This window comes from Citrobacter sp. Cpo032 (assembly GCF_030332975.1).
GTDB lineage: Bacteria > Pseudomonadota > Gammaproteobacteria > Enterobacterales > Enterobacteriaceae > Citrobacter > Citrobacter portucalensis.
Genome location: NZ_JAOWGU010000045.1, coordinates 168,582 through 226,252, shown reverse-complemented (window position 1 = coordinate 226,252; position 57,671 = coordinate 168,582). Strand labels below are relative to the sequence as shown.

Annotated in this window: 53 protein-coding genes (2 of these 53 cut by a window edge); 20 read left to right on the top strand and 33 right to left on the bottom strand. The window is 52.7% G+C overall.

The genetic code is table 11. The annotated features are described in order from the left end of the window. Nucleotides 1-1,091: the 3' portion of an L-cysteine desulfidase family protein gene (locus tag OGY33_RS14620; protein ID WP_008785880.1), read on the top strand. Its footprint begins 220 nt before the window's first position; the window shows 1,091 of its 1,311 coding nt (coding positions 221-1,311); its start codon lies beyond the left edge, outside the window; it ends in the stop codon at nt 1,089-1,091. 54 nt (nt 1,092-1,145) lie between these two features. On the opposite strand, the gene OGY33_RS14615 is transcribed toward OGY33_RS14620, so the two are convergent. Both OGY33_RS14615 and OGY33_RS14610 read right to left on the bottom strand, forming a co-directional pair. Continuing rightward, a complete protein-coding gene (locus OGY33_RS14615; RefSeq protein WP_003828578.1) occupies nt 1,146-1,295 on the bottom strand; it encodes a protein YhaL in 150 nt (49 codons plus the stop codon). 26 nt (nt 1,296-1,321) lie between these two features. Beyond that, nucleotides 1,322-2,023, bottom strand: coding sequence for a pirin family protein (locus OGY33_RS14610; RefSeq protein ID WP_003024860.1), 702 nt, complete (start codon nt 2,021-2,023; stop codon nt 1,322-1,324). Between the two features lie 104 nt (nt 2,024-2,127). Here OGY33_RS14610 and yhaJ point away from each other — a divergent pair, with 104 nt between their 5' ends. After that, on the top strand, nt 2,128-3,024 hold the full coding sequence (gene yhaJ / locus OGY33_RS14605; protein WP_191238093.1) for a DNA-binding transcriptional regulator YhaJ: 897 nt from the start codon (nt 2,128-2,130) through the stop codon (nt 3,022-3,024). Nucleotides 3,025-3,139: 115 nt separating this feature from the next. Here the strand turns inward: yhaJ and OGY33_RS14600 are convergent, their stop codons facing one another. The 11 genes from OGY33_RS14600 to OGY33_RS14550 all read right to left on the bottom strand — a co-directional run bounded on the left by OGY33_RS14600 (nt 3,140) and on the right by OGY33_RS14550 (nt 11,158). Further along, a complete protein-coding gene (locus tag OGY33_RS14600) occupies nt 3,140-3,505 on the bottom strand; it encodes a DUF805 domain-containing protein (protein WP_008785879.1) in 366 nt (121 codons plus the stop codon). A gap of 864 nt (nt 3,506-4,369) precedes the next feature. After that, nucleotides 4,370-5,356, bottom strand: coding sequence for a glutathionyl-hydroquinone reductase YqjG (yqjG, locus tag OGY33_RS14595; RefSeq protein ID WP_048215485.1), 987 nt, complete (start codon nt 5,354-5,356; stop codon nt 4,370-4,372). A 72-nt stretch (nt 5,357-5,428) separates the two neighbouring features. Next, entirely contained in the window at nt 5,429-5,821 is a 393-nt protein-coding gene (locus OGY33_RS14590) for a DoxX family protein (protein ID WP_003024847.1), read from the bottom strand. Nucleotides 5,822-5,994: 173 nt separating this feature from the next. Then, complete coding sequence (locus OGY33_RS14585) at nt 5,995-6,294, bottom strand: YqjK-like family protein (protein ID WP_191238094.1); 300 nt, start codon at nt 6,292-6,294, stop codon at nt 5,995-5,997. Continuing rightward, nucleotides 6,294-6,689 (bottom strand): phage holin family protein, encoded by a 396-nt coding sequence (locus OGY33_RS14580; RefSeq protein WP_191238095.1) that lies wholly within the window; start codon nt 6,687-6,689, stop codon nt 6,294-6,296. The genes OGY33_RS14585 and OGY33_RS14580 overlap by 1 nt, the downstream gene beginning before the upstream one ends. A gap of 2 nt (nt 6,690-6,691) precedes the next feature. Beyond that, nucleotides 6,692-6,997, bottom strand: a complete 306-nt coding sequence (locus OGY33_RS14575) for an ElaB/YgaM/YqjD family protein (protein ID WP_003024832.1) — start codon at nt 6,995-6,997, stop codon at nt 6,692-6,694. Nucleotides 6,998-7,030: 33 nt separating this feature from the next. Next, nucleotides 7,031-7,399: a DUF1090 domain-containing protein gene (locus OGY33_RS14570; protein ID WP_032941739.1), complete on the bottom strand. Its 369-nt coding sequence runs from the start codon at nt 7,397-7,399 to the stop codon at nt 7,031-7,033. Nucleotides 7,400-7,547: 148 nt separating this feature from the next. Continuing rightward, a complete protein-coding gene (gene mzrA, locus OGY33_RS14565; protein ID WP_165690002.1) occupies nt 7,548-7,916 on the bottom strand; it encodes an EnvZ/OmpR regulon moderator MzrA in 369 nt (122 codons plus the stop codon). A gap of 18 nt (nt 7,917-7,934) precedes the next feature. Beyond that, a complete protein-coding gene (gene yqjA / locus OGY33_RS14560) occupies nt 7,935-8,597 on the bottom strand; it encodes a DedA family general envelope maintenance protein YqjA (RefSeq protein ID WP_003828561.1) in 663 nt (220 codons plus the stop codon). 348 nt (nt 8,598-8,945) lie between these two features. Next, on the bottom strand, nt 8,946-9,722 hold the full coding sequence (exuR, locus tag OGY33_RS14555; RefSeq protein WP_003828559.1) for a transcriptional regulator ExuR: 777 nt from the start codon (nt 9,720-9,722) through the stop codon (nt 8,946-8,948). A 134-nt stretch (nt 9,723-9,856) separates the two neighbouring features. Next, nucleotides 9,857-11,158: an MFS transporter gene (locus OGY33_RS14550; RefSeq protein ID WP_048215487.1), complete on the bottom strand. Its 1,302-nt coding sequence runs from the start codon at nt 11,156-11,158 to the stop codon at nt 9,857-9,859. A gap of 471 nt (nt 11,159-11,629) precedes the next feature. Between OGY33_RS14550 and uxaC the strand changes: the two genes are divergently transcribed. From uxaC to OGY33_RS14535, 3 genes are all read left to right on the top strand, one after another. Next, nucleotides 11,630-13,042, top strand: coding sequence for a glucuronate isomerase (gene uxaC / locus OGY33_RS14545; protein WP_032945079.1), 1,413 nt, complete (start codon nt 11,630-11,632; stop codon nt 13,040-13,042). A 15-nt stretch (nt 13,043-13,057) separates the two neighbouring features. Next, nucleotides 13,058-14,545, top strand: a complete 1,488-nt coding sequence (locus tag OGY33_RS14540) for a UxaA family hydrolase (RefSeq protein ID WP_032945078.1) — start codon at nt 13,058-13,060, stop codon at nt 14,543-14,545. Between the two features lie 138 nt (nt 14,546-14,683). Then, the gene (locus OGY33_RS14535) at nt 14,684-15,238 is read left to right on the top strand and encodes a YgjV family protein (RefSeq protein WP_032945077.1); all 555 of its coding nucleotides are present in this window, start codon (nt 14,684-14,686) and stop codon (nt 15,236-15,238) included. 16 nt (nt 15,239-15,254) lie between these two features. Here the strand turns inward: OGY33_RS14535 and sstT are convergent, their stop codons facing one another. From sstT to OGY33_RS14515, 4 genes are all read right to left on the bottom strand, one after another. Further along, on the bottom strand, nt 15,255-16,499 hold the full coding sequence (gene sstT / locus OGY33_RS14530) for a serine/threonine transporter SstT (protein WP_048215489.1): 1,245 nt from the start codon (nt 16,497-16,499) through the stop codon (nt 15,255-15,257). 242 nt (nt 16,500-16,741) lie between these two features. After that, a complete protein-coding gene (locus OGY33_RS14525; protein ID WP_048216385.1) occupies nt 16,742-17,710 on the bottom strand; it encodes a TerC family protein in 969 nt (322 codons plus the stop codon). Nucleotides 17,711-17,981: 271 nt separating this feature from the next. After that, complete coding sequence (locus OGY33_RS14520; RefSeq protein ID WP_149608058.1) at nt 17,982-18,980, bottom strand: Gfo/Idh/MocA family protein; 999 nt, start codon at nt 18,978-18,980, stop codon at nt 17,982-17,984. Nucleotides 18,981-19,052: 72 nt separating this feature from the next. After that, a complete protein-coding gene (locus OGY33_RS14515) occupies nt 19,053-19,553 on the bottom strand; it encodes a M48 metallopeptidase family protein (RefSeq protein WP_008785867.1) in 501 nt (166 codons plus the stop codon). An 82-nt stretch (nt 19,554-19,635) separates the two neighbouring features. On the opposite strand from OGY33_RS14515, the gene rlmG reads away from it, so the two are divergent. Continuing rightward, the gene (gene rlmG / locus OGY33_RS14510; protein ID WP_008785866.1) at nt 19,636-20,772 is read left to right on the top strand and encodes a 23S rRNA (guanine(1835)-N(2))-methyltransferase RlmG; all 1,137 of its coding nucleotides are present in this window, start codon (nt 19,636-19,638) and stop codon (nt 20,770-20,772) included. Between the two features lie 53 nt (nt 20,773-20,825). On the opposite strand, the gene OGY33_RS14505 is transcribed toward rlmG, so the two are convergent. From OGY33_RS14505 to ebgR, 7 genes are all read right to left on the bottom strand, one after another. Then, a complete protein-coding gene (locus OGY33_RS14505; RefSeq protein ID WP_191238096.1) occupies nt 20,826-22,844 on the bottom strand; it encodes an NADPH-dependent 2,4-dienoyl-CoA reductase in 2,019 nt (672 codons plus the stop codon). A 229-nt stretch (nt 22,845-23,073) separates the two neighbouring features. Then, nucleotides 23,074-25,425, bottom strand: coding sequence for an alpha-glucosidase (gene ygjK / locus OGY33_RS14500; protein ID WP_191238097.1), 2,352 nt, complete (start codon nt 25,423-25,425; stop codon nt 23,074-23,076). Nucleotides 25,426-25,441: 16 nt separating this feature from the next. Then, nucleotides 25,442-26,503, bottom strand: coding sequence for a protein YgjJ (gene ygjJ, locus OGY33_RS14495; RefSeq protein ID WP_032945071.1), 1,062 nt, complete (start codon nt 26,501-26,503; stop codon nt 25,442-25,444). Between the two features lie 82 nt (nt 26,504-26,585). Beyond that, complete coding sequence (locus tag OGY33_RS14490; RefSeq protein ID WP_060683158.1) at nt 26,586-28,019, bottom strand: amino acid permease; 1,434 nt, start codon at nt 28,017-28,019, stop codon at nt 26,586-26,588. Between the two features lie 65 nt (nt 28,020-28,084). After that, nucleotides 28,085-28,534 carry a beta-galactosidase subunit beta gene (locus tag OGY33_RS14485; protein ID WP_003828536.1) on the bottom strand — a complete coding sequence of 150 codons (450 nt, stop codon included), beginning with the start codon at nt 28,532-28,534 and terminating at the stop codon, nt 28,085-28,087. After that, nucleotides 28,531-31,623, bottom strand: coding sequence for a beta-galactosidase subunit alpha (gene ebgA, locus OGY33_RS14480; protein WP_191238098.1), 3,093 nt, complete (start codon nt 31,621-31,623; stop codon nt 28,531-28,533). The genes OGY33_RS14485 and ebgA overlap by 4 nt, the downstream gene beginning before the upstream one ends. Before the next feature lie 207 nt (nt 31,624-31,830). Continuing rightward, complete coding sequence (ebgR, locus tag OGY33_RS14475) at nt 31,831-32,814, bottom strand: transcriptional regulator EbgR (RefSeq protein WP_032945068.1); 984 nt, start codon at nt 32,812-32,814, stop codon at nt 31,831-31,833. Nucleotides 32,815-33,022: 208 nt separating this feature from the next. Here ebgR and OGY33_RS14470 point away from each other — a divergent pair, with 208 nt between their 5' ends. Then, on the top strand, nt 33,023-33,355 hold the full coding sequence (locus OGY33_RS14470; protein ID WP_016157522.1) for a tRNA-binding protein: 333 nt from the start codon (nt 33,023-33,025) through the stop codon (nt 33,353-33,355). A 77-nt stretch (nt 33,356-33,432) separates the two neighbouring features. Here the strand turns inward: OGY33_RS14470 and ygjG are convergent, their stop codons facing one another. After that, a complete protein-coding gene (gene ygjG / locus OGY33_RS14465; RefSeq protein WP_167371260.1) occupies nt 33,433-34,812 on the bottom strand; it encodes a putrescine aminotransferase in 1,380 nt (459 codons plus the stop codon). A gap of 430 nt (nt 34,813-35,242) precedes the next feature. Here ygjG and OGY33_RS14460 point away from each other — a divergent pair, with 430 nt between their 5' ends. Beyond that, on the top strand, nt 35,243-36,763 hold the full coding sequence (locus tag OGY33_RS14460; protein ID WP_048215496.1) for a methyl-accepting chemotaxis protein: 1,521 nt from the start codon (nt 35,243-35,245) through the stop codon (nt 36,761-36,763). 53 nt (nt 36,764-36,816) lie between these two features. On the opposite strand, the gene OGY33_RS14455 is transcribed toward OGY33_RS14460, so the two are convergent. Continuing rightward, nucleotides 36,817-37,500, bottom strand: a complete 684-nt coding sequence (locus OGY33_RS14455) for a PadR family transcriptional regulator (protein WP_191238099.1) — start codon at nt 37,498-37,500, stop codon at nt 36,817-36,819. 235 nt (nt 37,501-37,735) lie between these two features. Between OGY33_RS14455 and OGY33_RS14450 the strand changes: the two genes are divergently transcribed. Further along, nucleotides 37,736-38,509: a siderophore-interacting protein gene (locus tag OGY33_RS14450; protein ID WP_048225649.1), complete on the top strand. Its 774-nt coding sequence runs from the start codon at nt 37,736-37,738 to the stop codon at nt 38,507-38,509. Here the strand turns inward: OGY33_RS14450 and OGY33_RS14445 are convergent, their stop codons facing one another. Beyond that, nucleotides 38,510-39,358 carry a helix-turn-helix domain-containing protein gene (locus OGY33_RS14445; RefSeq protein ID WP_020996343.1) on the bottom strand — a complete coding sequence of 283 codons (849 nt, stop codon included), beginning with the start codon at nt 39,356-39,358 and terminating at the stop codon, nt 38,510-38,512. A 67-nt stretch (nt 39,359-39,425) separates the two neighbouring features. Between OGY33_RS14445 and cfa the strand changes: the two genes are divergently transcribed. Beyond that, the gene (cfa, locus tag OGY33_RS14440; protein WP_048215499.1) at nt 39,426-40,580 is read left to right on the top strand and encodes a cyclopropane fatty acyl phospholipid synthase; all 1,155 of its coding nucleotides are present in this window, start codon (nt 39,426-39,428) and stop codon (nt 40,578-40,580) included. A 696-nt stretch (nt 40,581-41,276) separates the two neighbouring features. Here the strand turns inward: cfa and OGY33_RS14435 are convergent. Continuing rightward, nucleotides 41,277-42,935 carry a glycerone kinase gene (locus OGY33_RS14435; protein ID WP_191238100.1) on the bottom strand — a complete coding sequence of 553 codons (1,659 nt, stop codon included), beginning with the start codon at nt 42,933-42,935 and terminating at the stop codon, nt 41,277-41,279. A gap of 561 nt (nt 42,936-43,496) precedes the next feature. Between OGY33_RS14435 and OGY33_RS14430 the strand changes: the two genes are divergently transcribed. Together OGY33_RS14430 and dhaR are read left to right on the top strand one after the other, a co-directional pair. Then, complete coding sequence (locus OGY33_RS14430; RefSeq protein ID WP_003024745.1) at nt 43,497-44,594, top strand: glycerol dehydrogenase; 1,098 nt, start codon at nt 43,497-43,499, stop codon at nt 44,592-44,594. Nucleotides 44,595-44,685: 91 nt separating this feature from the next. After that, a complete protein-coding gene (dhaR, locus tag OGY33_RS14425) occupies nt 44,686-46,611 on the top strand; it encodes a dihydroxyacetone kinase operon transcriptional regulator DhaR (RefSeq protein ID WP_003828512.1) in 1,926 nt (641 codons plus the stop codon). Here dhaR and OGY33_RS14420 read toward each other — a convergent pair. The 4 genes from OGY33_RS14420 to OGY33_RS14405 are packed head-to-tail and all read right to left on the bottom strand — an operon-like array spanning nt 46,589 to nt 49,104. Beyond that, the gene (locus OGY33_RS14420; RefSeq protein ID WP_191238101.1) at nt 46,589-47,119 is read right to left on the bottom strand and encodes a cob(I)yrinic acid a,c-diamide adenosyltransferase; all 531 of its coding nucleotides are present in this window, start codon (nt 47,117-47,119) and stop codon (nt 46,589-46,591) included. The genes dhaR and OGY33_RS14420 overlap by 23 nt on opposite strands. Continuing rightward, complete coding sequence (locus OGY33_RS14415; RefSeq protein ID WP_191238102.1) at nt 47,120-47,473, bottom strand: glycerol dehydratase reactivase beta/small subunit family protein; 354 nt, start codon at nt 47,471-47,473, stop codon at nt 47,120-47,122. 16 nt (nt 47,474-47,489) lie between these two features. Further along, a complete protein-coding gene (gene dhaT, locus OGY33_RS14410) occupies nt 47,490-48,653 on the bottom strand; it encodes a 1,3-propanediol dehydrogenase (RefSeq protein ID WP_003024734.1) in 1,164 nt (387 codons plus the stop codon). Nucleotides 48,654-48,675: 22 nt separating this feature from the next. Continuing rightward, entirely contained in the window at nt 48,676-49,104 is a 429-nt protein-coding gene (locus OGY33_RS14405; RefSeq protein ID WP_071445936.1) for a GlcG/HbpS family heme-binding protein, read from the bottom strand. Nucleotides 49,105-49,496: 392 nt separating this feature from the next. On the opposite strand from OGY33_RS14405, the gene OGY33_RS14400 reads away from it, so the two are divergent. The 8 genes from OGY33_RS14400 (at nt 49,497) to OGY33_RS14365 (ending at nt 57,314) form a co-directional block, all read left to right on the top strand. Continuing rightward, nucleotides 49,497-51,164 (top strand): propanediol/glycerol family dehydratase large subunit, encoded by a 1,668-nt coding sequence (locus tag OGY33_RS14400; protein WP_191238103.1) that lies wholly within the window; start codon nt 49,497-49,499, stop codon nt 51,162-51,164. 11 nt (nt 51,165-51,175) lie between these two features. Beyond that, complete coding sequence (locus OGY33_RS14395) at nt 51,176-51,760, top strand: propanediol/glycerol family dehydratase medium subunit (protein ID WP_008785852.1); 585 nt, start codon at nt 51,176-51,178, stop codon at nt 51,758-51,760. Between the two features lie 2 nt (nt 51,761-51,762). Then, entirely contained in the window at nt 51,763-52,191 is a 429-nt protein-coding gene (locus tag OGY33_RS14390; protein WP_191238104.1) for a diol dehydratase small subunit, read from the top strand. A gap of 10 nt (nt 52,192-52,201) precedes the next feature. Then, nucleotides 52,202-54,016 (top strand): diol dehydratase reactivase subunit alpha, encoded by a 1,815-nt coding sequence (locus tag OGY33_RS14385; protein WP_191238105.1) that lies wholly within the window; start codon nt 52,202-52,204, stop codon nt 54,014-54,016. Nucleotides 54,017-54,125: 109 nt separating this feature from the next. Then, on the top strand, nt 54,126-54,449 hold the full coding sequence (locus tag OGY33_RS14380) for a DUF1889 family protein (RefSeq protein ID WP_001573898.1): 324 nt from the start codon (nt 54,126-54,128) through the stop codon (nt 54,447-54,449). A 493-nt stretch (nt 54,450-54,942) separates the two neighbouring features. Continuing rightward, entirely contained in the window at nt 54,943-56,370 is a 1,428-nt protein-coding gene (locus tag OGY33_RS14375; RefSeq protein ID WP_086550501.1) for a tyrosine-type recombinase/integrase, read from the top strand. After that, the gene (locus OGY33_RS14370; protein WP_003846248.1) at nt 56,367-56,969 is read left to right on the top strand and encodes a hypothetical protein; all 603 of its coding nucleotides are present in this window, start codon (nt 56,367-56,369) and stop codon (nt 56,967-56,969) included. Before OGY33_RS14375 ends, OGY33_RS14370 begins: the two co-directional genes overlap by 4 nt. 135 nt (nt 56,970-57,104) lie before the next feature. Further along, on the top strand, nt 57,105-57,314 hold the full coding sequence (locus OGY33_RS14365) for a helix-turn-helix domain-containing protein (RefSeq protein WP_032939246.1): 210 nt from the start codon (nt 57,105-57,107) through the stop codon (nt 57,312-57,314). Nucleotides 57,315-57,421: 107 nt separating this feature from the next. On the opposite strand, the gene OGY33_RS14360 is transcribed toward OGY33_RS14365, so the two are convergent. After that, nucleotides 57,422-57,671: the 3' portion of an SWIM zinc finger family protein gene (locus tag OGY33_RS14360; RefSeq protein ID WP_086550500.1), read on the bottom strand. The gene runs 101 nt beyond the window's last position; 250 of the gene's 351 nt are visible here — the last part of the coding sequence; the start codon falls outside the window, past its right edge — the gene reads right to left on this strand; it ends in the stop codon at nt 57,422-57,424.

The window sequence follows — 57,671 nt, the reverse complement described above, 5'->3', positions numbered from 1 at the left end:
TCGGGTTACCTGTCGCGGCGGCGCTGGGTGCGCTGGGGGGAAATGCCCGTGCCGGTTTAGAGGTACTGAAAGATGCGTCGCCACAAGCGATCGCCGATGCGAAAGCGATGCTGAGCGCTGGCAAGGTTGCGGTGATGCTGCAGGAGCCTTGCGAGGACATCCTCTTTTCCCGCGCGAAGGTTTACAGCGCTGAAGGATGGGCGTGCGTGACGATTGTGGGCGGTCATACCAACATTGTGCACATCGAGACCAATAAGGGCGTAGTGTTCACCACAGAACAGAATGCTCAGGAAGAGGAACAGGAGTCGCCGCTGGCGGTACTGTCTCACACCTCGCTGGAAGAGATTCTGGCGTTCGTGAATGCGGTACCGTTTGAGTCGATCCGCTTTATCCTCGATGCGGCAAAACTGAACGGTGCGCTGTCTCAGGAAGGGCTGCGCGGTAACTGGGGCTTGCACATCGGAACCACGCTTGAGAAGCAGTGTGCGCGTGGCCTGCTGGCGAACGATCTCTCCACCTCTATTCTGATCCGTACCAGTGCGGCGTCGGATGCGCGAATGGGCGGGGCGACGCTGCCGGCCATGAGCAACTCCGGCTCCGGTAATCAGGGCATTACCGCGACTGTTCCGGTGATGGTGGTGGCCGAGCACTTTGGCGCGGATGAGGAGAAACTGGCACGTGCGCTAATGTTGTCTCATCTGAGCGCTATCTACATCCATCATCAGCTTCCGCGTTTGTCTGCACTGTGTGCAGCAACCACGGCGGCGATGGGGGCAGCTGCGGGGATGGCATGGATCGTAGATGGTCGCTACAACACCATCGCGATGGCGATCAGTAGCATGATTGGCGACGTGAGCGGAATGATTTGTGATGGCGCTTCAAACAGCTGCGCGATGAAAGTCTCAACCAGTGCTTCCGCGGCGTGGAAAGCGGTACTGATGGCGCTGGATGATACTGCTGTAACCGGCAACGAAGGGATTGTGGCGCATAACGTTGAACAATCTATCGCTAACCTGTGTGCGCTGGCGTGTCGTTCAATGCAGGAAACCGACAAGCAGATTATTGAGATCATGGCCAGTAAGGCACATTAATCTATAGGCCGGGTAAGGCGTTGACGCCACCCGGCATAAGTCTAAGCCGCCTGTTCAGGCGGCTTCTTCGTCTTCCAGCCGTAGTTCGGCATCGGCCACAATCGCTTCCAGCTCTGTCAGCATTTCTTCATAGCCGAAGGTAACTGTTTCCTGTTTTTTCGGCTCAACCTGAGGCTGGCGTTTTTTTGATGATTTCTTGCTCAATAGTCGTACTCCATTGTTTTCCCTGACTATACGGGCAAATCTATCAGCAAAGCGCGCAGCGGAGTATCGGCGACTAACGTTATGTTAGTTTCGTCACGAATAAATGCCCCATCGCCACAGGTGAGCGCTTCTTTTTCGGCGCCAGACGTCACCGCATGGAATCTGCCGTGAATCGACTGTAAATAAGCACGTGGCCCATGTAACTGAAAACTCAACGATTCACCTTGCTGCAGCTCAACGTGGTGCACCCATACCTGTTGGCGCAGATGTAGGCTACCTTGTTCACCGTCCGGCGAGGCCAGCAGCTGATGCTTACCGGTGCCCAGCGTGGCTTTCTGTACACAGGCGTTTTCACGCTGCGGGCAGGCGTCCAGCCAGAGCTGCATTCTGGTTAACGGCTTATCTTTGCTGATATTGTGTTCGCTATAGCTGATCCCGGGCTGTGTCGCGAGCAATAGCACTTCACCTGCTTTGGCCTTGATATGGTTGCCTTCGCTGTCTCGGTACTCCGCTTCCCCTTCGAGGATCAGATTGACGATATCCACCTTCGGATAGGTCCGTGGCTGGAAAGAGGCCCCCGGTGCCAGAACTTCCTGGTTCAGAACACGCAGCGAGGCATAACCCAGCAGTTTAGGATCAAAATAGTGTCCAAAGGAGAAGGTATAACGGGCCTGCAGCCAGCCGTAGTCTGCTTGCCCGCATTGTTTGGCTGTACGGGTAGTAATCATAGTTCTTGACCTCTCTTTACTTCCTTTTATGTTAAATGGCTAGACGCTGCATTGTTAGCCAGATATTCTGCCCGGTATGTTCAAATTTCCTGAATGAGAACGAGATGGCCAAAGAAAGGGCTTTAACGCTTGAAGCGTTACGCGTCATGGACGCAATAGACAGACGCGGTAGTTTTGCTGCTGCGGCAGACGAACTGGGACGCGTTCCTTCCGCACTTAGCTATACCATGCAGAAGCTGGAGGAAGAGCTGGACGTGGTGCTGTTTGACCGTTCAGGCCACCGCACAAAATTCACTAACGTTGGGCGTATGTTGCTGGAGCGCGGGCGCGTACTGCTGGAAGCTGCGGATAAACTGACTATCGATGCCGAAGCATTGGCTCGCGGTTGGGAAACGCATCTGACTATCGTTACCGAAGCGCTGGTGCCGACGGCGGCGTTTTTCCCGCTGATCGACAGGCTTGCCGGGAAGGCCAATACCCAGCTTTCCGTTATTACCGAAGTTCTGGCCGGGGCGTGGGAGCGTCTTGAGCAGGGGCGGGCGGATATCGTGATTGCGCCGGATATGCATTTTCGCTCATCCTCAGAAATCAACTCGCGCAAGCTGTACTCGCTGATGAACGTCTATGTAGCTGCCCCGGATCATCCCATCCATCAGGAGCCGGAACCGTTATCGGAAGTCACCCGCGTTAAATACCGTGGGATCGCGGTGGCGGATACCGCCCGTGAACGTCCGGTGCTGACGGTTCAACTGCTGGATAAGCAGCCGCGTCTGACGGTGAGTACGATAGAAGATAAACGTCAGGCGCTGTTGGCAGGACTTGGCGTGGCGACGATGCCGTACCCGCTGGTGGAAGAGGATATTGCGGCTGGTCGGCTGCGGGTCGTTAGTCCGGAATCGACAAGCGAGATAGATATTATTATGGCCTGGCGTCGTGACAGCATGGGCGAGGCGAAATCCTGGTGTCTGCGGGAAATCCCCAAGCTGTTTGCGGGTAAATAGCATTACTGTTACGCCGGATGCGGTGCGAAGCACCTTATCCGGCATGGAAGACGGAGTATGTTGTAGGCCTGATAAGCGCAGCGCCATCAGGCATCTACATATGCTATATGCTACGTCAGGATAACTGTTTGGGATCGGGCCCGAAGCGGTTGCTCCCCTGAGTCCCGTTTTGACAGTTGAAAATGATGATCACCAGCCAGCCTACGATCGGGATCAGCAGCACCAGTAGCCACCAGGCTGAACGATCGGTGTCATGTAAACGCCGGAACTGTACCGCCCACCACGGAATAAAGACCAGAACCCCGTAAATCGTCGTTAATATGCCTTCTCCACCGGCGCGCTCCCAGCCAAACATTCTGTCCAGAATACCCAGCACGAATGTGAAGATGATGTTGACCAGCACAAACATCCAGTATTCTTTACGACGCGCGCGGCCACCAAAACCAAAGTAATTCTTTAATACGTTTAAATACCAATCCATTTTTGCCTCGTTCTGCATTCAATTACTTGTTTTTAAAGTAATCAAATTAAGAATAGCTGTGAATGAAATGATGGTAAATATTTGTGGTGTTAATTATTTGGTCCTCTGATGGGTAATACTTATCAGTGAACGCCTCAGTTTCAGAAAGTATCAACCTGTGTTGGCGGGAGTAATGAATATGCGCTCTCAGAGAAAGGGTTCCGTTCACCTTATGTTCATCGCTTCTCTTAAGCATTGGTTCATGTGAACGTGTAAAGGGCGTTCTCCGCCACGCCCTTTACAATCCTGGCTCCCGGCGGGAAAATTGCCACTTCGTGGTTCCCTCCGCTTTTTCCTTCAGGCTTTCGAGCCGGGCGCGATGTAACGTCCCTGTAAAGCGCGCCCTGAACCAGCATCCCTGCGGGTTCTCCCGGCCTTACGGAAACACGTCGGCAATTTTCAGCCGGACCAGCCACGCCTGACCACCGGTATTTTTATTTGAATATGTCTGAACAGCATAAGAGATTTAACTGAAAGTCAGAGAGTTGAAGCGATGACCCATGTCCGGCTGAAAATCGATGAGTCGTTGACGGCTGACCGGGTCTGCCCGCAGGGATGCGGGCAGAGGGGACGGCCTGCAAGGATGCAGGCTCGGCCCCGACCCGACAGGCAGACGGCATAAGACGAATGAATCGCGTAGCGACGATTTTCCCGCCGGGAGCCTGGGTTGCAAGGGAGGCGGCGGTGAGCCTCCCTTGCACGTTCACGGGTAACGGCGTTTCAGAGAAATGACACAGCTGAGGTGAACGGAACCCTGAGCAAAAATCACATGTTCGCCATACATGCTTAACTAATCGGCCTAACCCCAAAGTGGACCCGTGTAAATCATGCGAAACGCTCGTCACGCCCGTGAGGTTCGTTGAGGTCCTGCCACGGCCCAACAGAAATAATGCCGGTCGGGTTAATGGTTTTGTGGCTACGGAAGTAGTGATTGCGGATGTGATCGAAATTGACGGTTTCCGCAATACCCGGCATCTGGTAGATATCACGCAGGAAACCGTACAGGTTCAGATAGTCGCTAATCCGGTGTTTGTCGCACTTGAAGTGGGTGACATACACGGGATCAAAGCGTACCAGTGTGGTCCACAGGCGAATATCTGCTTCTGTTAACTGGTTGCCGGTCAGGTAGCGATGTTGCCCAAGGATCTGCTCCAGTCGTGCCAGAGATTGAAAGACGTTATCCACGGCGTCGTCGTAGGCTTCCTGACTGGTGGCAAATCCGGCTTTATACACGCCATTATTAACGTTGTCATAAATCCAGCCGTTCAGCTCGTCGATTTTACTTTGCAGGGCAGGGGGATAGTAATCTCCGGCTTTCGCGCCCAGCGCATCAAACGCGGTGTTAAACATGCGGATGATTTCTGCAGATTCGTTGCTGACAATAGTGTGGTTCTTTTTATCCCACAGCACCGGAACGGTGACCCGACCGCTGTAGTGCGGATCGGCGTGTAAATAGAGCTGATAAAGAAATTCGTGCTGATACAGGGTATCGCCAGTTGCCGCCGGGAAGTTATCGTCAAAGGTCCAGCCGTTTTCCAGCATCAGCGGATGCACAACAGAAACGGAAATAAACGGTTCCAGCCCTTTGAGTTTGCGCAAAATCAGCGTGCGATGCGCCCACGGACAGGCCAGAGATACGTACAGATGATAGCGGTCTTTTTCGGCAGCAAAGCCACCTTCACCGGTCGGGCCAGGCGCGCCATCCGCGGTGAGCCAGTTACGGAAAGCCGATGCAGAACGTTGAAATTTTCCACCGGTTGATTTGGTATCGTACCAGGTGTCATGCCAGACGCCGTCAATCAGTTGTCCCATGATTTTCGCCTCCTCAGATAGCAAAAGCGAGGAGATATCTCCTCGCTTTTTGATGTGTTCAGTATAGTTTGATTACCACTTTTTATTCAGTACGCGGTCAATACTAAATGCGCCTGGACCGGTGATAGCCAGCAGCAGGAAACCGCCTGCGATGGTCAGGTTTTTCATGAACATCAGAGAGTTCACACCTTCCGCAAAGTTGCTGTGGAAGAGGAACGCCGTCAGCAATGTGAAGCCTGCGGTGAACAGCGCGGTTGTACGGGTCAGGAAACCGAACAGAATTGCCAGACCGCCGCCAAACTCAAGCAGAATCACCAGCGGCAGCATAAATCCTGGGACGCCCATGGCTTCCATGTACTGTTGGGTACCCGCATATCCGGTGATTTTTCCCCAACCTGCGGTAATAAACAGGATTGGCATCAGAATGCGCGCTACCAGTACACCAACATCTTCTAATTTCTTCATCATACTCTCCAGGAAACCACTCAGGCGGCTTATTGTGTTTTTTTGTGCATCGACGCTGCAGAGCGCGTCGTTGCTGTCGATGGAGAGAATCATAAACGTGCTTAATGAGAATTGTTAGCAAGGAAAACTGTCAGTATTTTTCAAAAATTTTGAGGTTGGGGGTAAGGAAAGGATTAGCCGCGTAGTTGCTGCTGTCTGATGGTCGATTTCACCAGACGCCAGATACTCCAGACGCTAAAGCCGCGCTTAGCCCAGCGTACCAGCAGATTCGGGTTGCGGATGGTGCGAACCGCCATAATACTGCTCCCGACCAACACCCAGCCACGCAGGTTCAGTAGCGTCTTCCAGCCACGATCGTAGACCTCGGTGGCTTCCAGCCAGTAGCGGCGAGTAGCAGACAGATCCAGCCGTTGCTGCTGGATCTGTCCAAGCAGTTGCGCCTTACGCTTTTGACGTTCGACTTTGCTGCTCATTATGCATCATCCTCCAGGGCTTGCCTGTCATTAGCGAGTTCCTGGCGTGTATGGCGTAGCAGCGTTGTTTTACGTGCTTTACGCAGCGTCCATATCCCGCCAATCAGCGCTAACAGCAACAGCACAACGGTGGTGGCAATCATGGCGTTCAGGCGGTATTGAGGGTCAATGGCCCAGATGATAAGCACCATCAGGCTCATCAGGCCAAACGCCGCGAACAGCATAGTCAGCCCAAGCATCAGCAGGATCTGGATGAGATTGGCTTTTTCCTCTTCCAGCTCAACGACGGCCAGCCGCAGCCGTGTTTCTACGATCTCAACGAGAATCGTCAGGATCCGCTGTCCAATACCCAGTACGCCTTTGCCTGGACCTTGTGCTTGTTGAGAATCAGCCATTGTTAACGGCGCGACAGCAGTACACCAAGCACCACACCGACTGCAGCGCCAATGCCGACGCCTGTCCATGGGTTTTCGCGCACGTAGTTATCGGCTTTAGCCGCGGCCTCACGGGTCTGTTTGGCGATTACATCGCTGGTTTCACTCAGACGATGGCGGCTCTCGCGCAGCGCGTGTTCGGCTTTGCTGCGAATTTTACTCATCTCTTCCTTCGACTTATCGCCAGAGGAGCTAAGTACTTCTTCAAGCGTATCCGCAAGAGATTTCAGCTCAGCGCGCAGGTTTTCCGTAGCATTATCTTTCGACATAGTTTTCTCCAGTTGAGTGGCTAGTTACCGTACTTAGTAATCGCGGGTCTCGAGTTCTTTTAGCTCTTGCTGAGCTTCAGCAAGCTTGTGTTCACGCTTTGCTACCTTATCCGCATCGCCTTTTTGCTTAGCTTCGGCTAAGTCACGTTGACGCTCGGCAATCTCATTTTTCTGCTCGGCGATCTTTTTCTGATGGTTAGCGCGCAGTTTGCTGTCAGTACAGTTTGCTCTGACTTCGCTCAGCGCTTTGTTCAGCCCATTGATACGGCTCTGATTGTTGTGTTTTTCGGCATAGCTAATCTCCCGCTGAATGTCTTGTTCTTTTTCCTGACAGAGGGTGGTGGCGTAGCTGCCGGCACTGAGAGCGAAAAGGCTAATTGCCAAAGCGATGCGGTATTTCATTCTTGAACCTTCCATTGTGATTCGACCTCTTCGTTTAGGGTCGATGCTCCAGAATAATAAAGCGTTGGGTCATAAACCCAGTTTATTAATCATAGGCGCTAAACGGTGAAATCACCAAAGTGAGTGATCTAATTCAGATTCCTGGAAATTAACCAAAACGGTGTGGGGTCTCACGTAAGCGGGATAACCACTGAACCGCCTGATTATTTTCATCCTGCTGAGCGATAACGAAACCGTGCGGTAACGTTCGATCCAGTACGACTTTTGCCGCTGCGCTCTGCGCACTGGAATCAAAGGTAATCAGCAGGGCGTCATTTTGCGGAGTGATGCTTTTAAAACGAATGCCGTTGGCATCCAGGTGATGCCAGATAGAGAAGCCATCAGGCATGCTGGCTCCCTGGTTTACGGCGCGAATGGCAAGCGTTGACTCCTGCTGGCGAATGACCGACCAGGTCAGGAGCAACGCGCCGATGAACAACATAAAAGTGGTGGACCAGGCAAGTCGTCGGAGCGTTATGCATGATTTCAGCATAATTTACCCTCGGTTCCCGTATTTCTTTTTCCAAAGAACAACCAGTGAACCTGCCAGACCAAACACCAGTAACACCACAGGAAGCAGCATCAGGCAAGACATCAGCTGATCTTCATATTTGAGAAACACCGGTGTTTTGCCAAGCAGATAGCCCAACGATGTGAGAATAAGGACCCAAAGCAGTCCGCTCATCCAGTTGAAGAACTGAAAGCGCGCATTGTTCAGGCCGGACAATCCTGCGATGGTCGGCAGTAATGTTCTGACAAACGCGATAAAGCGACCGACCAGCAGCGCAGACAAGCCATGCTTATGGAACAGATGATGTGCACGCTGATGGTAATGTGCAGGAAGATGAGATAACCAGTTTTGCACTGTGCGGGTATTGCCCAACCATCGACCTTGTATATAGCTGAGCCAGCAACCGAGGCTGGCTGCGGTGGTGAGTAATAGCACCGTTTGCGGAAAACCCATTGCGCCTTTGGCAATAAGTACGCCGACCAGTACCAGCAAACTGTCGCCAGGTAAAAAGGCTGCTGGCAGCAGTCCGTTTTCCAGAAACAAAATGGTAAAGAGTACAAAATAGAGCATGCCAATCATGGAAGGATTGGCCAGCGTTTCAAAATCCTGAGCCCATAAAGCATTTAGTAATTGAGTCAGTAGTTCCATTCAATATTCCTGGAGAATCGGTTGTCGTCATGCCGGTTTTCTGGGTTTTGTAACACCACGATTTTATTAATATTTTTTACATGACTCGCGGTTTGATACAAATTCACGGCCTGAACTATTCCCTGTAAAGTTGTGAAGTTAGCAAGCTCTTAAATACAAAAATTCAAACAGCATCTAATTGTAACAAAGGTCAACGTAGTCCGTTATAGAAATTACGGTTGTTGAACTGTGATTTTGCTTATCGCAATGGAGGGTGGCGAGAGGATTTACACAGGCTGACATTTTATACCTAATGCTTACCAAGTGTCAGAAACAGGCGCGTGGTCGCGCCTGCATTGATAAGATTGTTTATTTTGCGCTGTTAGCCGCTGTATCGAGATGAACGACCGGATTTTCGGTAAATAGATAACGGTCCGCATTGAACTCAAAATCATCGCTGGTTTCGTTAAACAGCATCTGCTTCGTGTTCTCAAGATGCTGCCACATCGCCAGTTTGGCGGCATGAGGATCTTTGCGAATCAGCGCCCGAAGGATCTGGTCATGGTCATCACACCAGTTATCAACCGTGCGCAGGTCGATGTGGTCGTGCAGTTTCTTCCAGTAGGGGTTATGAATGCGCTGAGTCCACATTTTTTCAACAATCGCGGCCAGAGCCGAGTTCTGCGTAGCCAGGGCAACCTGCACATGGAACTGGAGATCCCACTCGGAGTCACGAAAGCTTTTTTCGTTACGTGATTTCTCCTGAATCTCCATCAGCTTCATGATGTCCTGTTTGGTCACCTGCGTGGCGGCAAACTCGGCAATGTTGCTTTCTATGAGCTGACGCGCCTGGAGCAGTTCGAAAGGACCGTAGCTGGCGAATTCCAGGTTTTCATCTGGCGCGACATAGTGTCTGGGTTGGTTGGAAATGACGTGGATCCCCGATCCTTTGCGTACCTCAACGTAACCCTCTACCTCGAGCATGATAATTGCTTCACGAACCACGGTACGGCTGACATTTTTTTCATCGGCGATAAAGCGCTCGGCAGGGAGTTTGTCACCCACCAGATAGACGCCTTGCTCAATGCGTTCTTTCAGATCAGCTGCAAGTTGTTGGTACAAACGTCGTGGTTCGGTGATTTCCATATGCGCTCCAGGCATGATACGGCAGACTATATTTGTTATACCACTTTTGCGATTACTGCTCCACTCGCGGCGATAAAAAAGCCGCCAGATAACTGGCGGCTTCGCATTATATACCCTTGATGAAAAACAGCGGGTTAATTTTGCGGAGCAGGATCGCCAGTCTGTGATCCCGAGTCGACCTCGCTGGCCGATTTGTTCTGCAATACCGTCCAGATAACGAGTGCGCCGAGCAGGTCGAATACCGCCAGTACGGCGAACAGCGGGCTAAAGCCGATGGTGTCAGCCAGTGCGCCAACAACCAGTGCAAACAGCGTACTTGCAAGCCAGGCGGACATACCGGTCAGGCCGTTTGCCGTTGCCACTTCATTACGACCAAATACGTCAGAAGAAAGCGTAATCAGCGCACCGGACAGCGCCTGGTGAGCAAAGCCGCCGACGCACAGCAGGGCGATAGCAATGTACGGGCTGGTGAACAGACCAATCATCCCTGGGCCAATCATCAGCAATGCGCCCATGGTGACGACCATTTTACGTGAAACGATCAGGTTAACGCCGAACCAGCGCTGGAACAGCGGCGGTAAGTAGCCCCCAACGATACAGCCCAGGTCAGCAAACAGCATCGGCATCCAGGCAAACATCGCAATCTCTTTCAGGTTAAAGCCGTAGACTTTAAACATGAACAGCGGGATCCAGGCGTTGAAGGTACCCCAGGCCGGCTCTGCCAGGAAACGCGGCAGTGCGATGCCCCAGAACTGCCGGTTACGCAGGATCTGACCGAGCGACATTTTTTTCGAGGTGTTGTTTTTATGCTGTGATTCCTGACCATTCAGAATGTAATCACGTTCTTCATCAGACAGTTTTTTCTGGTCGCGCGGGTGTTTGTAGAACACAAGCCAGCACATCGCCCAGATGAAGCTCAGCGCACCGGAAATAATGAATGCCATCTGCCAGCTGTGCATGACGATTGCCCAGACGACCAGCGGCGGAGCAATCATCGCACCGATAGAAGAGCCGACGTTAAAGTACCCAACGGCAATTGAACGTTCTTTTGCCGGGAACCACTCAGAACTGGCTTTCAAACCCGCAGGGATCATTGCGGCTTCAGCGGCACCTACCGCGCCACGCGCCAGCGCCAGTCCACCCCAACTGCCAGCCAGTGCGGTCGCGCCACAGAAGACGGCCCACAGAACGGCGAACATCGCGTAACCAACTTTTGTGCCGAGCACATCGAGCACGTAGCCGGCAACGGGTTGCATTACGGTGTAAGCAGCAGAATACGCTGCGATGATATAGGAATACTGTTGAGTGGAGATGTGTAACTCTTCCATCAGAGTTGGCGCAGCTGCCGCCACAGTGTTACGTGTCAGGTAACCCAGCACGGTGCCAAGCGTCACCAGTGCAATCATATACCAACGTAACCCTTTAATTTTACGCATGTAAAACCTCATCGTTTTGTTATGTCCGCGAACGAGCGGTCATCTTCCAGTTCAGGGCGGAGGATGTTCTTTTACGAGGGGGGACCGAAAAAAAGCCGGTACTCCCCGAACTTTGCCATGTCAATAATTGTGCTAATTCGGTTTCCGTACCGGTCAATCCGATGGTTATACATCGGTAATTTGCATTCCGTCGGCTTATGTATCGCGACGGCCAAAAGATAACTTGTCATACAGCTTTAAAAGGTGAGTGCCATCACAAAAGTGTGAATCTTCGTGTGGTCATTATTTCGATTCAGCAAAGCCAGCGCTGGCGCGGCTTGACGCGTGATTTACCTCTTTGAGAGTAATTTTTTTGTCACCATTTGTTGATCTAACTCACGAAAATATCTTCAGTGTATGGAAATTGGTGTGATAACTTTGTCAACATCAAAACATAAGCAATCTGACGCACTCGTTGAGAGGAAGACGATAATGACCCCGTTTATGACTGAAGATTTCCTGCTGGACACCGAATTTGCCCGCCGTCTGTACCATGATTACGCCAAAGACCAGCCGATCTTCGATTACCACTGCCATTTACCACCGCAACAAATCGCTGAAAACTACCGTTTTAATAACCTGTATGACATCTGGCTGAAGGGTGATCACTACAAATGGCGCGCGATGCGTACCAATGGCGTCGCTGAGCGCTTGTGTACCGGCGATGCGTCCGATCGCGAGAAGTTTGACGCATGGGCCGCCACGGTTCCGCACACTATCGGTAACCCGCTGTACCACTGGACCCACCTCGAATTACGCCGCCCGTTTGGTATTACAGGTAAGCTGCTTTCTCCTGCGACTGCTGATGAAATCTGGAACCAGTGCAACGAGCTGCTGGCGCAGGATAAATTCTCCGCGCGCGGCATCATGCAGCAGATGAATGTGAAAATGGTCGGCACTACCGATGACCCGATCGACTCTCTGGAGCATCATGCGGCCGTTGCTAAAGACGGAAGCTTTGATGTGAAAGTGCTGCCGAGCTGGCGTCCGGATAAAGCCTTTAACATTGAGCTGGCGACCTTTAATGACTACATGGCGAAGCTCGGTGAAGTGTCTGACACGGATATCCGCCGCTTCAGCGATCTGCAAGCTGCACTGACCAAACGTCTGGATCACTTTGCGGCTCACGGCTGTAAAGTTTCTGACCACGCGCTGGACGTGGTGCTGTTTGCCGAATCTAACGAATCTGAACTGGATAGCATTCTGGCGCGTCGCCTGGCGGGTGAAACCCTGAGTGAGCATGAAATTGCCCAGTTTAAAACCGCCGTGCTGGTGTTCCTTGGGGCGGAATATGCTCGTCGCGAATGGGTACAGCAGTACCACATCGGCGCGCTGCGTAATAACAACCTGCGCCAGTTCAAACTGTTGGGCGCGGATGTTGGCTTCGACTCCATCAATGACCGTCCGATGGCTGAAGAACTGTCCAAACTGCTGAGCAAGCAGAATGAACAGAACCTGCTGCCGAAAACCATTCTCTACTGCCTGAACCCGCGTGATAACGAAGTGCTGGGCACCATGATCGGCAACTTCCAGGGCGAAGGTATGCCGGGCAAGATGCAGTTCGGTTCCGGCTGGTGGTTCAACGATCAGAAAGACGGGATGGAACGTCAGATGACGCAGCTGGCCCAGCTCGGCCTGCTGAGCCGTTTCGTCGGCATGCTGACCGATAGCCGTAGCTTCCTGTCATACACGCGCCATGAATACTTCCGTCGCATTCTGTGCCAGATGATTGGCCGTTGGGTTGCTGCAGGTGAAGCACCGGCAGATATCCAGTTGCTGGGTGAAATGGTCAGAAATATTTGCTTTAACAATGCGCGTGATTACTTCGCCATTGAACTGAACTAAGGCCCGGGTGAAGGTATGCAATACATCAAGATCCATGCGCTGGATAACGTCGCGGTAGCGCTCGCTGATTTGGCTGAAGGAACCGAAGTCACCGTTGATGGGCAGGCGGTAACCCTGCGTCAGGCGGTCTCTCGTGGCCACAAATTCGCTTTACGTGATATTGCGAAAGGCGAAAACGTCATTAAATACGGTTTGCCAATTGGTCATACGCTGGTGGACGTTGCGGCGGGTGAGCATATTCATGCTCACAACACGCGCACTAATCTGAGCGACCTGGACACGTATAGCTACCACCCTGATTTTCAGGCGGAAGTTGCACAACCGGCGGATCGCGATGTGCAGATCTACCGTCGTGCCAACGGCGATGTTGGCGTGCGCAACGAACTGTGGATCCTACCGACGGTTGGCTGTGTTAACGCCATGGCGCGCCAGATGCAGAACCGTTTTCTGAAAGAGACTAACGATGCCGAAGGAATCGACGGCGTACATCTCTTCAGCCACACCTACGGCTGTTCACAGCTCGGCGACGACCACATTAACACCCGCACCATGCTGCAAAACATGGTGCGTCACCCGAATGCGGGTGCGGTGCTGGTGGTTGGCCTTGGTTGTGAAAACAACCAGGTTGATGCCTTCCGCGAAACCTTAGGCGAGTACGATCCTGAGCGCGTTCACTTCATGGTCTGCCAACATCAGGAAGACGAAGTGGAAGCGGGGATTGAACATCTTCACCAGTTGTACAACGTGATGCGTAACGATAAGCGTGAGCCGGGTAAACTGGGCGAGCTGAAGTTTGGTCTGGAATGCGGCGGCTCTGACGGCCTGTCTGGTATTACCGCCAACCCGATGCTGGGGCGTTTTTCTGACTACGTGATTGCCAACGGCGGCACCACCGTACTGACCGAAGTACCGGAAATGTTCGGCGCCGAGCAACTGCTGATGGACCACTGCCGCGATGAAGAAACGTTCGGCAAGCTGGTCACCATGGTCAATGACTTCAAGCAGTACTTCATTGCTCACGACCAGCCGATCTACGAGAACCCATCGCCGGGCAACAAAGCGGGCGGTATCACCACGCTGGAAGATAAATCTCTCGGCTGCACGCAAAAAGCAGGCTCCAGCCAGGTGGTGGACGTACTGCGCTACGGCGAACGTCTGAAGACGCATGGTCTGAACCTGCTGAGCGCACCGGGTAACGATGCGGTGGCGACCAGTGCCCTGGCGGGCGCGGGCTGTCATATGGTGCTGTTCAGTACCGGTCGCGGTACGCCGTACGGTGGTTTTGTGCCGACGGTGAAAATTGCTACCAACAGCGAGCTGGCGGCGAAGAAAAAGCACTGGATCGACTTTGACGCTGGACAGTTGATCCACGGCAAAGCGATGCCGCAGTTACTGGAAGAATTTGTCGATACCATCGTCGAGTTCGCCAACGGCAAGCAAACCTGCAACGAGCGGAATGATTTTAGAGAGTTAGCGATATTTAAAAGCGGCGTAACGTTGTAGTAAATACCTGATGGTACCTGCATGCAGGTCTGCGCAAACCGTAGGCCTGATAAGCGCAGCGCCATCAGGCACAAACCGTTGCCGGATGGCGGCGAACTCGCCTAATCCGGCCTACGAGATAGAATTGGGGTTGCTTGCATGACCGCGTATTGGCTGGCCCAGGGCGTAGGTGTCATCGCCTTTCTGATTGGTATTACCACCTTTTTCAATCGCGATGAGCGCCGGTTCCGGCTGCAACTCGCCGTCTATAGCGCCACCATTGGCGTGCATTTTTTCCTGATGGGGGCCTGGCCTGCGGGAATGAGCGCAGAACTCAACACCATCCGCACACTTGTCTCAATGCATACCCGCAAACTGTGGGTAATGACCGTTTTTATTGTCCTCACCCTGGTTCTCGGGCTGGCGAAATTACAGCATGCGATGGAGCTGTTGCCGATAATTGGCACGCTGGCCAGCACCTGGGCGCTGTTTCGCTGCAAAGGGTTAACCGTACGCTGCGTCATGTGGTGCGCAACTGCCTGTTGGGTTATCCATAATTTCTGGCTGGGATCGATTGGTGGGACGATGATCGAAGGGAGTTTTCTGGTGATGAACGGCCTGAATATTATTCGCTTCCGGCGAATGCAAAAACGCGGAATTGATCCGTTCAAACTTGAAAAAAGCGTACAAGAAAAGAACCCCTCCGCCCGATGACGGAGGGGCGTAGAGATTATCCGCGCAGGGCGTTATTTGCCAGACGCTCGTCTTCTGCCTGGCAGGCTGCAGCGGTAAACAGGACGTCTGTAGAAGAGTTCAACGCCGTTTCACATGAGTCCTGCAATACGCCGATGATAAAGCCAACGGCAACAACCTGCATGGCGATGTCATTCGGGATACCGAACATGTTGCACGCCAGCGGGATCAGCAGCAGAGAACCGCCCGCCACGCCCGATGCACCACAGGCACACAGCGAAGCCACCACGCTCAGTAACAGCGCCGTCGGTAAATCAACCGGAACACCCAGCGTATTCACCGCCGCCAGCGTCAGTACGGTAATGGTGATCGCCGCGCCAGCCATATTGATGGTGGCGCCCAGCGGAATAGACACCGAATAGGTATCACGATCCAGATTCAGTTTCTCACACAGTGCCATGTTCACCGGAATATTTGCTGCCGAACTGCGGGTAAAGAAGGCATACACGCCGCTTTCACGCAGACAGGCCAGCACCAGAGGGTACGGGTTACGGCGAATTTTCCAGAAGACCAGCAGTGGGTTAACCACAAATGCCACCAGCAGCATACAGCCTACCAGTACGGTCAGCAGTTGGGCGTAGCCCCAAAGCGTGGCGAAACCGGTGGTTGCCAGCGTGGAGGAGACCAGACCAAAGATACCGATTGGCGCGAAACGAATCACCAGCTTCACCATAAAGGTGACGGCGTTGGACATATCATTGACCAGATTTTTGGTCGTTTCATTGCCGTGGCGCAGCGCAAAGCCCAGGCCGACAGCCCATACCAGAATACCAATATAGTTGGCGTTCAGCAGAGCATCAATTGGGTTAGAAACCATGCTCATCAGCAGGCTACGCATCACTTCAACAATCCCGGATGGCGGTACGATATCCCCCGCGCTGCTGGAAAGATGCAGTGTTGATGGGAAAGCAAAGCTGAAGACAACGGCGGTTAATGCTGCTGAAAATGTTCCGAGCAGGTAGAGGAACAGAATGGGGCGGATATTGGTTTTTTGCCCGTGCTGGTGGTTGGCGATAGAAGCCATCACCAGCATCAGAACCAGAATTGGCGCGACGGCTTTTAATGCGCCGACGAACAGCGTACCCAGCAGACCAACGGCTTCAGCCGCAGGTTTTGACACCAGTGCCAGTAAAATCCCCAGTACCAAACCGATCAAAATTTGTTTAACCAGGCTCCCTTGCGCCAAACGCGAGAGTAGCCCCGATGAACGTTGCGTAGTCATGTAGTAATCCTTTCATTGTGTTGTTGCCTTACCTTTGTGCGTTCTGTTGACGCATCTTTCAGGATCGGGCAAATGTTTGCATGGCTGAGTATAAGGAAAGAACGCGGTTCGGGAAGCGAAATATCCTGGATTCCGCGTTGAGATCATATTTTATAACTTTAACTTAACATTATTTTGACATGATAAACAAAAAGCCCGACGCACGAAGTGTGCTGTCGGGCTTTTCAGCTAGCAGATGAAACTTACTGTATTTGCTGCTTTTTATCGTGCTGGTGGTTGACCCACGCGTTAACAACCAGCGTCACAAACAGAATGCCAAATACCACGCCTAACGAGATAGCGATCGGGATATGGTAAAAATCGACGATCAGCATCTTAATACCGATAAACACCAGAATGACCGACAAGCCGTACTTCAGCATGGAGAAACGCTCCGCCACGCCCGCCAGCAGGAAGTACATCGCACGCAGACCCAAAATAGCAAACAGGTTCGAGGTCAGCACGATGAACGGGTCGGTGGTCACGGCAAAGATAGCCGGAATACTGTCGACGGCAAAAATCACATCGCTCAGCTCAACCAGAATCAACACCAGCATCAGCGGCGTAACAAACAGCAGGCCGTTTTTACGCACGAAGAATTTTTCATCTTCGATGGTATCGGTCATGCGCAAATGACCGCGTAGCCAGCGTACTAACGGTCTGTCGCCAATACCGGAGGCATCTTCTTTCGCCAGCGCCATCTTCACGCCGGTAAACAACAGGAACGCGCCGAACACGTACAACAGCCACTCAAACTGGGTGATAAGCCAACTGCCGGCGAAGATCATGATCGTACGCAGCACAATCGCACCCAGCACGCCATACACCAGTACCCGACGCTGCAACGCAGGCGGTACGGAGAAGTAGCTGAACAGCATCAACCAGACAAAGACGTTATCTACCGCCAGCGATTTTTCGATCAAATAGCCGGTCAGGAACGCCAGCGCCTGTGGGTCGGCAACGGCGCGCCCCTGGGTTTCCGCCAGGTACCACCAGAAGGCGGCGTTAAACAGTAACGACAGCGTTACCCAGACGATAGACCAGGCTGCAGCCTGCTTCATTGACATCGTATGCGCGCCACGACGACCCTGTAACAGCAGGTCGATGGCCAGCATAATTACCACTACGACAGCGAAGCCACCCCATAACAACGGTGTGCCGACAGTATTCATTGTATTTCCCCATGCATAAAAAAAACGGCCAACGCCGAATGACGTTAGCCGCTGCTTTTTATGCATAGACCTTGCCATTCGGCAAGGTCTCACTTACAACAACAAAGGAATACGGTGGCGTATTCCTTTGTTATCGCCCGGTGACCGGATGTGGTTTTTCACACATCGTAATGACGATCAACCGACAACGAAGTTACTCCCCTTTGCGGGTTACAAAATATTACAGGCCATGCATTCAGTCAATGGCCTGCAACATTCGTTTTACACACCTTTACGCAGTCAGCGATGTTTCCGCTTCGTCTGCCGGGAAAACCACGCCGGTCTGGCGGCGAATCTCCGTTTGCAGTTTGGCGGTGATACGGCTGACGGCCAGTGCCGGGTGATCCACTTCGCCGGATTCAACCAAATGGGCAAAAGCCTCTGCCTCATACAGCATAGTATTGATGTGTTGAGGCGTCGTCAGATCCTGCGTTTTCCCACCGCGTGGCACGAAGCACACCTTTTGGCATTCGGATATATGCTCGATGACCAGCGATCCCGACTCGCCCTGAATTTCACTGGCTAATACCGAGTCGCTTACTTTTGAGTGCTGGAGCGTAACGCTGAAATCACCGTAATTCAGCACCACCACGCCGTGGGCATCCACGCCACTTTCCAGCAGGCTGGCGCTGGCCTGAACGCTCAGCGGTTCGCCCCACAGCGCAACCGCTGAGGCCAGGCAGTAAAAACCGATATCCATAATCGAGCCATTGGAGAATGCCGGATTAAACGTGTTCGGATTTTCACCGTCCAGATAGCGCTGGTAACGAGAGGAGTACTGGCAGTAATTGATAAACGCTTTCCTGATTTTTCCTACTCTGGGTAGTGATTGCTGTAACAGCAGGAAATTAGGCAGGTAGGCGGTTTTAAACGCTTCAAACAGCACGACCTGATTCTCACGCGCGCAGGCGATAGCGGCTTCGGCTTGCGCCAGATTGGAGGCCAGCGGCTTTTCGCAAATAACATGCTTTTTGTGCCGCAAAAACAGCTCGGTCTGTGGAAAGTGCAGGGAGTTCGGGCTGGCGATATAGACAGCGTCGATTGCCTCGCTTTGCGCCATCGCTTCCAGTGAGGTAAACAGATGTTCGACAGGGTAATCGTTGGCGAAGGTCTGTGCCTGCTCAAGGCTACGGGAATAGACTGCGGTTAACTTATACTTGCCGGTTTCATGGGCGGCATCGACAAACTGGCGGGTGATCCAGTTTGTGCCAATTACTGCGAAACGTATCATAAAGGCCTTCAGGCTGCGAAAAGGGATTCTTTTGTCAATTTAGCATGCCCTGAAGACAAAGCTAGTGCGCGACTACGCAGTTTGCTTTAACGATTGTTGCGTTAACCACAGGCGGGTATCGAACTCCAGTTGATGATACTGAGGCTCCATATGACAGCAAAGCTGGTAAAACGCTTTGTCATGTTCTTTTTCTTTCAGATGCGCCAGTTCATGAACGACGATCATGCGTAAAAAGGGTTCTGGGGCGCTGCGAAACACGGTGGCGACGCGGATCTCCGCTTTGGCTTTGAGCTTACCGCCCTGCACGCGAGAGACGGCGGTATGCAGCCCAAGTGCATTCTTCAGAACGTGGATCTTGCTGTCATACATGACTTTATTCAGCGGCGGGGCGTTACGCAGAAACTGATTTTTCAGATCCTGGGTATATTGCCAGAGCGCTTTGTCGGTCGCGAAGTCATGCGTACCCGGATAGCGCTTCTCCAGCACTGCGCCCAGGCGCTGCTCAGCAATCAGCGTTCTCACTTGAGAAAGCAAATGTTCCGGGTAGCCCTGGAGGTAAGTTAGTTGGTTCATTCATGTCCACGCAAATCATAAAAGTGTATACTCACGCACCCTTTTCAGGGATACGCCGAAATTTTACCATTCAGGAGGGCCGATGAGCCACATAGACAACGGTTTCCGTTCGCTGTCACTTAAACGTTTCCCGGAAACGGATGACGTTAACCCGCTGCTGGCGTGGGAAGCAGCAGATGAATATCTGCTGCAACAGCTGGACGATACCGAGATTAGCGGCCCGGTGCTGATCCTGAATGATACCTTCGGCGCGCTGGGCTGTGCGCTGGCGGAACATACGCCGTACAGCATCGGCGATTCCTATCTCAGCGAGCTTGCCACGCGCGAGAACCTGCGTCACAACGATATTGCCGAGTCGAGCGTCAAGTTCCTCGACAGTACCGCTGACTATCCGCAGGCGCCGGGCGTGGTGCTGATTAAGCTGCCAAAAACCATGGCGCTGCTGGAGCAGCAACTGCGTGCGCTGCGCGAAGTGGTAACGCCAGAAACGCGCATCATCGCCGGGGCAAAAGCGCGTGATGTACATACCTCGACGCTGGAACTGTTTGAAAAAGTGCTGGGTCCAACCACCACTACGCTGGCGTGGAAAAAAGCCCGATTGATCAACTGTACGTTCAGCAAACCGGAGCTGGCCGCTGCCTCGCAAACGCTAAGCTGGAAGCTGGAAGGCACCGACTGGACTATCCATAACCACGCCAACGTCTTCTCCCGTACCGGGCTGGATATCGGCGCGCGCTTTTTTATCGAGCATCTGCCGGAAAACCTCGAAGGGGAGATTGTGGATCTCGGTTGCGGCAACGGCGTCATCGGTATGACGCTGCTGGCGAAAAACCCAGAAGCCAGTGTGGTATTTGTTGATGAATCGCCAATGGCGGTGGCTTCAAGCCGCCTGAACGTGGAAAGTAACATGCCTGAAGCGCTGGATCGCTGCGAGTTTATGATTAACAACGCGCTGTCTGGTGTTGAACCGTTCCGCTTTAACGCTGTGCTGTGCAACCCACCGTTCCACCAGAAGCACGCGCTGACGGATAACATTGCCTGGGAAATGTTCCACCACGCCCGCCGCTGCCTGAAAATCAACGGTGAGTTGTATATTGTGGCTAACCGTCACCTCGACTACTTCCACAAGCTGAAGAAGATTTTCGGCAATTGCGTAACCATCGCCACCAATAATAAATTCGTGGTGCTGAAAGCGGTCAAAACCGGTCGCCGTCGGTAATAGCGGGTGCCGGATGCGGCTAACGCCTTATCCGGCCTACGAAAGATATAACGTTAAATTTCCAGTGCCAGTCGGGTGCCCTGCGCAATGGCGCGTCGGGCATCCAGTTCCATCGCCACATCGCAGCCGCCGATCAGATGCACCGTTTTACCAGCCGCGTGCAGCGGATCGACCAGCTCACGGCGCGGCTCTTGTCCGGCACAAATCACCACGTTATCCACGTTAAAGATCACCTGTTCACCGTTCAACACAACGTGTAACCCATCATCATCAATCTTCTGATAGCTGACTGCCGGGATCATTTTCACGCCGCGTGAGAGCAGGGTGGCGCGATGGATCCAGCCCGTCGTTTTACCTAAACCTTGTCCCGGTTTGCTGGCTTTGCGCTGTAACATCACTATCTGGCGCGGGCTGCGGGATAAGTGCGGGCCTTCCGGGCGTAAGCCGCCAGGCTGTTGCAGACTGGTGTCGATCCCCCATTCCACGCAGAACTCCGCAATGTTCTGGCTGGTGGGTTCACCGGGTTGACTCAGATACATTGCGGTATCGAAACCAATCCCGCCGCAGCCCACGATCGCCACGCGTTTACCCACCGGCGTTTTATCGCGCAGGACGTCGAGATAGCTCAGCACTTTCGGATGATCGATCCCCTCGATCGGCGGCATGCGTGGCTCGATCCCGCTGGCAAGGATCACTTCGTCGAAAGTGTGCAGATCGTGTGCGCTGACAAAGTGATTCAGCTTTAGGGTCACGCCAGTCACGTCGATCATTCGGCGGTAGTAGCGCAGGGTTTCATAAAATTCTTCTTTGCCGGGGATCTGTTTGGCGATATTAAACTGCCCGCCAATCTCGTCATGCGCGTCAAACAGCGTCACGTGATGCCCGCGCGCTGCGGCATTAATGGCGAAGGCGAGGCCCGCAGGCCCCGCACCGACAACCGCCAGATTTTTCGGCACAGTTGCCGCAACGATCGGCATTTTGGTTTCATGGCAGGCGCGCGGATTGACCAGGCAAGAGGTGACTTTGCCGACGAAGATCTGATCCAGACAGGCCTGGTTACAGCCGATACAGGTGTTGATCTCATCCGCTCGTCCGGTTTGCGCTTTTGACAGCAGTTCGGCATCGGCGAGGAACGGACGGGCCATCGATACCATATCGGCATCGCCACGGGCCAGAATGTCGTCGGCGACCTGGGGATCGTTAATGCGGTTGGTGGTGACCAGTGGGATTGTTACATGCCCTTTCAGCTTACGCGTCACCCAACTAAACGCACCGCGCGGTACCGGGGTAGCGATAGTGGGAATACGTGCCTCATGCCAGCCAATACCGGTGTTAATAATGGTGGCCCCCGCGGCTTCTATAGCCTGCGCCAGCTGAACGGTTTCGTCGAAGGTTCCGCCGTTTTCCACCAGATCGAGCATCGACAGGCGGAAGATAATAATAAAGTCATTCCCGGCACGCTGACGTACCGCTCGCACCACCTCAACGGCAAACCGCATGCGGTTGGCATACTCACCACCCCATTGGTCATCGCGCTGGTTGGTACGCAGGGTCAGGAATTCGTTGATGAGATACCCTTCCGACCCCATCACTTCCACGCCATCGTAGCCCGCTTCCCGCGCCAGCTGTGCGCAGTGGGCAAAATCTTCAATCAACTGCAGCACTTCATCGTGCGTTAATTCATGTGGCGTAAAGCGGTTAATGGGTGCCTGAATAGCAGAAGGTGCCACCAGATGCGGCTGGTAGCTGTAACGTCCGGTGTGCAGGATCTGCAGGGCGATTTTACCGCCTTCATCATGCACAGCATCAGTAATGACTCGATGGTGAGCAAGCTGGCTGGTGTCGTTCAGCATCGCACCGCCTTCCATTCCCACGCCGGAAAGCGCAGGCGCAATGCCTCCACTCACAATTAACGCTACGCCGTGACGGGCGCGCTCGGCGTAGAACGCGGCCAGCCGTTCTGCACCATCGGGATACTCTTCCAGCCCGGTATGCATTGAACCCATCAGCACGCGGTTTTTAAGCGTGGTGAAGCCTAAATCGAGCGGGGCGAACAGCGACGGATAGCTCATAAAGGTGTCCAGTATGTAAAATTATTGTTATGTGGTCGGATGAGTTAATAATTTAGCCGTCGCCGCGTAAAAGGGAAAAGGGGAATGCCGTGATTGTGATGGGATTCAAAAAAGGAGTGGAGCCAGAGGACGAATATGCCGGATATCGGTGCAAGCACCTAATCCGGCCTGTGAAAATGTGTCTTTGTAGGCCGGATAAGCGAAGCGCCATCCGGCGTTATGTCACAGATTACTGTTTTTTAAGAAAATCGTTATACAGCATATAGAGATGCGCCGCGCTCCAGGAGAAGTTCGGTGCGCCCTGCTGTGCGCCGGTCAATGGGTTATAGTTTTCCTGAATCGGACCGTCAGCGGTGAGGCCTTTGGCGTGGCTGAAGAAGGTATCCGCCAGTTTTAACGCGTCATCGCGATAGCCGTAACGCTCCATCCCTTTTAGCCCGAACCAGAACTGATCCACCCAGACGCGCCCGCGCCAGTAGATATCCGCGCCGAAAGCCGGGTTGGTCAGCGCTGCTGTGCCAAGTGGGACAAAGGTGTTGAACTCTTTGGGGTCGAGCATCACCTTAACCACCGCGTCCGCATGGGGCTGCGTTGCTGCGCCGTTAAACAGCGGCGACCAGCCTTCCGGCCCTTTGCCACGTTCGACGATCGGTTTACCCGCACAGCCGTTTGCCAGCGGTTGGTCCTCAATACGAACGTCATAATAGAATTTTGTTGTCGGGTCGAACATGCAGGTGTTGATGTAATCTGCGAGTTTTTGCGCCAACTGGCGATAGCGTTGCGCCTCTTCGTGTTTGCCGAGCAGGGTCGCCATCTGCGCCAGATAATGGTTGTCGCTGTACATGTAGCTGGCCTGATCGACTGACTCCTGCAACAGCGAGTAACCCAGCAAATTACCGTCTTTACTGCGATTTTCGGCAAATTTCACCACCCAGTCGCTGCGTTTTCCACCACCCGCGACGTATTTATCCAGTTGATCTTTATCGATAAAACCGAATACAGCCGCATCGTCACGACCGGACTCCCACGAGGCGGCAACCTGCGCTGGGATCTCCAGGCTGTCATACTGACCCTTATCGATCACGGTGGCGTAGTTGTTAAGCCCGGAGAGCGTTTCTTCCTTGTCGCCTTTTTTCACCGTAAACAACATTTCGCCGCGGTCAGTATTGTGGGCTTTATCGCGGGTAGCGCCGTATTCCGGCACGCCGTTGCCGTTATGATCGCGGTTACGCAGCCACCAGTCGTGATACGCAACCAGCTTTGGATACATCTCTTCGAGCCAGGCCTTGTCTTTGGTGACGTTGTAGACCTCCATCACCGACCAGGCCGCCAGGCTGGGCTTGGTGTTGCGCTCGTTCCAGTTACCGCCGTCGCCGCCGCGTTCCGGGCTGAGATTCCAGGCAATCAGGTCGGGAATGAATCCGGCATCCTGCGGGCGAACCGGATCACCGGGTTTAACCTGCCATGAAAAGACGGCGCGAATATTCTCTTTGGCGATCTCCGGGTTAAAGTGCGCCATGGCGAAGGCCTGTTTCCAGGTGTCCCACGGCCAGGTTTGGTTGCCGGAGAACCAGCGGCCGGTGACCGATGGCGTCACGGTATTGTGTTTTACCGCACCGCCTGGCGAGCGCCAGTTGCCGTTCAGCGTTTCAATAGCTTTTACCGCGACCCGGGTTTGTTCCGTTGTGGCATCCGGGTTAGTTAAGCCTTTTTGCAGATAATCTGCCCAGCGCTTTTGTGATGCAGCAAGATACCAGGCCGGGCGCGCCAGAATATCGCGGATCTGCGGCTGCTCTTTCGCTACATCCTCGGCGGTAAGCAGATGAGACCAGGTGGTGTAAATGGTTGTCGAACCACTGATATGGGCCTTCCCCGTAAAGCGATGACCGTTAACCGTGGTTTTCATAGCGACAGATTTATGCACCTGATACTCCGACTCACCGGAGGTGAGCAGATCCCAGGTTGAGCGCACTTTGCCGAAGGTGACTTTCAGACCGTCGTGCGTGGCGGTGATTTTGCGCTGATAGCCAGGGAATTCGCTATCAATGGTTTTATCCGACAGCGCTTTTCCCTCTTTGGCTTCCAGTTTCTCCAGCAGCTCGCCGTCCCACACCAGATCCAGCGGCGTGTTGCTGGTGATTTTGGTTTCCAGCAGCGAGGTGCGCGGGCTGGCAAAACGCAGCGTCATCTCTATTTGCACATGCTTAGATGACAGCTTTTGCACCAGCGCGCCGGGAATGCTGTAGGCCTCAAGCGCGAAATCGACCTTTTTACCGTGCTGGTACACCGTCAGACGGTCAAAATTATTGGCCATAAAATTGATGTATTCTTCGGTCAGCAACGCCACGCCTGGAAAACCACCCATCGTTGCAGGGCCGTCCGGGAGCAAATGACCGTGCCAGGCGCCGAGATCGAAAAATGGATTAAAGCGCTGGTGGTCGTCGTGATCGTAGTCATGCATGTAGCCCGGCGCACCGGTGCGATTAATGATGTTTTTAAAGTCGTTAGCACTGGCGGCATGTGCGGAGAAGTTCATCAGCAGGATACAGGCCAGCGGCGTAAGAATAGGTTTCATGTTCATGGTATTCCGGTCCTTGTTACCAATAGAAATATTGCATCAGGAAGATTTGGTCGCTCGGGTCGCCGGATGCATTCTGCATATAGAACCGACTGTCGAAGGCGGTAGCGAAACGGCCGCCGCCGTATTCATACCAGATACCGAACTGCATAAAGGAAGTGGTTTCGTCCTCGGCGCGATCCGGTCGGTGTTTGGCGTAGCTATAAGCAGTGGAGAGGTAAACGCCTTTTAGCGCTTCATACATTGCGCTGACCATATAGCCGGTTTCGGTGCCGGACACATCCAGCCCGTCGGCGCGGCCCGTGTGGTGCCAGGCGCGGGCGGCGAAGTTGGGCGAAAGGATGCCGGTCAGGAACAGCTGTCCGGTACCATCTGTGATCTCCAGGCCGTTCATCCAGGTTACGCCTTCAGTCAGGTCGTACTGGATATAGCCGTTCATCATGGCCGGATAGGTATATTTATCGTCGTAGCGATCGTATTTACCAAAGTGCAGCCAGGCTTTGCTCTCGTCGTGGTGTCCGGCGGGCGTTGCTGTCACGCTGTAGCGCAAAGGACCGGTCAGGTTTTGCACCTTAATGGCAGTCATGATGTCACGGGTGTTGGGAATAACGTAGCCCAGGTCTGGAGTGAAATCCCCCCACCATTGCAGGTCATCCAGCGAAGAGTCCTGGCGCAGGCTGAGCATCAGCTCCGTTCCGTCATTGGTACGATAACCGCCGTAAAAGCGGTTGATCCCGCCCTCGAATCCGCCCCAGCTATGGTCAGGAACCCAGGCATTGCCCTGATGGTCGGCCTGCACGGTCCAGCCCTCGCCGTAGATCAGACCAAACCAAGAGCCGTGTTTTATCTCCAGGCCACCTTCTATATAGGTACCATCACTGTATTTATGTTTGTCTTGTCCTTCTAAATCCATATATCCCCCCATGCCCAATTCGCCATAAAAGCGAAATGAGGGGGAAGATATTTCTGGCGTTTTCGTGTCGTCGTGTTCTGCAGGGCGAACTTCTTCTGCACCCAGAGAGGAGACGCAGAAAAAGGGCAGGGCAATAATTGCCCTGCAACAATGGCTAATATTTTTCATGCTTCGATCCTAAGCAAATAAAATTTAATTTTTATTGTTATAGCCTTGGCGAATATTGTTTATTGTTATTATGTTTTAGTCATTAATTGATATCTGAAGCAGGGGCTGCCTCAATAGCTTTTTCTTCTTTGGTTAGCCCTTTGATATATTTACTGTATTTCCACCAGGCAAAACCGAGGAAAATAACAATCCCACCGACGTTATAGAAAATAATGGTCATGATATTGCCGCCGGTTGGGAAGGTAGAGGCAATAAATCCGATGGTGAAAAGAATGATCAGCATCGACACTACAACAATGCCGGTTTTTTGCGAACCCATACGGAAGTCGCGCGGTAAGTGGTCCAGTTTTGCACGCAGATTCAGGTAAGCCAGCATAATAAACAGCGGCGGCAGCATCGAGGCGGCGGCGGTCATGTTGATGATAGTGTTCATTAAATCCTGCACGGTATTGGAGCCGAGCGTCGGGATAATCATCAGCGGGATAACGATCAGGAACTGGATCCATGCTGCACGGGCCGGGACGCCGTTTTCATTCAGTTCGACGGTTTTTTTACCGAAAATACCCGCCGGAATTTCAGAGAAGAAGATCTTCACCGGCGTTGCGGTCCACATCAGCAGGGAGCCGAACATCGCAGTAAAGGAGACCAGGCCGACAAAGCGGTTAACGACCAACTCAGGCAGGCCGAAATATGCCGCCAGGCCGTGGAATACCTGCACCGATCCACCGGTAAACTTCAGCTCTTTGCTGCTGACGAAGACGTTAATCAACACCGAGGAGATGGAATAGAGCACGCCGATAAAAATTCCGGCAATGATAATGACCTTCACGAACGATTTGGAACCACCCTTGACGTCGTTGACGTACACCGCCACCGACTCCGCGCCGCCTGCCGCCATAAAAATCCAGGTGGTGATACCGAGGAAGGCCCAGTTAAAATTCGGGATCATTGCGTCTACGGTGATAGGGTCAGCAGGCTGTACGCCGCCAACCAGCGCCGTACCTGCCAGTAAAATATAGGACAGCGTCAGCAGCAGCATCAAGGTGGAGGTGACCGAGGTAATCGGCCCTAACATTTTTGCACCATTGGTCGAAACCCAGGTGGAGAAGGCAAACAGCACCATACTTAACACGGTGGTTGCGAACGGCGTCAGAATGTATTCGTAGCCTAAAAAAGCATATGAGGCGTAGGCAATAACGCGGGGCAAAAGCGAGGTAAAAAAGAACAGGTTAACGAACCAGTAGGTGTAGGCAGTAATAAATGCCCAACGTCCACCCAGCGAACTTTTTACCCATGCGTAGACACCGGCTTCGGAGTTTTTATTCAGCGAAACAAATTCGGCGATGATTAAGCAAAACGGAATAAAGTAGAAAATCGTCGCGAGGAAAAACATCGGTGCGGATGCCAGACCAAGCTCAATATTATTGTTGATTACGTTATTAAAACTATAAACCGCGGCAAAGGTGAGTGAAAGTAAGCCGAACTTGCCGATGGTATTACGTTTGGTATCAGACATAGCACATCTCCGATTCCTGATTATTATAGGGTACTGGCGGCGCAACGTCGGCGCCGCCTGTGTTTTTATTTATTATGAAAATAACCATCTTCGATGGTGACTTTGAGTACGACTTTTTTCACTGCGTTATTACAAATAAAACGATAGGCTTCATGGTTGTCACAAATAACCATTTGTCCTTCGTGCACTTCGACGGTTTTTCCACAACCTTTCAGATATTCGCGATCGGTTTCATCGCGATAATATTCAACCACCTGGAGATCCTCTTTGGCGGCATACTCTATTTTTTGCTGCCCTTGCAGGTAGTAATGGATCTCAAAATAACGACGATGACCGGTAAACAGCGCATCGGTCGCGGAGTCTGTCTCCACGCGGTAGCTCAGGGAATCACCGATAGAGTGGGCGACGCCTGGCTGAATATTGTCAATATTTTCAATAGCCTCGACGCAGCGTTGCCATTTCCGACCTGAAGCATAGCGTTGCTGGAACTGCTCTAAGTTGTCGATGATCCTCATTTTGTATTCTCGCTGTGCATATTCGTGGAAAAGAACCCGGTGCCAAAGGCGCGGTTGGCGGTGGTTTGAGCGCCAGATTCGCTGCCGGAAACCGGCAACAACGTGAAGCCGTAGCTGAATGACGTAAACCAGACGCGCCAGGAATCGAGTACTTCACTTCCCCACGAGTTGGAACCTAAGCCCAGCAACTGGTGGTCCAGATTCAGGGTGATGTCATCGCTACGCTGTAGCGCGTTGCAGTGTTGTGCGGCAAAGATATTTTCTGACGTATAGCGCCAGGCGCTCAGGTTGACAGCGCGCTGCGGAACCACCAGCAGACCGTTGCCGTGGCGGTTGGTTAGTGTTGCCCAGCGCACGTCCTGACGATTGCCGTTGTTTTGCGGGAAAGGATAATTTTCGAACATCTCATCCACGCTGCTGCGCCAGATGTCGATGATGTTCGCCTGCTGGCTATCGGCATAGTTTTCACCTGGACCACGTCCGTAATACGCCACCTGGCCCAAATCACCGTTGATGCCCATCGTGAAACCGATGCACGGAATAATGTCCCGGTACTCGCCGTAAGGCTGGCCAGAAAGTTCCACATTCAGCTGACCGTCCGCGGCAATGCGCCAGCGATAGGTGCAGCGCATACCGAAATCGAATACCGGCGGGGCGATAATGGTCTGGCTGGTTATCAGCAGCGCATCATCGGTTTGCTCAAGGGTAAACTCGCGCAGATGCTCCTGCATAATCTGTAAATGATTCGGCTGCCAGAGGCCTTCGAACTCTTGCTTGTGGTTATCAATGGTCGGTTTGAAGAAATTAATCTTCGGCTCGCGGGTAATCAGCTCTTCGCCATTGACGTTCCAGGCGATCGGTTTACCGGTCAGCTTTGAGAATGTCAGATGGAAGTTATAACCGCGAACGGTGCAGCTCTGGCGGCTGTCTTCCAGCGTCAGAGGGTTGGCGTTTTGCAGGCTAAACGGTACGGCAGCCGCCGTTCTGGCCTTCAGCGGGAACTGATAAGTCGCGATGTGATGCCCGGCTTCGCTGTATGACGTGCGGGAATCTTTCGTCACGGTGACGTTAAGGAACGCTTCGCGCGCATCCAGCTCCGGCAGTGCGCATTGCAGCAGCGCGTCGCTGTTGGGAGGAACGTCGCGCAGTTTTATCTGCTGAACAGAGAGCGTATCTCCTTCGGCGCGAACCTCAATATGCAAGGTGTAGTCGTCAAGCGTGGTGAACCAGAGTTTGTTTTCTACCCGTAGCTCGCCGCGGGCCAGATCCTGTGCGCGCACTTTCACCGGCGCAATTACCTGCTTGTACTCTTTCAGTCCCGGTCCTGGGGTTTGATCGGAATAAATCAGGCCATCAAGGCAGAAGTTGTAGTTGTTCGGATAGTCGCCGTAGTCGCCGCCATATTTGTACCAGACGTTGCCGTCGTCATCTTTAGCCTGAATCCCGTGATCGCACCACTCCCAGACATAGTGCCCCTGAATGCAATCATGCTGATAGAAGACGTTCTGATATTCCGTTAGCCCGCCGGGACCGTTGCCCATGGCGTGAGCATATTCACAGATGATGCGCGGTTTAGGATGCGGATATTCACCAAACTCATTCATCAGCGGCACGCGGGTGTACATGGTGGAGATGATATCCACCACTTCAGCGTCACGATCTTCTTCGTAATGGATCAGACGCGTGTCATCCAGCGCTTTCGCAGCGTGATACATGGCGCGGATGTTACAGCCGTATCCGGATTCGTTACCGAGCGACCAGATGATGATCGAAGGGTGATTTTTCTGCGCATGGACGTGGCGCACGATGCGCTCAACGTAGACATTTTCCCACAGTGGATCGTCGGTGATCCGACTGATATCGCCGATATTGGCGAAGCCGTGAGATTCAACGTCTGTTTCGGCCATCACGAACAGGCCGTAGATATCGCACAATTCATAGAAGCGCGGATCGTTCGGGTAATGGGCGGTGCGTACGGAGTTGATGTTGTGCTGCTTCATTAACAGCAGATCTTTTTCAACGCGATCCATACCGACAGCACGGCCCTTAAGATGATCGTTATCGTGGCGGTTAACACCATGCAGCATCACGTAGCGGTTATTGATGTAAAACAGACCGTCGCGAACTTTAATATCGCGGAATCCAACACGCTGTGGCACGACCTCAAGGATGTTGCCGCTGGCATCTTTCAGCGTCATCACCAGATGGTAGAGATACGGCGATTCCGCCGACCACTGCTGCGGCGCGCTAACCTTGAAATGAAAAGCGGTCTGCGTTTGTTTATCCACTTTTAGGGCGTTAATCACATCGCTATGCAGCGCCTTCTCACCGTCAAACAAGGTGTATTCGAGCGACGCTATCGCTGGCGTAGAGGCCAGGTTTTCCAGCGCAATGTCGCAGGAGAGGGTGGCGTCGCGATAGTCATCATCGAACTCGGTGCGAACGGTAAAATCCTGAATGTGGGTCGCCTGTTTGCCGACCAGATAGACGTCGCGGAAAATTCCCGCCGACCACCACATATCCTGGTCTTCAACGTAGGTGGAATCAGCCCATTGCATTACGCGAACGCACAGCAGGTTATCACCGGTCTTCACCACCGCGCTGATATCAAATTCGGCCGTCAGGCGGCTGCCTTTGCTGAAGCCAACGTACTGACCATTCACGTAAACTTCGAAGTAGGTTTCTACGCCATCAAACTTAATCAGCGTCTGTTTGCCCTGCCAGCCTTCGCTGAGGGTGAAAATACGCTGATAGGCCCCGGTGGGGTTATTGGTCGGAACGTAGGGGACATCAATCGGGAAAGGAAAACCTTCGTCGGTATACTGCAGCTTACCGTGTCCTTCCATCTGCCACATGCCGGGGACGGTGATGCTGCCCCAGTCACTCATAAACTGCGACGTAAAGGCTTCCGGCACCTGTAGCGGATGCTCAAAGAACTGAAAATTCCACTGACCGCTTAGCAGCTGAAAGAGGCTGCTGGTTTCGCGGGCAAACGAGCGAGCCTGCGCAACGGAGTCATAAGAGAAAAAATATGCGCGTGGCGCCAGTCGATTTTCGTGGGTGAGCTGAATGTTTTCCCAGCGATTCATAAGGCCTCCCGGTGGAGAAAAATCGGAACCATTCATTTTAATGGTGAGTAAGTGTAATTGATGGTGATTTTAGTAAAAGTTTTACTAAAATATAGCGAGTGAGGTGATTTACTTTAACTGGATCACGAAAATAATTCGGACGCGGAAAAGAATGCATGACAATGCGCGCCCGGCATCAGAAGAAACCGGGCGGGTTAGCGGGGGATTTTAGCGGGTGGTGCCGCGCAGTTTCAGCTTGCTGGGAACAAAAACCAGCAGGGGAAGCGCACGCCCGTCACGGGCTTTTTCGAACAGCAGGTTGACGCCCTGACTGCCCATCATTTCCGAATGAATGCGAACGGTGGAAAGCGGAGGAAAGGTGAAACGCGCCGTTGGGATATCATTAACGCTAATCAGCGAAATATCCTGCGGAATATTCAAACCACGCTCGTGGATGGCGCGCAGAACGCCAATGGCAATCGAGTCTGAAGCCACAAACAGGGCGCTGGGATAGTCGGGTTTCGCCAGCATTTCTTTAGCCAGTTCATAGCCTGATGAACTGGAAAAACCGCCGCGATAGATGTCCTGTTCAGAAACGACCTGCTGCAGGCGACCGTATTCGACAAACGCGGCTTCGCGGATATCGGCCTTGCCTGGCTGGTCTTCGCCGCCGATGAAACCAATGCGGGTGACGCCCTGGGCAATGAAGAAGTCGATGCTCTCTTTGCTGATGCGGGCCAGATCGATATCGACGGCGTCATATTCGCTGCCGGATTCATGGAAATCGATAAAGCAGATGTTGTCGGTAAGCGCTGTTGCCGCCTCGCGCAGAGCGGGAGAAGGCTTGCCGACAATAAGAATGCCGGTAATGTGTTTGCTCTCCGGCAGCCCACTGTGCTCATAGCAGTTGGTCAGTTCGATCCCGAGTTTCTCACACTGGGTTTCAATCCCATGGCGGATCGCGAGGTAGTAAGGATCGTTGATTTCCAAATCTTGCTGATAGCTGTAGAGCGCCAGAATATGCTGGGGGCCGAGCGCGCTGGTCTGGTTCTTTCGGGCGCTGCTGGTTTTGTACTCCAGCTTTTCCGCGATCTCCAGAATGCGATGCTTAGTCTCTTCTTTTACATTCAGCGTGGGGTCATCGTTTAAAACCCGGGACACTGTCGCCAGGGACACGCCAGCTTCGATTGCGATGTCTTTAAGTGTTGCCATGTTTGCCTTTTCCCTGAGTTACCTGCGCATTGTAAATGAAGTGCTTATCTATTCATCTGTTTTCAGTAAAAAAAGCATGATTAATTGACATGCTCGGGGTAAAACTGGGCTTTCAGAGTGTGATGAGTACGTCATTTTCCCGCTTTTGAGAACAATGCCCGGAAAATATTTTGCTAGTATTTAGTAAAATTTTACCAAGGAGAAAACAATGGATACCGTCGCATTTGCTGATTTTGCCCGAATGGAAATACGTGTTGGAAAAATCGCACAGGTAAAGCGCCATGACAATGCCGATAAGCTGTATATCGTACAGGTAGATGTGGGAGAGCGTACGCTGCAAACCGTAACCAGCCTGGTGCCTTACTACAGTGAAGAGGAGTTGATGGGCAAAACGGTGGTGGTGCTGTGTAATCTGCAAAAGGCCAAAATGCGCGGTGAGACATCAGAGTGCATGCTGCTGTGTGCGGAAACCGACGATGGCAGCGAAAGCGTACTGTTGACGCCAGAACGCCTTATGCCTGCTGGTGTGCGGATTGTTTAAGTTAGGCTAATTGCCGGATGGCGGCTGCGCCTTATCCGGCCTACAAAAGAGTGTCTTTTATAGGCCGGGTAAGGTTGTTACATTTGCTCCACGCTCACCCGTAATGCTGCCAGGGCTTTGCGTGTCGATCGCAATACCAGATCGCATTGCTCGATCGTTAACGTCAACGGCGGTTCGATGCGGATCGTCTTTGCATTGTTAAGCGTGCCGGCAACCAACACCCGCTGGCGGAACATCTCACTGGCAAAGTTGTAGCCGATTTCATTATCGACAAACTCAATCGCCATCAGCATGCCCTTGCCGCGAACATCATGTACCAGGTCCGGGTATTCCCGCGCAAGCTGACGGAAACCATCCAGCAACATATCGCCTTTCTGCTCCGCCTGAGCCGGTAAATTTTGCTCCAGCAGGACGTTAATGGTGGCCAGCGCCGCCGCACAAGCGAGCGGGTTACCGCCAAACGTGGTGGTATGCAGGAAAGGATTGTCGAACAGGACGGAGAACACCTCTTCGGTGGCAATGGTCGCGCCAATGGGCATCACACCGCCGCCCAACGCTTTGGCCAGACACATAATGTCGGGTTGCACGTTTTCGTGTTCGCAGGCAAACATCTTGCCGGTACGCCCCATGCCGGTTTGCACTTCGTCAAGGATCATCAGCGCGCCAAACTCATCGCAAAGTTTACGAACGGCGGTCAAATAACCTTGCGGCGGCAGGATCACCCCTCCTTCACCCTGGATCGGCTCGAGGATCACAGCTGCGACATCGTCACCGGTCTTTTTACACTCGCTGAGCATGGTGCGCATTGCGTTAATATCGCCAAACGGCACATGACGGAAGCCCGGCAGCAGCGGCATAAAAGGTTTACGGAAGGTGGATTTAGCCGTAGCGGACAGCGCGCCCAGTGATTTACCGTGGAATGCGCCGCTGGTGGCAATAAACGTAAATTTACCGCGCGGCGATTGATATGCTTTCGCCAGCTTCAGGGCGGCTTCAACCGACTCGGTCCCGCTGTTACAGAAAAAACTGTATTTCAGTTTACCGGGCGCCAGTGCGGCGAGGGTTTTTGCCAGCATGGCCCGCAGAGGGTCAAGTAACTCCTGGCTGTGCAGAGGTTGTTTCGCGAGTTGATTCTGTACGGCGGAAACCACGACTGGATTACGGTGCCCCACGTTGAAAATTCCAAAACCACCCAGGCAATCGACGAACTCCTGCCCCTGGGTGTCGACAAGCGTATTCAGGCTTCCCGCTTGCCACTCTACGGCTCCGTAATCCCCGCCTGCAGTTACAGATTTTCGATACTCTAAGAACCCCGGATTGACATGCTCCTTGAAGTACTCAATCACCTCTCGGTTTAACGATTTCATTTCCTCATGATCAAGCGTGCGCTTTTCGATGAGATTCAGTGCGTGTGCGCTGCAGGCCAGGGCCGATGCGCTGGAAGGTAACCTGTTCAAAATATGCTCCCGGAGCTCGCGTATCACATGATACTGAATTAAGTATTGCAGGGATTGCGCCATTCCGGCGCGCTTAGCAAAAATCGGGATAAACACCAGGAAATATCTCATTTATGCAACATTTAATGCCGCGATTTAACATTTGCTGGCATTTTGCCCAAGTAAGGAGCCTGAAAACAGATCGAATAAACGCAAATTTGCGCTAAAAATGGGCAATATTTGCACTGTGACGGTGCGCTGGTAGAAGTGACGTTGAATAGTTACTAGATGAAAGTATTTTAAATCAATGGATTAGAATGCGTACAGATTTTGAGGTTTAATCGCAAATTGCGATCTAAATCAAATTTAACAACTAAAGATAAAAAAATTATCGCCGAAATAACATAAGCCGAAAGAGTTAACAACCAGATAACCTGCACAGGACGCAATCATGTCTTCTCATCCCTACGTTAGTCAGCAAAATACACCGCTGGATGATGATATCACCCTCATGTCTACCACCGATTTACAAAGCTATATCACCCATGCGAACGATACATTTGTCCAGGTCAGTGGCTATCAACTGAATGAATTGCTCGATAAGCCGCACAATCAGGTTCGTCATCCGGACATGCCAAAAGCGGCGTTTGCGGATATGTGGTACACCCTGAAGCAGGGCGAGCCATGGAGCGGGATTGTGAAAAACCGGCGTAAGAATGGCGATCACTACTGGGTGAGGGCCAATGCGGTGCCGATGGTGCGGGAAGGACGCGTGACCGGGTATATGTCGATTCGTACCCGGGCAACTGACGAGGAAATTGCGGCGGTAGAGCCTTTATATAAAGCGCTGAACGAAGGACGTTGCAACCGGCTTATTCATAAAGGGCTGGTGGTACGCAAAGGCTGGCTGGGTAAACTGCCGGCGATGCCGATTCGCTGGCGGGTGCGCAGCGTGATGGCATTCCTGTTTGTCCTGCTAGCGGTCGCATTGCAGCAAATGGGCGCCGAATGGCCGTTACTGCTGATGAGCGCGTTGGTGATGGTGCTGGGAACGGCTATTTTCGAATGGCAAATTGTGCGTCCTATTGAGAATGTCACCCGTCAGGCGCTGAAAGTGGCGACCGGTGAGCGGAACAGCGTGTCGCATCTTAACCGTAGTGATGAACTAGGCCTGATGCTACGAGCAGTGGGCCAGCTTGGGTTAATGTGTCGCTGGCTCATTCACGACGTCTCCAGCCAGGTGAGTTGCGTGCGCAGCGACAGCGAAACGCTGGCGAAAGGCAGCGACGATTTAAACAAGCATACGCAGCAGACTGTCGAGAACGTGCAGGAAACGGTGACCACCATGAATCAGATGGCGGCATCGGTGAAACAAAACTCAGAGACCGCCGCCGCGGCCGATAAGCTCTCTATTGCCGCCAGCAGCGCAGCAACGCACGGCGGCGAGGCGATGGATACCGTCATCAAAACCATGGACGATATCGCCAACAGCACCCAGCGGATCGGCACCATTACGACGCTGATTAACGATATTGCCTTCCAGACCAACATTCTGGCTTTGAATGCTGCTGTTGAAGCCGCGCGGGCGGGCGAGCAGGGGAAAGGGTTCGCCGTGGTGGCGGGAGAAGTACGTCATCTTGCTAGCCGTAGCGCCAGTGCAGCCAATGATATTCGCAAGCTGATTGATGCCAGCGCTGACAAGGTGCAGTCCGGATCTGACCAGGTTCACGCCGCAGGGCGCACGATGGACGATATTGTGGCGCAGGTGCAAAACGTCACTCAGCTGATCGCCCAAATCAGCCACTCCACGCTGGAACAATCAGACGGTCTTTCCAGCCTGACCCGCGCGGTGAATGAGCTGAGCAACATTACACAGAAAAACGCCGAACTGGTTGAAGAGAGTGCGCAGATTTCCGCGATGGTGAAACATCGCGCGGGTCGTCTGGAAGATGCGGTTACGGTGCTGCATTAATACTAAAAATACAGGCGGAACGTCGGGCATACGGGTTCCGCCTGCTGTGCAGATTAATCCAGCTGAGTAATATCCAGCGCAGCGCGATCGATAATACCGATGATTTTTTTGATCTGCGCATCGCTGGTATCACCATGATTGACCCGTAGATCCAGCACAGCTTTGAAGTTTTCCAGCGCGCGTTTCATCTGTGGATTTTTGCGTAATTCAAAACCCACGCAGCGGGCTTTAATACGTTCGTGGATATGTTCCAGATGTTCACGGTTCTCATCCAGCCACTGCTGGCCCTGGGTCGTGATCGCAATCTGTTTACGCCCACCTTCCTCGTCGCTGACGGTGATCAGTGCCTGATCCTGCAAGAAATCCAGCGTTGGATAGATAACGCCCGGGCTTGGGGTGTAGTTACCCTGAGTCAGGGTTTCAATCGCTTTAATCAGTTCGTAGCCGTGGCTGGCGTCGCGGGTCAAGATATCCAGAATCACCAGGCGTAATTCGCCGTGGCCAAAGAACCGCTGACGACGACCACCGCCGCCACCACGACCGTGGCGATGTCCGCAACCCTGCTCGTGGTGATGATCTTTGTTACAGCTTTCTTCATGGCGATGTTCTTCACCTTTGCAGCAACCTGCATGGTACTCGTTGTGGCGGCCTTCATGGTGATGTCCTTCACCCTTGCAGCAGCCTTCGTGTTGGTGCTCTGTGTGCTTACAGCAACCTTCATGATGGTTTTGCATCATCGTCTCCTGATGTTATTTAGATATATCTAATTTATATCTAAAAATTATCAGTTTGCAAGTCTACAAATTATATTCTGTATAACATGATGATTATTAACTGTTTTTATATGGGTGTGATAGCCGGATAATCATAATTTAACTATATCAAAAAGTGCTTGCAATATTTTTGATTAGCAATCATTATCATTTAAAAAATCAATTTAGATATATCGTATTATCTTCACAAGGCGAAAAAATGACAAAAAACATCTCACGCTACCCACAGCGCGTTCGCAATGAACTGCGTTTTCGAGAACTTACTGTCCTGCGCGTAGAGCGTATTAGCGCGGGCTTTCAGCGTATTGTACTGGGCGGTGACGCGCTGGACGGTTTTAGCTCACGCGGCTTTGACGACCATACCAAGGTCTTTTTCCCTGAACCGGGCAGCAACTTTGTACCACCTGTCGTCACCGATGAAGGCATTGTCTGGGCGGACGGTGTACGTCCGCTCTCCCGTGACTACACGCCGTTGTATGACGAAGCGCGCCATGAGCTGGCACTGGATTTCTATATTCATGACGGCGGCGTGGCAAGTACGTGGGCGATGAATGCCCGTGAGGGTGACAAGCTGACGATCGGCGGGCCGCGCGGTTCTTTGGTGGTGCCAGAGGATTATGCGTATCAGGTTTACGTGTGTGATGAGTCGGGAATGCCCGCGTTGCGCCGACGCCTGGAGTCGCTCAGCCGTTTGGTGGTACGTCCGAACGTCACGGCGCTGGTTAGCGTGCAGGATGCAGCCTACCAGGACTATTTTGCCCATCTCGACGGATTTACTCTTCAGTGGTTTATCGGCCATAACGAGCAGGCGGTGAATGAACACTTATCGCGGCTAAGCATGCCCACAGACGATTATTTCATCTGGATCACTGGCGAAGGAAAGGTGGTCAAAAACCTGAGTGCTCGTTTTGAAACCGAGGCGTTCGATCAGCAACGGGTTCGTGCAGCGGCTTACTGGCATCAACGCCGTTAATCAGTAATTAGAGGGCGGAACGCCAAACGCCTGGCGGAATGCGTAGCTAAATGCCGCGGTACTTGAATACCCAACGTCGAGTGCCACGGCGGTTACGCTTTTATTTTTCTTCAGCATTAATACTGATTCAAGTATTCGCATTTTTTGCTTCCAGACGCTGAAGGGCAATCCGGTTTCTTTTTTGAAATGACGTGAAAAGGTACGGGCAGACATACCCAAATGCTGCGCCCAGTATTCAACCGAATGCTCCAGTGCGGGGGATTCTTGTATTGTTCGGCAGACTTTGGTTAATTCGCGATCCTGCGGCCAGGGTAATACAAAAGCGACTTCCGGGAGTTGCAGAATAATATCGACCAGCACACTAACCAGCTTGCCCTCTTTTGACTGACTATCATAATGGCCTGAAATTGAATTCGTGGCGTAATGAATAAACTCTCTGGCGAAATCACTGATAGCCACTACTTTGCATTCATTGATGCTCTCTTCAAGAAAACCCGGTTTAATATCCAGATTTTCTAAATATACATCATCTAATGCCCAAACCGCATGCTCCGTATTATTTGGGATCCAGATGCCATAATGCGCCGGGATTATCCAGCACTTACCGGCAACATCAATGCGCATGCTGCCTTTGCGGGCGAAATGAAACTGCATAAAAGAGTGTGAATGCTGCGGTACATGGTGGTTGGCTTCCAGGACATAAGAGCGAAAGAATACGTCCTGCGGCAGTTCGGTCATGGAGTTATCCGGGAAGGAGTTCCACTGTTTTTGCGCGAGAGTTTCCATAAATGAATCGTCAATGCTCCCGATGGTGTGTCCGCTGTTCGATAGATCTTGTCCGCGGATCATAATACATACACTCTTTTTTCCATAATAATCTTGCGTAATAATTTTTAGTCCACTTTTGGTAAATACCATGAACTCGCTTTGTTCAGATGCTGTCATCGTCAATGAAACAAATGATAACTGGACCCGAATGGGAAAAGAGCTGCTTTCGCAAGCGGATATCAGAATTAATGGCTCGCGCGCCTGGGACATTCAACTTCATCATACCGGTTTCTTTAAACGGGTATTGCAACAAGGCTCGTTAGGGCTTGGCGAAAGCTATATGGAAGGCTGGTGGGACTGCGAACGGCTCGATATTCTGTTCTGCAAAATCCTGAAAGCAAAACTCGACCAGCAGATGCCAGGTAATCTGAAAGATATTTTACGCATTGCCAGCGCACGCCTGTTTAATTTGCAGTCACGTAGCCGTGCATGGATCGTCGGTAAAGAACATTATGATATTGGTAACGATCTCTTTGCGCTGATGCTTGATCCGCATATGCAATATTCCTGCGGTTACTGGAAAGACGCGACCACATTAGACGAAGCGCAAAATGCCAAATTAAAAATGATCTGCGAGAAGCTGCAGCTTAAGCCGGGTATGCGTTTACTCGATATCGGTTGTGGATGGGGCGGGTTGGCAGAATATGCGGCGCGTCATTATGGCGTGGCGGTAGAAGGCGTTACCATTTCCAAAGAGCAGCAGAAAATGGCGCAGCAGCGCTGTGAAGGGCTGGACGTGAACATTCTGCTGCAGGATTATCGCGATCTTGATAAACACTACGATCGCATTGTGTCCGTGGGGATGTTTGAACACGTCGGGCCGAAAAACTACGACACCTATTTCAGCATCGCTGACCGTTGTTTAAAACCGGACGGACTGTTCCTGCTGCATACCATTGGTAGCAATAAAAAAGGGATGAGCGTCGATCCGTGGATCAATAAATACATTTTCCCGAACGGTTGCTTGCCGGCAATTTCCCATATTGCCGAGGCCAGCGAATCACGGTTTGTGATGGAGGACTGGCATAACTTTGGCAGCGATTACGATAAAACGCTGATGGCCTGGCATGAGCGCTTTAATCAGGCCTGGCCGGAGCTGTCTTCACGTTACTCCGCCACCTTCAGAAGAATGTTTAATTATTATTTATGTGCCTGCGCAGGGGCTTTCCGCGCCAGAGATATTGAGCTTTGGCAGGTGCTGTTTAGCCGCGGTGTAGAGGGCGGCATCCGCGTTTATCGTTAACGCATTGCCGGATGGCGGCGCAAGCGCCTTATCCGGCCTACATAGGTTTTGTACTCGTAGGCCTGATAAGCGAAGCGCATCAGGCATATCTTCGCCGGATGGCGGCGCAAGCGCCTTATCCGGCCTACATAGGTTTGCACTCGCAGGCCTGATAAGCGCAGCGCATCAGGCACTTCTTCGCCGGATGGCGGCGCAAGCGCCTTATCCGGCCTACATAGGTTTGCACTCGCAGGCCTGATAAGCGCAGCGCATCAGGCGTATTTTTGCCGGATGGCGGCGCAAGCGCCTTATCCGGCCTACAAAGGTTTGCACTCATCGGCCTGATAAGCGAAGCGCATCAGGCGTATCTTTGCCGGATGGCGGCGCAAGCGCCTTATCCGGCCTACATAGGTTTGTACTCGTAGGCCTGATAAGCGCAGCGCATCAGGCACTTCTTCGCCGGATGGCGGCGCAAGCGCCTTATCCGGCCTACATAGGTTTGTACTCGTAGGCCTGATAAGCGCAGCGCATCAGGCGTATCTTCGCCGGATGGCGGCGCAAGCGCCTTATCTGGCCTACATAGGTTTGTACTCGTAGGCCTGATAAGCGAAGCGCATCAGGCGTATCTTCGCCGGATGGCGGCGTAAACGCCTTATCCGGCCTACATAGGTTTGTACTCGTAGGCCTGATAAGCGAAGCGCATCAGGCATTTATGGCTTAGCTCAATTCACTCTCTGCCAGCGCTTTAAATACCATCGCGACGGCGTGCGCGCCGGGGTCCATATTTCCGAGCAGGCTTTCGCTGCTCAGATACGATGCGCGACCCGCATTGGCTTTGCTCGACAAACAGGTTCGTTCGGCTCCCGCTTGCGCGGCGTCGAAGGCGGCCTGCAGATTTTGCGGCTGCGTGATCAGCGAAGTCAGAGCCGGTTGCAGCGCATCAATCATGGTGCGATCGCCTTCGTCTGCGCCGCCGTAAAACTTCATCTGCGCCAGTCCCGTATTCAGGGCTTCGGCAACGTTAGCTCCCTGTTCCAGTTTCTGCCCTGCGGCAGTAAAGAAAATAGACATCAGCACACCGCTGGAACCGCCCATCACCACGGTCAGACGTTCGCCAATCAGCGCAAACAGCGTGGCAAGGTTATCCAGCGGCAACTGCTGACGATGCAACAGGCCGGCAATTTCACGCGCGCCTGCGGCAAAGGTTGAACCGGTATCGCCATCGCCGACTTTGGCATCAAGCGCATTAAGATGGGTCTCCAGATCGGAAAGGGTTGTGGTGACAAGTTCCACAATCCCGGCCACCAGGGCGTTCGCCGAAGGCTGGAATTCCACGCGTGCGCTACGCTGAGATGACGGTACACAGCTGATTTCACGCGGTGGGACCGGCGTCGGCCAGTTACTGGTTTCCACCTCTGTGAGCAGCGCTTTTTCGATGCTCTCTTCCAGCACGATGGCCGTCAGTGAAAAGCCTTTCATATCCAGCGCGGTGACCAGCGAGGCCGGGCCAATCAGCCAGTCGATACGCGGATGCAGCGGGCTGCTGGCCAGTTCGCGGGTAATGATGGCCATTTCGGCAACAGAAACGCCGCCAAGATTGTTAATCATCACCGCCAGACGGCCGGTTTCAGGCAGGGCGGCCAGCAGTTTATCCACCATCAGGTTCACCACCTGTGCACTGTTCTGGGTGTCGATGACCGAGGCGCCTGGTTCGCCGTGAATGCCCATACCCAGCTCCGCGTGGCCCGGATGATGACGCGGGGCGGCGTCGGTTTCTTGCGGCAAATGACAGCTGGAAAGCGCAACGCCCAGACTGAAGGTGTTATTGGCCGCGTATTGCGCTTCACGCAGGACGGTGGCGAGGTTGTAGCCGCGTTCGGCAAAATAGCCCGCGATTTTATGCACCAGGATGGTTCCCGCAATACCGCGCGGGTGTTTGTTATCCGGCAGGGAGATGTCATCGCCGACAATCAGCATTTCAACGTTGTAACCAAGGCGACGGGCTTTCTCGGCGGCAAGACCGAAATTAAGACGGTCACCGGTGTAATTTTTCACGATCAACAAACAGCCCGCCTCACCGGTTACCGCCTGAATGGCGGTCAGTACCGCATCTACGCTCGGGGAAGCGAACACGTCGCCACAGACCGCGGCCGTTAGCATACCTTTACCGATAAACCCAACGTGCGCGGGTTCGTGCCCTGAACCGCCGCCGGAAATGACCGCCACGTTATTTTTGTTAAGGTCACGTCGGACCACGATGCGAATAGCCGGATCGCTTTCCAGACGCGCCAGGTTATTCCACGGGCTGGCGATAATCGTACCGTCGATGACGTCGCTCACGAGATGGGTGCGTTGATTAAAAAAGAATTGAGACATAACGGCTCCTTGAGGTTGAGTGTAAGACAAACCCCCGGAAGTATGGTCATGGTGCGGAGGCGATAGAGAGATTCTGGCGAAGTCAGCGTGGAAAAAAACAACGTTAAAATGAGTTTCATTACGGAACGTTGTTATTGTTTTTTGTTCCGAAATGAAACCGAAAAGAACGGGGAACGACCACAATGCGAGCTTGCTCGACTTTTTCCTCTCGCGATGAATGCAGGTCACACTGCACTGTCAGCTTTTTTTTACCGGTATTTTGGCAAGTGAGTGGGTAAAAGAGAAAGTGAGATTCGTCTGTGCCGGAGATTTGGTGGTAAATGAACGGATCGGGATCGCAAACCTTATATTTTTTATGGTTAAGCGTTCCAATATGAAACATGTGTTGTTTTTATCTGTTTCATATCAGAACAAAAAGACGAAAGATTTTTTTGTGCACGCCTCGCCATACAGTTATTGCATCGCTCCGGTACCTCCCGTTTTCGCCGTCAGCATCAGGCTAAACAGGTTAACGCCAGGGCTCACCATGTAAAAACATGTACTTATTTGAGGATGAAAGGAATGCTAAAAGTTATTCAATCTCCAGCCAAATATCTCCAGGGTCCTGACGCTTCCACCTTGTTTGGTCAATACGCTAAAAATCTGGCGGACAGCTTTTTCGTGATTGCGGATGACTTCGTGATGAAGCTGGCGGGAGAGAAGGTACTAAACGGCCTGCACAGTCATGACATTAGCTGCCATGCGGAACGCTTTAACGGTGAATGTAGCCATGTTGAAATTAATCGCCTGATTGCCATTTTGAAACAGCACGGTTGCCGCGGCGTGGTTGGGATTGGTGGTGGGAAAACGCTGGATACCGCCAAAGCGATTGGCTACTACCAGAAGTTGCCGGTGGTGGTGATCCCGACTATCGCGTCTACCGATGCGCCAACCAGCGCGCTGTCCGTTATCTATACCGAAGCCGGTGAGTTTGAAGAGTATCTGATCTACCCGAAAAACCCGGATATGGTAGTGATGGACACTGCAATCATTGCCAAAGCGCCGGTACGTCTGCTGGTGGCCGGGATGGGCGATGCGCTCTCGACCTGGTTTGAAGCGAAAGCCTGTTATGACGCCAGAGCGACCAGCATGGCGGGCGGACAGTCCACCGTGGCGGCGCTGAGCCTGGCGCGCTTGTGCTATGATACCCTGCTGGCGGAAGGCGAGAAGGCACGCTTTGCCGCGCAGGCCGGCGTGGTGACCGATGCGCTGGAGCGTATTGTCGAAGCTAATACTTACCTCAGCGGCATCGGCTTTGAAAGCAGCGGTCTGGCAGGGGCGCATGCGATCCACAACGGCTTTACGATTCTGGAAGAGTGCCACCATTTGTACCACGGTGAAAAAGTTGCCTTTGGTACGCTGGCGCAGCTGGTGCTGCAAAACAGCCCGATGGAAGAGATCGAAACCGTGCTGAATTTCTGTCAGAAAGTAGGCCTGCCGGTAACGTTAGCGGAAATGGGCGTGAAAGAAGACGTTGACGGCAAGATCATGGCCGTAGCAAAAGCGACCTGCGCAGAAGGTGAAACCATCCACAATATGCCGTTCCCGGTAACGCCTGAAAGCGTACATGCCGCTATTCTGACGGCAGATCTGCTGGGACAGCAGTGGCTGGCGCGTTAATCAGTCGTCGGTAGGTTTTTATCCGGCATCTTCTCCCCCTCTGACAGTCTCTGCCGGAGGGGTTGTCTATGGTTAAACAGCGGAAAGGGATATGACGGCGCACACGCATAGCATCGGGAAGGAAGTCTCTTCAGTCATTGCCCAGTCATGGCATCGTTGCAGCAAGTTTATGCAGCGGGAAACCTGGCAGGCGCCGCATCAGGCGCAAGGGCTGACCTTTGAGTCGATTTGTCGTCGCAAGACGGCGTTGCTGACGATTGCTCAGGCTGCGCTGGAAGATGCCTGGGAGTTTATGGACGGCCGCCCGTGCGCGCTGCTGATTCTGGATGAATCAGCCTGTATCCTCAGCCGTTGCGGCGATCCGCAGACGGTGGAACAGTTGGCGGAGCTTGGGTTTCGCGACGGCAGCTACTGTGCGGAAAGCATCATTGGCAGTTGTGCCCTGTCGCTGGCGACGATGCCGGGCCAGCCGACAAAAACCTCTGGCGATCAGCATTTTAAACAGGCTCTGCATCCGTGGTCGTTCTGCTCGACGCCGGTCTTCGATAACCATGGTCGACTGTTCGGCTCCATCTCGCTGTGTTGTCTGGTGGAGCATGAGTGCGTTTCTGATTTATCCCTGACGCTGGCGATTGCCAGAGAAGTCGGCAACTCTTTGCTGACCGACAGCCTGCTGGCTGAATCCAACCGCCATCTGAACCAGATGTACGGGCTGCTGGAGAGTATGGATGATGGTGTGATGGCCTGGAACGAACAGGGCGTATTGCAGTTCCTCAATGCGCGTGCGGCGCTGCTTTTGCATCTCGATGCGCAGGCCAGTCAGGGAAAAAACATTCACGATCTGCTCAATCTCCCCATGCTGCTGCGCCGGGCGATCAAACATGCCCGCGGCCTGAATCACGTCGAAGTTACCTTTGAAAGCCAGCATCAGTTTGTTGATGCCGTCATCACCCTGAAACCGATTGTTGAGGAGCAGGGCAACAGCTTTATCCTGCTACTGCATCCGGTGGAGCAAATGCGCCAGCTGATGACCAGCCAGCTCGGCAAGGTGAGCCACACCTTTGAGCAGATGTCGACTGACGATCCGGAAACCCGCCGCTTGATCCATTTTGGTCGCCAGGCAGCGAGGGGGAGTTTCCCGATCCTACTGTGCGGGGAAGAGGGCGTTGGTAAGGAGCTGCTGAGCCAGGCCATTCACAACGAAAGCGAGCGCGCCAGCGGGCCGTATATCGCCGTGAACTGTCAGCTTTATGCCAACAGCGTGCTGGGGCAGGATTTTATGGGCAGTGCGCCAACCGACGATGAAAATGGCCGGTTGAGCCGTCTTGAACTGGCGAACGGTGGCACGCTGTTTCTGGAAAAAATTGAATATCTGGCGCCGGAGCTGCAATCCGCGCTGTTACAGGTGATCAAGCAGGGGGTATTAACCCGCCTGGATGCCCGTCGGTTGATTCCGGTGGATGTCAAAGTGATCGCCACCACCACGGTTGATCTCGCCAATCTGGTGGAGCAAAACCGCTTTAGCCGTCAGCTGTATTACGCGCTGCACTCTTTTGAGATAGTGATCCCCCCGCTGCGGGCGCGGCGTAACAGTATTCCCTCGCTGATTTATACGCGGCTGAATAGCCTGAAAAAACGCTTTTCATCCAGTTTGAAGATCGACGACGACGCGCTGGCACAGCTGGTGGCCTATTCGTGGCCGGGCAATGACTTTGAGCTGAACAGCATTATCGAAAACATCGCCATCAGCAGTGATAACGGCCATATTCGGCTGAGCAATCTACCGGATTATCTGTTTGCCGAACGTCCTGGTCTGGAGACTGCGTCTTCACTGCTGCCAGCCAGTCTGACCTTTACCGCTATCGAAAAAGAGGCGATTATCCATGCTGCTCGCGTCACCAGCGGACGCGTACAGGAGATGTCGCAACTGCTGAACATTGGTCGCACTACCTTGTGGCGCAAGATGAAGCAATACGATATTGATGCCAGTCAGTTTAAGCGCAAGCATCTGGACTAGTTTCTTCAATTCTCGCCATCGAGAACAGCGCGTCTGACAGTCGGTTGATATAGCGTCTGGGTTCATCGCGTAACGTCAGCGTTCTGCTCATCGCGATAAGGACCCGCTCCAGTCGGCGCGTCAGAGTTCGCGCAACGTGTAGCTGTGCCGATGGCAGATTTTTCCCCGGAATAACAAACTCTTTGAGCGGGCCGCTTTGCGCCATATTGCGGTCAATAAGTTGCTCCAGCGCCTGAATATCCTCATCGCCAATACGCTGTTGTAAGCGCGCGAGTCCTTTCTCATCGCTGGCGAGTTCCGCACCCAGTACAAACAGCATCTTCTGCATGGCGTGCAGATCCTGGCGTAGTTCAGCCTGGTGCGTGCTGGCATAGCAGACGCCAAGCTGGGAAATCAGTTCATCCACCGTGCCATAGGCCTCAACGCGGATGTCGTCTTTGTCGATACGGCTGCCGCCAAACAGCGCGGTCGTGCCTTTATCGCCGGTTCGGGTGTAGATGCGGTACATTTATTCTATCTCGCTGAAGGGAAGTACTTTAACCAGTTGACCGGCATTGGCGCCAAGCGTTCGGATCTGCGCAATTCCGGCGCGGATATGCCCACGGATCAGCGCCCGATCCTCGGGCAACTGGGCGTGGGTTAACGCAATATCACCCGTGGCATTAAGACCCAGACCGACACGTAGCGTTGAGCTTTTGGCCGCAAGTTTGCTCAATGCCAGCGCGCAGTCATGCTCGTCGCAACAGATTGCCCGGCAAGGGACGCCTTGCTCTTCCAGTCCCCAGCACAGCTCATCAAGCACGCGAGTATCCTGCCAGCGTGAGTGATAAAACAGATTTACGCCCGGTGATGAAAGTGACATTGCGCCCCCTTATTTATCAGAATGCCTGACGGAAGATCTCGGCAATTTCTTTCTCGTTCCCTTTACGCGGGTTGGAGAAGGCATTGCCGTCTTTCAGCGCCATTTCCGCCATATACGGGAAATCGGCTTCTTTAACGCCCAGATCGCGCAAATGCTGCGGAATGCCGATGTCAGCGGAGAGGCGGGCAATGGCGTGAATGGCCAGTTCGGCGGCATCCATGGTGGAAAGTCCGTCAGTGTTTTCGCCCATAAATTCTGCGATATCGGCAAATTTCTCCGGGTTAGCGATCAGGTTATAGCGCGCCACGTGCGGGAGCAGAACGGCATTCGCCACGCCGTGTGGCATGTCGTACAGACCGCCAAGCTGATGCGCCATTGCGTGAACGTAGCCGAGGTTGGCGTTGTTGAAAGCCATACCCGCCAACAGAGAGGCGTAGGCCATGTTCTCGCGAGCTTTCAGGTTGCTGCCCAGCGCTACGGCCTGACGCAAGTTGCGTGCGATCAGGCGAATAGCCTGAATAGCGGCGGCGTCGGTGACCGGATTGGCATCTTTAGAAATATAGGCTTCTACGGCGTGGGTCAGGGCGTCCATACCAGTCGCGGCGGTCAGCGGAGCGGGTTTGCCGAGCATCAGCAGCGGATCGTTAATGGAGACCGACGGCAGGTTGCGCCAGCTGACAATCACAAACTTCACTTTGGTTTTGGTATTGGTCAGCACGCAGTGGCGGGTGACTTCGCTGGCGGTACCGGCAGTGGTATTCACCGCAACGATAGGCGGCAGCGGGTTGGTCAGGGTTTCAATCCCAGCATAGCTGTAGAGATCGCCTTCGTGAGTTGCCGCGATACCGATGCCTTTACCGCAGTCATGCGGGCTACCGCCGCCAACGGTAACGATGATATCGCAATGCTCTTTGCGAAAGACCTCCAGACCATCGCGCACGTTGGTGTCTTTGGGATTTGGCTCAACGCCGTCAAAAACCACCACGTCAATGCCCGCTTCACGTAAATGGGCGAGGGTTTTATCTACCGCACCGTCTTTAATAGCCCGCAGACCTTTATCAGTAACCAGCAGCGCTTTTTTACCGCCTAACAGTTTGCAGCGTTCGCCGACAACGGAAATAGCATTGGGGCCAAAGAAGTTCACATTTGGCACCAGGTAATCAAACATACGATAGCTCATAATATACCTTCTTAGATTTAAATTATAATTCAGAGAAACAATTCAGTGCGGCTTCTGCTAATAATCTGTCTTGTTCGACAGTGCCGCCGCTAACGCCAACGGCACCAATTAATTTACCGTTTAATATGACAGGTAAGCCGCCGCCGAAAATAACAATGCGCTGTTGGTTAGTAAGCTGCAAACCATATAGCGAAGCGCCAGGTTGTACCGCGTCGGTAATTTCATGGGTACCCTGACGCAGGCAGCAGGCGGTATACGCTTTATTAAGAGAGATATCACAGCTGGTGACAAACGCATCGTCCATGCGTTGCATTAGCAGCGTATTCCCGCCGTGATCCACCACGGAAAAGACCACCGGAACATTGATCTCAAGCGCTTTAGCCTCAACGGCCTGCGCCATTTTTTTTGCAGCCGCCAGCGTAATGGTGGCAATTTGTTGGCTCTTATTCACAGTCTCTCCTGAAAATGTTGTAGGGCTGAGGTCACGAAACATATCGCGCAACAGCTATTTTTATCATTGGCTTTACCTTATTTTCTCGCCGCACGTTATTAAGTCAATAGGGTGGATTTTTCATAAAGATTAAATTCATCTTCCTGATTTTGCGTTTATTGATAATGATCATTTAACCTCGTCACAATTCACGATGGATATTCCTGAGTTGCGTTTCAATATGAAACGATGCGTTTTTATTAGGTGCCAAATTGGAACGAAATTAATTTTATTTTTTTATTGCTTGGCTCATTTAGAGTTCGGCCATTGCTGATGAAAGGCGAATGCCGGGTGTGGTGTCCCCGGTAATGCGGCCCGGCGTCCCTATTTTTTACCTTTTGAGTCAATAAATCATGAGAAGATCAAAACGATTCGAAGTGCTTGCGAAGCGGCCTGTAAATCAGGATGGGCTGATTGGCGAATGGCCTGAAGAGGGGCTGATCGCCATGGAAAGCCCTTACGATCCGACGTCGTCGGTGAAGGTGGAAAATGGTCGTATTGTTGAGCTGGACGGTAAGAGCCGCGCCGAGTTCGACATGATCGACCGTTTCATTGCCGATTATGCCATTAACGTGGCCGAAGCTGAGCGCGCCATGCAGCTCGACGCGCTGGAAATCGCCAGAATGCTGGTGGATATCCACGTCAGTCGGGAAGAGATTATTGCCATTACCACTGCCATCACCCCGGCGAAAGCGGTGGAAGTGATGGCGCAAATGAACGTGGTGGAGATGATGATGGCGCTACAAAAAATGCGCGCCAGACGCACTCCCTCCAACCAGTGCCACGTGACTAACCTGAAAGATAACCCGGTACAGATTGCCGCCGACGCTGCTGAAGCGGGGATCCGCGGCTTTTCCGAGCAGGAAACGACGGTCGGGATCGCCCGCTACGCGCCGTTTAACGCCCTGGCGCTGCTGGTGGGTTCCCAGTGCGGTCGCCCCGGTGTGCTGACGCAATGTTCCGTTGAAGAGGCCACGGAGCTGGAGCTGGGGATGCGCGGGTTAACCAGCTACGCCGAAACGGTATCGGTATACGGTACAGAATCGGTGTTTACCGACGGCGATGATACGCCGTGGTCCAAAGCGTTTCTCGCCTCGGCCTATGCGTCGCGTGGCCTGAAGATGCGCTACACCTCCGGCACCGGCTCGGAGGCGCTGATGGGCTATTCCGAAAGTAAATCGATGCTTTATCTGGAGTCACGCTGCATTTTTATCACTAAAGGCGCGGGCGTACAGGGGCTGCAAAACGGTGCGGTCAGCTGTATCGGCATGACCGGCGCTGTGCCGTCAGGGATCCGCGCGGTGCTGGCGGAAAACCTGATTGCCTCAATGCTCGACCTTGAAGTGGCCTCCGCCAATGACCAGACCTTTTCCCACTCCGATATTCGCCGTACTGCCCGTACCCTGATGCAGATGCTGCCGGGTACCGACTTTATTTTCTCCGGTTACAGCGCGGTACCCAACTACGACAACATGTTTGCCGGGTCGAACTTCGACGCTGAAGATTTCGATGATTACAACATTCTGCAACGCGATCTGATGGTTGACGGCGGTCTGCGTCCGGTCACGGAAGAGGAAACCATCGCCATTCGCAATAAGGCCGCACGCGCCATTCAGGCGGTGTTCCGCGAACTTGGCCTGCCGCTGATTAGCGATGAAGAAGTCGAAGCTGCTACATATGCTCACGGCAGCAAAGATATGCCCGCGCGCAATGTGGTGGAAGATCTGGCTGCCGTGGAAGAGATGATGAAGCGCAATATCACCGGGCTGGATATCGTCAGCGCGTTGAGTTGCAGCGGCTTCGAAGATATCGCCAGCAATATCCTCAACATGCTGAGACAGCGTGTTACCGGTGATTACCTGCAAACGTCGGCCATTCTGGATCGCCAGTTCGACGTCGTCAGCGCCGTCAACGACATCAATGATTATCAGGGACCTGGTACCGGCTATCGCATCAGTGCCGAACGCTGGGCGGAAATTAAAAATATTGCGGGCGTGGTTCAGCCCGGCTCGATCGAATAAGGCGGTACACAGTGGAATGCACAACTGAACGTAAGCCGGTTTTCACCTTACAGGTGAGCGAAGGCGAGGCGGCTAACGCGGATGAGCGCGTGGATGAGGTGGTGATTGGCGTCGGCCCGGCCTTTGATAAGTATCAGCATAAAACCTTGATTGATATGCCGCACAACGCGATTTTGAAAGAGCTGGTTGCTGGCATCGAAGAAGAGGGACTGCATGCGCGAGTAGTGAGGATCCTGCGCACCTCGGATGTTTCTTTTATGGCATGGGATGCGGCAAATCTCAGCGGCTCAGGCATTGGGATTGGTATCCAGTCGAAAGGAACCACGGTGATTCATCAGCGCGATCTGCTGCCGCTAAGTAACCTGGAACTGTTTTCTCAGGCTCCGCTGCTGACGCTGGAAACCTATCGTCAGATTGGTAAAAACGCCGCGCGATATGCACGCAAAGAGTCGCCTTCGCCGGTGCCAGTGGTCAATGACCAGATGGTGCGCCCTAAATTTATGGCCAAGGCCGCGCTGTTTCATATCAAAGAAACCAAACACGTGGTGCAGGATGCTGCGCCTGTCACGTTGCATATTGCACTGGTAAGGGAATGACCATGAACGACAACACCATGACCGCGCAGGATTACCCATTAGCCACCCGCTGCCCGGAGAAAATCCAGACGCCTGGCGGCAAGCCGCTAACCGACATTACCCTTGAGAATGTGCTGGCGGGCCACGTAGGACCGCAGGATGTGCGCATTTCTCAGCAAACGCTGGAGTACCAGGCGCAGATTGCCGAGCAGATGCAGCGTCATGCCGTGGCGCGCAATTTTCGTCGTGCGGCAGAACTGATTGCGATCCCGGATGCCCGCATTCTGGAGATCTACAACGCGCTACGGCCGTTTCGTTCTTCGTTCGCCGAGTTGCAGGCCATTGCCGATGAACTGGAGCACACCTGGCACGCCAGGGTGAACGCCGGGTTTGTCCGCGAATCGGCAGAGGTATACCAGCAGAGAAATAAGCTGCGTAAAGGCAGTCAGTGACGGAGGCAGCATGCCGTTAATTGCAGGGATCGATATCGGCAACGCCACCACCGAAGTGGCGTTGGCGCAGGATGGCCGGTTTATCGCCAGCGGGATTGTCGCCACGACCGGGATGAAAGGCACGCGGGAAAATATCGCCGGGGTAGTCGCGTCCCTGCAGCAGGCGCTGGATAAAACGCCGTGGTCGCTGCAGGATGTGGCAAAAATCTGCATCAACGAGGCCGCGCCGGTGATTGGCGATGTGGCGATGGAAACCATCACTGAAACCATCATTACCGAATCAACGATGATTGGCCATAACCCGCAAACGCCCGGCGGCGTTGGCGTGGGCATGGGAACTACCATCGCCGTGGAGAAGTTGGCGGCGTTGAGCGAGGATCGATTTGCCCAGGGCTGGATACCGTTGGTGGGTGAGGAGATGGATTTCCTTGAGGCGGTTTGGTTTATCAATGAAGCGCTGGATCGCGGCGTCAACGTGGTGGCGGCCATCCTGAAAAAAGATGATGGCGTGCTGGTGAATAATCGCCTGCACCGGCCAATACCGGTGGTTGATGAAGTCACTCTGCTGGAGAAGGTGCCTGAAGGCGTGCTGGCGGCGGTGGAAGTGGCGGCCCCGGGACAGGTAGTGCGGGTGTTGTCGAATCCTTACGGTATCGCGACCTTCTTTGCCCTGACCCCTGAGGAAACGCAAACTATCGTCCCTATCGCCAGAGCGCTGATTGGCAACCGTTCCGCCGTGGTGCTGAAAACCCCGCAGGGCGATGTGCGATCAAGAGTGATCCCGGCGGGTAAGATCTTTATCCGTGGTGAAAAGCGTGGCGGTGAAGCCGACGTAGCGCAAGGCGCGCAGGCCATTATGCAGGCGATGAGCGCCTGCGCGCCCGTGTGTGATATTCGTGGTGAAGCAGGCACGCACGCAGGCGGCATGCTGGAGCGGGTGCGTAAGGTGATGGCCTCGCTGACCGGCCATGACATGAACACGGTGCATATTCAGGATCTATTGGCGGTCGATACATTTATTCCGCGCAAGGTGCAGGGCGGCATCGCCGGAGAGTGTTCAATGGAGAACGCCGTGGGCATTGCGGCGATGGTGAAAGCCGATCGTTTACAAATGCAGGCCATCGCCAGTGAGCTGAGCGCCCGGTTAAACACTCTGGTTGAGGTGGGCGGCGTAGAGGCCAACATGGCCGTGGCGGGGGCGTTAACTACGCCCGGATGCGCCGCACCGCTGGCGATCCTCGACTTAGGCGCAGGATCTACCGATGCCGCCGTCATCAATAGTGACGGCGTAGTGAAAGCGGTACATCTGGCCGGCGCGGGGAATATGGTCAGCCTGTTGATTCAAACTGAGCTGGGCTTAAGCGATGCATTTCTGGCGGAGGAAATAAAAAAATACCCGCTGGCAAAAGTGGAGAGCCTGTTCAGCATTCGCCACGAGAACGGCGCGGTGGAGTTTTTTCGTGAACCGCTCAGCCCGTCAGTATTTGCCAAAGTGGTGTATCTGAAAGAGGGCGAGCTGATCCCGGTCGATAACCAGACCTCGCTGGAAAAAATCCGTCTGGTGCGCCGACAGGCTAAAGAGAAGGTTTTTGTGACCAACTGCCTGCGCGCGTTACGCCAGGTGTCACCCGGTGGCTCTATTCGCGATATGACGTTCGTGGTGCTGGTAGGCGGTTCTTCGCTGGATTTCGAAATCCCGCAGATGATCACCGATGCGCTGGCGCATTACGGCGTTGTCGCCGGGCAGGGCAATATTCGAGGTACCGAAGGGCCGCGTAATGCGGTGGCTACCGGACTGGTTTTAGCCGGAGAAGCAAAAAAATAGCGCAGAAAACAGCCGCGCAAGCGTTTAGCTGCGGGGTAAGTCAAATAAAGGCGATGTTCTCTTTGATATCCCGGCGGAGTTGGGTACATAGTATAAATGTGTCTCTCACGTGGTTAATTTTAAGGATAAGAGCATGCCAACAGCAATTGAGAAAGCATTGGATTTTATTGGTGGTATGAACACTTCGGCGTCAGTACCACATTCAATGGATGAAAGTACGGCTAAGGGAATCTTAAAGTATTTGCATGACTTAGGTGTGCCAGCGAGTCCGGAAGTTGTGATGGCACGGGGTGAGCAAGAGGGATGGAATCCCGAGTTCACGAAAAAAGTGGCCGGATGGGCAGAAAAAGTCGCCTCCGGTAACCGCATCCTTATCAAGAACCCAGAGTATTTTTCAACCTATATGCAGGAGCAGCTCAAAGAGCTAGTGTGAGCTGACTATCGAATTAAACTCTAACGGACGTTTCCATCCCAGGATGGCGGCGTCCAGATGGGGTTGCCATTAACATGCTGTTTTCCGAACAGGTGTATCGCGTAAATAGCTTTAGTCCCCGCCAGCCATTTTCTTCCGTGTACTCATTCAACATATTAATGCAAGCAAGTATTGATTTTTCCAGGGCAAACTCTTTTTTGCTACATACCAATTTCTACGGAATACCCATAAAAAAAGGACCTGCGATTTCTCGCAAGTCCTTGAAATTTGGTGGCCCCTGCTGGACTTGAACCAGCGACCAAGCGATTATGAGTTAGAATGCAACTTCTTACCTAAAAATACTTATATATAATTTTCAATTGGTTATGTGTTTTGTGATTACTGTATAAATAACCAGAAATACTCTAAAATACTCCTTTACGGTATCCTATAGGTATCCTAGAGCAAAACAAGCGATATGCAGGATACCCGGATCGCTTGGTATGGGGTGTTTGTGGAAACATTCAAATTTACGAAAGCTAAGCTCGAAAGCTTGCCACCGGCCGAGCGTGGTCAGGTTGAGTACGGCGACGCCATTGTTAATGGCCTGCGCATCCGTGTCGGTATCAGTGGCGTGAAAAGCTTCTGTATATCACGTAAGCGGAACGGCAAATTTATCCGCGCCACTCTTGGGCGATTCCCGGACCTCACCATTGATAATGCAAGGGCAAAAGCTCTTGAGCTGCTGGGCGGTGTTGCGACGACAGGTAAGAACCCGAACGAAGTAAAGCGTATCAACGAAAAGGCTGCGGTAACGCTTCATGACGCGCTGGAGACATACATCAAAAGCCGCGCTCATCGTCTGAGCGATGATTCAGCCAAACAGTATCGTTCTATCCTGGCTAATTTCTCCGGCGACTGGATGAAGCAGCCTATTAGCTCAATTTCCCGTGAACGTGTTGAGCAGCGGCATAAGGCTGTTACGGATGGCGTTGTGTGGTTCGGTGCTGATAAATCCACGCTCCGCGCTGGAGTTGGCTCAGGCAGTAAGGCCCAGGCTGATTTATGGGCTCGTGTTCTGCGGGCTATATACCGTTTTGCTCATGACCATTACCGTGATGAAGAGGGAAAAACTCTTCTGCCGGATCCCCCAACTCAGGTACTGAGTACAAAACGACAGTGGCATGGAACGGTCAGGAAAACTGATCGCATCCGTACCAATGAGCTTGCTCGCTGGTTCAATGCGCTGGTCGCCGTCAGGAGTAAAGCGGAAGAGGGGCGGGATGATATCGCTGCGGCTGTTTGTGATGCTGTAGAAATGGATATTTTCACCGGGCTGCGTAAATCTGAAATCTTGGGATTAACGTGGGATCGAGTGAATTTAGGTGCTCGTTACTTCTGGATCGATACCACGAAGAATGGCGATCCGCTAGAGCTGCCAATAACTGAAACTCTGCTCGAGTTGTTCCGCCGGCGCCTTAAAATGAAGGCTGGAGATGAGGTTTTTGTGTTCCCCGGCGTACATGGCGAGATAAAAGAATATCGCCATATTATCGACCGTATCAGCGCGGCCACGGTTCCTGATCCTAATCCAGATATGATAAAGCCAATTCCTTTCAAGTGGCATGATGGCCGCCGTACATTCGGTACGGTCGCAGAGCTGGTGGGCGTTGGTAACTACATCCTGAAACGTCTGCTAAACCATAGAACAATGAGAAGCGCAGACGTGACACAGGGCTATCTGCATTTCAGCGCCGATGAGCTGATGGAACCAGCTACAAGAATAGAGCGAGCAATACTTGAACACGCTGGAATGATACAAGATAAAAAATCTCTTGATTCTCAGCTTCTCCATGTATTGAACGGATTGAGTGACGCTGAAAAACGCCAAATGATTTTTGATATGCTCAACAAAGATAAAACTACTGGTGGATTAAAATGATAGATGATGCCAAATATCTTCAGGAATTACGTGAGCAGTTAACTATTATTACGGAGGAGAAATCTTTTGTTGATAGAGATATGTATAGTGCCCTTGCTCATAAAATTAGAAATGAATCACCAGAAGGAATTAAAGAACTAATAGAAATGGTGGCGGAAAATGATGCTGAGTGTGGGGAAAGTTTTGTTGGTTCGATTTTAGCATTACATAATGCGTTTATGCTTTTTGAAGCTGTTGGATGCAAAAATATGTCAAAAAGAATGCTTGTCGTTATGTCAATAATTAGCACCCTTACAGAATCCACCGAAAAATATGTTGATATAGCATTACGAGCAGAAAAGAGTAAGGCTAAAAAAGGAAAAACTAATAGGCATCACTCTGAGGTTCTCAGTATTGCCGGAGAAACATGGAAAAAGTATCCCAATGCCAGCTTGGCTGGGGTGTCTGAGGAAATCTATACACACCTGCGATCTAAATGGAATGATGTGCCTGTTTCCGACACAGTTAAAACATGGCTGAAGGATTCTGGTCTAAACCCAGATGTTAAGCCTAAGAATAGGAATTTTAAATTGGTATTAACAAAGGGGGATGGAATCTAGTTTTCCCACCCCCAATCTAGAATCCACAGCGGGCAACCAGATATAGATTCCTATTTCTGGTTTAGCTTTCTCCTCAAGTATTTATAGCAATAATAAAGTATCACCACTGTTAACCAAAAATGCATGGTGGTATTTATGAAGCTAGTTACTTCCCCTATCTATTTTGACCGTTTAACTCGAGCTGAGGCTGCTGCCTATCTTGGCGTTAACACCCAGACGTTAGCTAATTGGGCGCATACAGGAAAAGTAGGTATTCCACATCACAAGGTTGGCCGCAAAGTTATCTATATGCGTTCTGATCTTGATGGTTATTTGGCATCAACTCGCCGTACTCAGACAGCTTGAGGGGGATGTATGCTGGATAAAACAAAGGCGGCCATGCTGGGCCGCCAGTGTAGTACCGAAAACAAAGAACATGGTCAGCATACCAGGCTAGTCGCTGGTGGTCAAAATCATCCTTTTGGTGAAACGAGAGCATTCATCTCGGTTTTTATTTGCGAACGTACGGTCAGCCATTGCTGCTCTAAGTTCTCATACATAGCTTGGAGTTCAGCGTATCTTCTATCCACTCCGTATGTTGAGAGCAGTCGTATTGCAGCCCTTATATCATCGCTATTATTCCGTTTCGGGGCATATACTCCACGTGGTTTGTTAGTTATGAGAGCAATTCGGTGTCGGCATAAAACATCACTCTGCCCGGCA

Coding starts and splice junctions, on each gene's coding strand:
- OGY33_RS14590 (WP_003024847.1), bottom strand. CDS start 5,821: ATGAAGAAATTAGAAGATGTTGGTGTACTGGTAGCGCGCATTCTGATG.
- ebgA (WP_191238098.1), bottom strand. CDS start 31,623: ATGAATCGCTGGGAAAACATTCAGCTCACCCACGAAAATCGACTGGCG.
- sstT (WP_048215489.1), bottom strand. CDS start 16,499: ATGACTACGCAACGTTCATCGGGGCTACTCTCGCGTTTGGCGCAAGGG.
- OGY33_RS14485 (WP_003828536.1), bottom strand. CDS start 28,534: ATGAGGATCATCGACAACTTAGAGCAGTTCCAGCAACGCTATGCTTCA.
- OGY33_RS14570 (WP_032941739.1), bottom strand. CDS start 7,399: ATGAAATACCGCATCGCTTTGGCAATTAGCCTTTTCGCTCTCAGTGCC.
- OGY33_RS14370 (WP_003846248.1), top strand. CDS start 56,367: ATGATAGATGATGCCAAATATCTTCAGGAATTACGTGAGCAGTTAACT.
- OGY33_RS14520 (WP_149608058.1), bottom strand. CDS start 18,980: ATGATACGTTTCGCAGTAATTGGCACAAACTGGATCACCCGCCAGTTT.
- OGY33_RS14445 (WP_020996343.1), bottom strand. CDS start 39,358: ATGATCCGCGGACAAGATCTATCGAACAGCGGACACACCATCGGGAGC.
- yqjG (WP_048215485.1), bottom strand. CDS start 5,356: ATGGGACAACTGATTGACGGCGTCTGGCATGACACCTGGTACGATACC.
- OGY33_RS14455 (WP_191238099.1), bottom strand. CDS start 37,500: ATGATGCAAAACCATCATGAAGGTTGCTGTAAGCACACAGAGCACCAA.
- OGY33_RS14420 (WP_191238101.1), bottom strand. CDS start 47,119: ATGTACCGCATCTACACCCGAACCGGCGATAAAGGCACGACCGCGCTG.
- OGY33_RS14435 (WP_191238100.1), bottom strand. CDS start 42,935: ATGTCTCAATTCTTTTTTAATCAACGCACCCATCTCGTGAGCGACGTC.
- dhaR (WP_003828512.1), top strand. CDS start 44,686: ATGACGGCGCACACGCATAGCATCGGGAAGGAAGTCTCTTCAGTCATT.
- yqjA (WP_003828561.1), bottom strand. CDS start 8,597: ATGGAACTACTGACTCAATTACTAAATGCTTTATGGGCTCAGGATTTT.
- OGY33_RS14505 (WP_191238096.1), bottom strand. CDS start 22,844: ATGAGCTATCCGTCGCTGTTCGCCCCGCTCGATTTAGGCTTCACCACG.
- OGY33_RS14585 (WP_191238094.1), bottom strand. CDS start 6,294: ATGAGCAGCAAAGTCGAACGTCAAAAGCGTAAGGCGCAACTGCTTGGA.
- dhaT (WP_003024734.1), bottom strand. CDS start 48,653: ATGAGCTATCGTATGTTTGATTACCTGGTGCCAAATGTGAACTTCTTT.
- OGY33_RS14400 (WP_191238103.1), top strand. CDS start 49,497: ATGAGAAGATCAAAACGATTCGAAGTGCTTGCGAAGCGGCCTGTAAAT.
- rlmG (WP_008785866.1), top strand. CDS start 19,636: ATGAGCCACATAGACAACGGTTTCCGTTCGCTGTCACTTAAACGTTTC.
- OGY33_RS14450 (WP_048225649.1), top strand. CDS start 37,736: ATGACAAAAAACATCTCACGCTACCCACAGCGCGTTCGCAATGAACTG.
- OGY33_RS14460 (WP_048215496.1), top strand. CDS start 35,243: ATGTCTTCTCATCCCTACGTTAGTCAGCAAAATACACCGCTGGATGAT.
- OGY33_RS14515 (WP_008785867.1), bottom strand. CDS start 19,553: ATGAACCAACTAACTTACCTCCAGGGCTACCCGGAACATTTGCTTTCT.
- OGY33_RS14535 (WP_032945077.1), top strand. CDS start 14,684: ATGACCGCGTATTGGCTGGCCCAGGGCGTAGGTGTCATCGCCTTTCTG.
- ebgR (WP_032945068.1), bottom strand. CDS start 32,814: ATGGCAACACTTAAAGACATCGCAATCGAAGCTGGCGTGTCCCTGGCG.
- OGY33_RS14365 (WP_032939246.1), top strand. CDS start 57,105: ATGAAGCTAGTTACTTCCCCTATCTATTTTGACCGTTTAACTCGAGCT.
- exuR (WP_003828559.1), bottom strand. CDS start 9,722: ATGGAAATCACCGAACCACGACGTTTGTACCAACAACTTGCAGCTGAT.
- ygjK (WP_191238097.1), bottom strand. CDS start 25,425: ATGAACATGAAACCTATTCTTACGCCGCTGGCCTGTATCCTGCTGATG.
- OGY33_RS14490 (WP_060683158.1), bottom strand. CDS start 28,019: ATGTCTGATACCAAACGTAATACCATCGGCAAGTTCGGCTTACTTTCA.
- OGY33_RS14385 (WP_191238105.1), top strand. CDS start 52,202: ATGCCGTTAATTGCAGGGATCGATATCGGCAACGCCACCACCGAAGTG.
- cfa (WP_048215499.1), top strand. CDS start 39,426: ATGAACTCGCTTTGTTCAGATGCTGTCATCGTCAATGAAACAAATGAT.
- OGY33_RS14550 (WP_048215487.1), bottom strand. CDS start 11,158: ATGCGTAAAATTAAAGGGTTACGTTGGTATATGATTGCACTGGTGACG.
- ygjJ (WP_032945071.1), bottom strand. CDS start 26,503: ATGAAAAATATTAGCCATTGTTGCAGGGCAATTATTGCCCTGCCCTTT.
- OGY33_RS14430 (WP_003024745.1), top strand. CDS start 43,497: ATGCTAAAAGTTATTCAATCTCCAGCCAAATATCTCCAGGGTCCTGAC.
- uxaC (WP_032945079.1), top strand. CDS start 11,630: ATGACCCCGTTTATGACTGAAGATTTCCTGCTGGACACCGAATTTGCC.
- OGY33_RS14390 (WP_191238104.1), top strand. CDS start 51,763: ATGAACGACAACACCATGACCGCGCAGGATTACCCATTAGCCACCCGC.
- OGY33_RS14470 (WP_016157522.1), top strand. CDS start 33,023: ATGGATACCGTCGCATTTGCTGATTTTGCCCGAATGGAAATACGTGTT.
- OGY33_RS14540 (WP_032945078.1), top strand. CDS start 13,058: ATGCAATACATCAAGATCCATGCGCTGGATAACGTCGCGGTAGCGCTC.
- OGY33_RS14525 (WP_048216385.1), bottom strand. CDS start 17,710: ATGAATACTGTCGGCACACCGTTGTTATGGGGTGGCTTCGCTGTCGTA.
- OGY33_RS14415 (WP_191238102.1), bottom strand. CDS start 47,473: ATGTCACTTTCATCACCGGGCGTAAATCTGTTTTATCACTCACGCTGG.
- yhaJ (WP_191238093.1), top strand. CDS start 2,128: ATGGCCAAAGAAAGGGCTTTAACGCTTGAAGCGTTACGCGTCATGGAC.
- OGY33_RS14610 (WP_003024860.1), bottom strand. CDS start 2,023: ATGATTACTACCCGTACAGCCAAACAATGCGGGCAAGCAGACTACGGC.
- OGY33_RS14580 (WP_191238095.1), bottom strand. CDS start 6,689: ATGGCTGATTCTCAACAAGCACAAGGTCCAGGCAAAGGCGTACTGGGT.
- OGY33_RS14600 (WP_008785879.1), bottom strand. CDS start 3,505: ATGGATTGGTATTTAAACGTATTAAAGAATTACTTTGGTTTTGGTGGC.
- OGY33_RS14575 (WP_003024832.1), bottom strand. CDS start 6,997: ATGTCGAAAGATAATGCTACGGAAAACCTGCGCGCTGAGCTGAAATCT.